At 39.3% G+C, this 57,671-nt stretch carries 49 protein-coding genes and 5 tRNA genes (2 of these 54 only partly in view); 46 read left to right on the top strand and 8 right to left on the bottom strand.

Features of this window, described 5'->3' with window-relative positions; translation table 11 throughout:
• The 3 genes from AC27FM_RS04495 to AC27FM_RS04485 all read left to right on the top strand — a co-directional run.
• Positions 1–81, top strand: the 3' end of a protein-coding gene (locus tag AC27FM_RS04495) for an ABC transporter permease (protein ID WP_487086265.1). It extends 693 nt beyond the left edge of the window; 81 of the gene's 774 nt are visible here — the last part of the coding sequence; the start codon falls outside the window, past its left edge; the stop codon is at positions 79–81.
• A 120-nt stretch (positions 82–201) separates the two neighbouring features.
• A complete protein-coding gene (locus AC27FM_RS04490) occupies positions 202–813 on the top strand; it encodes a hypothetical protein (RefSeq protein ID WP_487086263.1) in 612 nt (203 codons plus the stop codon).
• Between the two features lie 89 nt (positions 814–902).
• A complete protein-coding gene (locus AC27FM_RS04485) occupies positions 903–1,826 on the top strand; it encodes a Ppx/GppA phosphatase family protein (protein ID WP_487086261.1) in 924 nt (307 codons plus the stop codon).
• Here the strand turns inward: AC27FM_RS04485 and AC27FM_RS04480 are convergent.
• Positions 1,823–2,332, bottom strand: coding sequence for a YbhB/YbcL family Raf kinase inhibitor-like protein (locus AC27FM_RS04480; RefSeq protein ID WP_487086259.1), 510 nt, complete (start codon positions 2,330–2,332; stop codon positions 1,823–1,825). The two genes, AC27FM_RS04485 and AC27FM_RS04480, sit on opposite strands and share 4 nt — an antisense overlap.
• Positions 2,333–2,377: 45 nt before the next feature.
• Between AC27FM_RS04480 and AC27FM_RS04475 the strand changes: the two genes are divergently transcribed.
• The 14 genes from AC27FM_RS04475 to AC27FM_RS04410 all read left to right on the top strand — a co-directional run bounded on the left by AC27FM_RS04475 (position 2,378) and on the right by AC27FM_RS04410 (position 18,045).
• Positions 2,378–3,334 carry a hypothetical protein gene (locus tag AC27FM_RS04475; protein WP_487086257.1) on the top strand — a complete coding sequence of 319 codons (957 nt, stop codon included), beginning with the start codon at positions 2,378–2,380 and terminating at the stop codon, positions 3,332–3,334.
• Between the two features lie 37 nt (positions 3,335–3,371).
• Complete coding sequence (locus AC27FM_RS04470; RefSeq protein ID WP_487086874.1) at positions 3,372–4,073, top strand: NAD-dependent protein deacylase; 702 nt, start codon at positions 3,372–3,374, stop codon at positions 4,071–4,073.
• 60 nt (positions 4,074–4,133) lie between these two features.
• On the top strand, positions 4,134–6,149 hold the full coding sequence (metG, locus tag AC27FM_RS04465; protein ID WP_487086255.1) for a methionine--tRNA ligase: 2,016 nt from the start codon (positions 4,134–4,136) through the stop codon (positions 6,147–6,149).
• Positions 6,149–6,913 (top strand): TatD family hydrolase, encoded by a 765-nt coding sequence (locus AC27FM_RS04460; protein WP_487086253.1) that lies wholly within the window; start codon positions 6,149–6,151, stop codon positions 6,911–6,913. The genes metG and AC27FM_RS04460 overlap by 1 nt, the downstream gene beginning before the upstream one ends.
• Positions 6,913–7,482 (top strand): ribonuclease M5, encoded by a 570-nt coding sequence (rnmV, locus tag AC27FM_RS04455; RefSeq protein ID WP_487086251.1) that lies wholly within the window; start codon positions 6,913–6,915, stop codon positions 7,480–7,482. The genes AC27FM_RS04460 and rnmV overlap by 1 nt, the downstream gene beginning before the upstream one ends.
• The gene (gene rsmA / locus AC27FM_RS04450; protein ID WP_487086249.1) at positions 7,469–8,359 is read left to right on the top strand and encodes a 16S rRNA (adenine(1518)-N(6)/adenine(1519)-N(6))-dimethyltransferase RsmA; all 891 of its coding nucleotides are present in this window, start codon (positions 7,469–7,471) and stop codon (positions 8,357–8,359) included. The genes rnmV and rsmA overlap by 14 nt, the downstream gene beginning before the upstream one ends.
• 79 nt (positions 8,360–8,438) lie before the next feature.
• On the top strand, positions 8,439–8,720 hold the full coding sequence (locus AC27FM_RS04445; RefSeq protein ID WP_487086247.1) for a Veg family protein: 282 nt from the start codon (positions 8,439–8,441) through the stop codon (positions 8,718–8,720).
• 170 nt (positions 8,721–8,890) lie between these two features.
• The gene (gene purR, locus AC27FM_RS04440) at positions 8,891–9,733 is read left to right on the top strand and encodes a pur operon repressor (protein WP_487086245.1); all 843 of its coding nucleotides are present in this window, start codon (positions 8,891–8,893) and stop codon (positions 9,731–9,733) included.
• Between the two features lie 75 nt (positions 9,734–9,808).
• Complete coding sequence (glmU, locus tag AC27FM_RS04435; protein WP_487086243.1) at positions 9,809–11,197, top strand: bifunctional UDP-N-acetylglucosamine diphosphorylase/glucosamine-1-phosphate N-acetyltransferase GlmU; 1,389 nt, start codon at positions 9,809–9,811, stop codon at positions 11,195–11,197.
• A gap of 12 nt (positions 11,198–11,209) precedes the next feature.
• Positions 11,210–12,190 (top strand): ribose-phosphate diphosphokinase, encoded by a 981-nt coding sequence (locus AC27FM_RS04430; RefSeq protein WP_487086241.1) that lies wholly within the window; start codon positions 11,210–11,212, stop codon positions 12,188–12,190.
• 143 nt (positions 12,191–12,333) lie between these two features.
• Positions 12,334–12,525: a hypothetical protein gene (locus tag AC27FM_RS04425; RefSeq protein WP_487086239.1), complete on the top strand. Its 192-nt coding sequence runs from the start codon at positions 12,334–12,336 to the stop codon at positions 12,523–12,525.
• Between the two features lie 94 nt (positions 12,526–12,619).
• A complete protein-coding gene (locus AC27FM_RS04420; RefSeq protein WP_487086237.1) occupies positions 12,620–14,035 on the top strand; it encodes a DASS family sodium-coupled anion symporter in 1,416 nt (471 codons plus the stop codon).
• 112 nt (positions 14,036–14,147) lie between these two features.
• A complete protein-coding gene (locus tag AC27FM_RS04415; protein WP_487086235.1) occupies positions 14,148–15,098 on the top strand; it encodes a hypothetical protein in 951 nt (316 codons plus the stop codon).
• 244 nt (positions 15,099–15,342) lie between these two features.
• Positions 15,343–18,045, top strand: a complete 2,703-nt coding sequence (locus tag AC27FM_RS04410) for a BspA family leucine-rich repeat surface protein (protein WP_487086233.1) — start codon at positions 15,343–15,345, stop codon at positions 18,043–18,045.
• A 47-nt stretch (positions 18,046–18,092) separates the two neighbouring features.
• Here the strand turns inward: AC27FM_RS04410 and mscL are convergent, their stop codons facing one another.
• The 4 genes from mscL to AC27FM_RS04390 form a co-directional block, all read right to left on the bottom strand.
• Positions 18,093–18,506 (bottom strand): large conductance mechanosensitive channel protein MscL, encoded by a 414-nt coding sequence (gene mscL, locus AC27FM_RS04405; RefSeq protein WP_487086231.1) that lies wholly within the window; start codon positions 18,504–18,506, stop codon positions 18,093–18,095.
• Positions 18,507–18,638: 132 nt separating this feature from the next.
• Entirely contained in the window at positions 18,639–20,339 is a 1,701-nt protein-coding gene (locus AC27FM_RS04400) for a glycerol-3-phosphate dehydrogenase/oxidase (RefSeq protein ID WP_487086230.1), read from the bottom strand.
• A gap of 124 nt (positions 20,340–20,463) precedes the next feature.
• Positions 20,464–21,804 (bottom strand): HD domain-containing protein, encoded by a 1,341-nt coding sequence (locus AC27FM_RS04395; protein ID WP_487086229.1) that lies wholly within the window; start codon positions 21,802–21,804, stop codon positions 20,464–20,466.
• Entirely contained in the window at positions 21,804–22,628 is an 825-nt protein-coding gene (locus AC27FM_RS04390) for a lipoate--protein ligase family protein (protein ID WP_487086227.1), read from the bottom strand. Before AC27FM_RS04390 ends, AC27FM_RS04395 begins: the two co-directional genes overlap by 1 nt.
• Positions 22,629–22,692: 64 nt before the next feature.
• Here AC27FM_RS04390 and AC27FM_RS04385 point away from each other — a divergent pair, with 64 nt between their 5' ends.
• The 6 genes from AC27FM_RS04385 to AC27FM_RS04360 all read left to right on the top strand — a co-directional run bounded on the left by AC27FM_RS04385 (position 22,693) and on the right by AC27FM_RS04360 (position 29,092).
• The gene (locus AC27FM_RS04385) at positions 22,693–23,133 is read left to right on the top strand and encodes a YwiB family protein (RefSeq protein WP_487086225.1); all 441 of its coding nucleotides are present in this window, start codon (positions 22,693–22,695) and stop codon (positions 23,131–23,133) included.
• 46 nt (positions 23,134–23,179) lie between these two features.
• Positions 23,180–23,824: a DNA-directed RNA polymerase subunit delta gene (rpoE, locus tag AC27FM_RS04380; RefSeq protein ID WP_487086224.1), complete on the top strand. Its 645-nt coding sequence runs from the start codon at positions 23,180–23,182 to the stop codon at positions 23,822–23,824.
• Between the two features lie 162 nt (positions 23,825–23,986).
• The gene (gene pyrG, locus AC27FM_RS04375) at positions 23,987–25,600 is read left to right on the top strand and encodes a CTP synthase (RefSeq protein ID WP_487086222.1); all 1,614 of its coding nucleotides are present in this window, start codon (positions 23,987–23,989) and stop codon (positions 25,598–25,600) included.
• Between the two features lie 38 nt (positions 25,601–25,638).
• Positions 25,639–26,916, top strand: a complete 1,278-nt coding sequence (murA, locus tag AC27FM_RS04370) for a UDP-N-acetylglucosamine 1-carboxyvinyltransferase (protein WP_487086220.1) — start codon at positions 25,639–25,641, stop codon at positions 26,914–26,916.
• Positions 26,917–27,238: 322 nt separating this feature from the next.
• Complete coding sequence (gene abc-f / locus AC27FM_RS04365; protein ID WP_487086218.1) at positions 27,239–28,732, top strand: ribosomal protection-like ABC-F family protein; 1,494 nt, start codon at positions 27,239–27,241, stop codon at positions 28,730–28,732.
• Positions 28,733–28,843: 111 nt separating this feature from the next.
• Positions 28,844–29,092 carry a type B 50S ribosomal protein L31 gene (locus AC27FM_RS04360; protein WP_487086216.1) on the top strand — a complete coding sequence of 83 codons (249 nt, stop codon included), beginning with the start codon at positions 28,844–28,846 and terminating at the stop codon, positions 29,090–29,092.
• Between the two features lie 25 nt (positions 29,093–29,117).
• Here the strand turns inward: AC27FM_RS04360 and AC27FM_RS04355 are convergent, their stop codons facing one another.
• Positions 29,118–30,344 (bottom strand): multidrug efflux MFS transporter, encoded by a 1,227-nt coding sequence (locus AC27FM_RS04355; RefSeq protein WP_487086214.1) that lies wholly within the window; start codon positions 30,342–30,344, stop codon positions 29,118–29,120.
• 89 nt (positions 30,345–30,433) lie between these two features.
• Between AC27FM_RS04355 and AC27FM_RS04350 the strand changes: the two genes are divergently transcribed.
• The 4 genes from AC27FM_RS04350 (at position 30,434) to alr (ending at position 35,045) form a co-directional block, all read left to right on the top strand.
• Positions 30,434–31,798, top strand: a complete 1,365-nt coding sequence (locus AC27FM_RS04350) for a UDP-N-acetylmuramoyl-tripeptide--D-alanyl-D-alanine ligase (RefSeq protein ID WP_487086212.1) — start codon at positions 30,434–30,436, stop codon at positions 31,796–31,798.
• Between the two features lie 81 nt (positions 31,799–31,879).
• Positions 31,880–33,412, top strand: coding sequence for a degradosome RNA helicase CshA (gene cshA / locus AC27FM_RS04345; protein WP_487086210.1), 1,533 nt, complete (start codon positions 31,880–31,882; stop codon positions 33,410–33,412).
• A gap of 121 nt (positions 33,413–33,533) precedes the next feature.
• Complete coding sequence (gene acpS / locus AC27FM_RS04340; protein WP_487086208.1) at positions 33,534–33,902, top strand: holo-ACP synthase; 369 nt, start codon at positions 33,534–33,536, stop codon at positions 33,900–33,902.
• Between the two features lie 27 nt (positions 33,903–33,929).
• Positions 33,930–35,045, top strand: coding sequence for an alanine racemase (alr, locus tag AC27FM_RS04335; protein ID WP_487086207.1), 1,116 nt, complete (start codon positions 33,930–33,932; stop codon positions 35,043–35,045).
• Positions 35,046–35,096: 51 nt separating this feature from the next.
• On the opposite strand, the gene cbpA is transcribed toward alr, so the two are convergent.
• Positions 35,097–35,759 carry a cyclic di-AMP binding protein CbpA gene (gene cbpA, locus AC27FM_RS04330; RefSeq protein WP_487086205.1) on the bottom strand — a complete coding sequence of 221 codons (663 nt, stop codon included), beginning with the start codon at positions 35,757–35,759 and terminating at the stop codon, positions 35,097–35,099.
• Positions 35,760–35,920: 161 nt separating this feature from the next.
• The gene (locus AC27FM_RS04325) at positions 35,921–36,904 is read right to left on the bottom strand and encodes an L-lactate dehydrogenase (protein WP_487086203.1); all 984 of its coding nucleotides are present in this window, start codon (positions 36,902–36,904) and stop codon (positions 35,921–35,923) included.
• Positions 36,905–37,049: 145 nt separating this feature from the next.
• Here AC27FM_RS04325 and pth point away from each other — a divergent pair, with 145 nt between their 5' ends.
• The 19 genes from pth to rpoB all read left to right on the top strand — a co-directional run.
• Positions 37,050–37,607, top strand: a complete 558-nt coding sequence (gene pth, locus AC27FM_RS04320; RefSeq protein ID WP_487086202.1) for an aminoacyl-tRNA hydrolase — start codon at positions 37,050–37,052, stop codon at positions 37,605–37,607.
• Positions 37,608–37,706: 99 nt separating this feature from the next.
• Complete coding sequence (mfd, locus tag AC27FM_RS04315; RefSeq protein WP_487086200.1) at positions 37,707–41,231, top strand: transcription-repair coupling factor; 3,525 nt, start codon at positions 37,707–37,709, stop codon at positions 41,229–41,231.
• Positions 41,232–41,239: 8 nt separating this feature from the next.
• Complete coding sequence (locus tag AC27FM_RS04310) at positions 41,240–42,796, top strand: putative polysaccharide biosynthesis protein (protein ID WP_487086198.1); 1,557 nt, start codon at positions 41,240–41,242, stop codon at positions 42,794–42,796.
• Between the two features lie 2 nt (positions 42,797–42,798).
• Positions 42,799–43,041, top strand: a complete 243-nt coding sequence (locus AC27FM_RS04305; RefSeq protein WP_487086197.1) for an RNA-binding S4 domain-containing protein — start codon at positions 42,799–42,801, stop codon at positions 43,039–43,041.
• Positions 43,042–43,135: 94 nt separating this feature from the next.
• Entirely contained in the window at positions 43,136–43,528 is a 393-nt protein-coding gene (locus tag AC27FM_RS04300) for an FtsB family cell division protein (protein WP_487086195.1), read from the top strand.
• A 22-nt stretch (positions 43,529–43,550) separates the two neighbouring features.
• A complete protein-coding gene (locus AC27FM_RS04295) occupies positions 43,551–43,952 on the top strand; it encodes a S1 domain-containing RNA-binding protein (protein ID WP_487086193.1) in 402 nt (133 codons plus the stop codon).
• Positions 43,953–44,058: 106 nt separating this feature from the next.
• Entirely contained in the window at positions 44,059–45,387 is a 1,329-nt protein-coding gene (gene tilS, locus AC27FM_RS04290; protein WP_487086191.1) for a tRNA lysidine(34) synthetase TilS, read from the top strand.
• 2 nt (positions 45,388–45,389) lie between these two features.
• The gene (gene hpt / locus AC27FM_RS04285; protein WP_487086189.1) at positions 45,390–45,935 is read left to right on the top strand and encodes a hypoxanthine phosphoribosyltransferase; all 546 of its coding nucleotides are present in this window, start codon (positions 45,390–45,392) and stop codon (positions 45,933–45,935) included.
• Positions 45,936–46,017: 82 nt separating this feature from the next.
• Complete coding sequence (ftsH, locus tag AC27FM_RS04280; RefSeq protein WP_487086188.1) at positions 46,018–48,204, top strand: ATP-dependent zinc metalloprotease FtsH; 2,187 nt, start codon at positions 46,018–46,020, stop codon at positions 48,202–48,204.
• Positions 48,205–48,284: 80 nt separating this feature from the next.
• Positions 48,285–49,166, top strand: coding sequence for an Hsp33 family molecular chaperone HslO (gene hslO / locus AC27FM_RS04275; RefSeq protein WP_487086187.1), 882 nt, complete (start codon positions 48,285–48,287; stop codon positions 49,164–49,166).
• Between the two features lie 84 nt (positions 49,167–49,250).
• Entirely contained in the window at positions 49,251–50,255 is a 1,005-nt protein-coding gene (gene dusB, locus AC27FM_RS04270; protein WP_487086186.1) for a tRNA dihydrouridine synthase DusB, read from the top strand.
• 49 nt (positions 50,256–50,304) lie between these two features.
• Positions 50,305–51,795, top strand: a complete 1,491-nt coding sequence (lysS, locus tag AC27FM_RS04265; protein WP_487086872.1) for a lysine--tRNA ligase — start codon at positions 50,305–50,307, stop codon at positions 51,793–51,795.
• Between the two features lie 126 nt (positions 51,796–51,921).
• Positions 51,922–51,994: transfer RNA gene (locus AC27FM_RS04260), tRNA-Val, on the top strand.
• Positions 51,995–52,040: 46 nt separating this feature from the next.
• Positions 52,041–52,123, top strand: a tRNA-Leu gene (locus tag AC27FM_RS04255).
• Between the two features lie 49 nt (positions 52,124–52,172).
• Positions 52,173–52,245 (top strand) — tRNA-Thr (locus AC27FM_RS04250).
• 4 nt (positions 52,246–52,249) lie between these two features.
• Positions 52,250–52,321: transfer RNA gene (locus AC27FM_RS04245), tRNA-Gly, on the top strand.
• Between the two features lie 23 nt (positions 52,322–52,344).
• Positions 52,345–52,418: transfer RNA gene (locus AC27FM_RS04240), tRNA-Pro, on the top strand.
• Positions 52,419–52,700: 282 nt separating this feature from the next.
• On the top strand, positions 52,701–55,184 hold the full coding sequence (locus tag AC27FM_RS04235) for an ATP-dependent Clp protease ATP-binding subunit (RefSeq protein WP_487086184.1): 2,484 nt from the start codon (positions 52,701–52,703) through the stop codon (positions 55,182–55,184).
• A 257-nt stretch (positions 55,185–55,441) separates the two neighbouring features.
• Positions 55,442–57,671: the 5' portion of a DNA-directed RNA polymerase subunit beta gene (gene rpoB, locus AC27FM_RS04230; RefSeq protein WP_487086183.1), read on the top strand. The gene runs 1,376 nt beyond the window's last position; 2,230 of the gene's 3,606 nt are visible here — the first part of the coding sequence; its start codon is at positions 55,442–55,444; its stop codon lies off the right edge, out of view.

The raw sequence follows: 57,671 nt of genomic DNA, 5'->3' as shown, positions 1-57,671 counted from the left end.
GGTTCATTTATTTCGTGTTATTTAGCTTACAAACAATTCTATAATGAGCAAAAGCAACTCAAGTCTGATTTGATACCTTAATTTTGTTATGCTTTTATGACGTACAAAGTATAAATACATTGCAGATATGCCTAGTTGAGCTTAATATTGAATTAAGGATTTTATAAGGGATTTAATCAATCAATCAGGGGTGAGATGATTATGAATAATTTAAAAATCAATATTGGCGCTGCTATCATGGGGATTATAAACTGCATCGTCTTTGCAGTATCTTGGCCGGTTATTTTTGGGGCCGCAGTAAGCGATGGTTTCACGGGGACGAATATCACTAGTGGTACAGGTGCATTCTTTTATGCTATGGCAGCGATTGGTCTAGTTCTAAATATCGTAGCTCTGATACAGAGTAAGCAGGTCGGGATCTCGATAGTAGGTCCAGTCTTAGGAATTGTCGGTAACGGGCTGTTCATCTTGACAGCATTGATGGCTTTTCCAGCTATTATCGTATTGATCATTAGCGTGGTCTTCTTATTCATGCACCGTCCATCTAGCGAGGGGTACAAAGGTCAGAATGGTAAGCAGAATCCATACATTCAGACTGACCGCTCTCAATATAACCAATCTCAATACAATCAACAAAGTCCACAGAACCAACAGTATCAAGCAAATCAACCGTATGGGAATTATAATCAAACTAATAATCAGAGTAATCCTCAGCAAAATTCGTACGCACCTAATCAACAAAGTGGACAGTATCAAAATAATGAATCGCAAAGTCAGAATACTGGGACGCGGATGAGTCGTCGAAATAGATGATTTGTAATTAAATTTTAGTCTTTGTGAAATTAGACCTATTATGTAGGTCTATTTTTTTATATAATTGACACAATGGGATGTGATGCAATGTGAAGTTAGCAGTAATAGAAATAGGATCTAACTCCATCAGAACATCAGTGTATAGATCTTCAAAACGAAATCGTTTTAAAACCTTGGATCGTTGGCGTGAGCCAGTCAGATTAGGAAAGTCGATTGCACAAAGTCGATTATTAACGAATGAACAAATTGAAGAAACAATTGATGTTCTAAAGAAGTTTCAGGATCGAATCAGAAGATATGAAGTCGATCAAATTAGTTTGATTGCCACGGCGGCTGTGCGGATGGCAAAAAATCAAGAACAATTAATTTTTGCGGTCTTAAAAGAGACCGGATTACAACTGCATATCATTGATGAACAAGAAGAAGCCTTTTATGACTATGTCGCAGTACGCAATACGATGCGGGTTAAAGATGCCTTGATTGTTGATGTCGGCGGTGGCAGTAGTGAGATCAGTCTGGCCAAAAAAGGTCGATTGAAGCACGGATTGAGTATACCGATCGGTGCAATATCAGTTTCGGATCTTTATTTGAAGAGTGACCCGATAACGTCCAAAGAACTAGATGCCGCCAAAAAAGAAATCGGTGAACATTTGGACAGTTTGCAGTGGATGAATGCCAGTGCCACTTTCGTCGGTCTAGGTGGGACGTTGCGTGCGGTCACTAGTATTTTGAATCGTGAAGGTAAGCGTAAGAAGACTCTCCACAATTCAATCGTAACGATCGATCAGATCGATAAGTTATTCAATCGATTGGTGCACGCTTCGAATGAAGAACGAAGCCAGATCAAGGAATTGAGTGATGGCAGATACGAAGTCATTCTTGGAGGAATCTTGATCATTTCTGAGATAATCAAAAAAACCCCCTCACACGAAATTCGTTTTTCGAATTTTGGTGTTAGAGAGGGCTATGTCTTTAATTATTTCCACAAGATGAATCTTCAAGAAAAAAATTAAGCGCGACTTGGTAAGGTTATTTGAGCTGAATCTAGAATTTTACCTTCCATTTTATGAAGGAGTTCATTCATCCAGTAACCTTCTTTGATGTCCAATACATCATTTAGGGCGTATACTTTTAGTACGTAATCATGCGTAGCATCAGGTGGGTATGGTCCATTGTAGCCGACCTTGAGCTCGTCATCATTGTCGCCTAGTAAGGGACTGGCGGAGCTGTTTTTACCTTGAACGACAGGACTATTGGCTGACTGGCTGAAGTTCTCAGGTATCTCTAATTGGTCGGGTGAAAGATTAGCTGCTATCCAATGAATCCATTCAAATCCACAAACAGGAATGGAATCAGGATCGGTAAATGTTAAAGCAAGTGATTTTGTACCTGCCGGAACATTTGATAGCTTAATTGGGAAACTGATGATCGGTTTCCCATTTTTAATATCATCTGTGGGAGCAAACTTCCCGTATTTATCAGGAAGCAATCCATTTATTAAGTGAACCTTTATTTCCATAACAAACCCATCTCCTTAAAAATATTTATAATGAGGTAATTACAAATGGAACAAATAGATAAAAAAAATCTATCTGATGTTATTGTAAATCAGATTAGAAAGATTGAACAATTGGTTGGCAGACCGGTGGCTGTTTACAGTGAATACTCTGACCATGAGTATTTAACGCTAGACCAAGCTAGCCATAAGAACAACGACGGAAAGATAGAAGTTATCATTACAAACGAAAAATATAAAGATTTTGTTTTGATGCATGAACTATATCATATTGAATTAGAAAATTCTGGTGAACCAATTATTTCATGTGCGGTAACATCTGGCAAAGAAGACGAAGATGGTAGGATCTTGTCGACAGCCAATTCATTATTTGAGACGATCGAACACGCTGAGATAGTTAAGAAGCAAACTGAGGATGGTACTTTGACTGATGAGATCAAAGCTGAATACATTCGTGGAGTGGATCACGCCTTGAATCCTAACGTACAGTTGGATTTGGCTAATATGAGATTTTATCGCACTTTAATCATTTTTGACGGAATCGTCTTCAGCGAACATGCTAAAGATGCTGACTGGAAGATGGAATTCCCAACCTCGTACAAGATAGCCGAGAGTTTAGTCGAACAGGTCGAAAAAAATGATTTGACCGTTCCACTGCAATTCAGACGCACTTTGATACATGCCTTGGAAGAATACAATAATTTGATTATTTCCAATGGTTACGAGAGCATGCACTATCACGAGTTCTTGAATGTGACGCCAGTCGTATCAGATCGTCAACTACGTTTGAGCTTGAATCAAGTTTATCAAGTCAAGCATTCACCTTATACCAATCGTGTTACTCAAAAGGACGCTTATATCTTGATCGGTATCAACGATGGTCAGAGTGTAGGGACCTTGAATGTTGATCCTAAGAAAGTCAATCCAGAATTTTACAAAGCATACTATCAACAAACAGTGGAGAAGGCTTTTGCTCAAAGCGGGATAACTTACATCACTAGATAGTTTTGAAAAATACAGGAGGATTTTTATGTCAGACAAAATTTCAGAATTTAAAGACTTACTTCAAAAAGCTAAGTTCGTTACTTTTTTGACTGGTGCTGGTGTCTCAACGCCGTCAGGAATTCCTGATTACCGTTCGAAAAATGGCTTATACAAGCGTGAAAAGTATGATTTTCCACCTGAATACATGTTGAGCCATGAGAATCTACTAAAACATCCGGATATTTTTCATGATTTCACTGTCCACAACATGTATTTCCCAGATGCGGAACCTAATATTATCCACAAGCGAATGGCTGAGATCAGCAATCAAAAGGGAGCCATCGTGACGCAGAATGTTGATAAATTACATACTAAGGCTGGAGCTAAGAATGTCGTGGAATTTCATGGCAATTTGTATGATAATATTCATTGTTTAACTTGTGGTAAAGAATTTGATTACAAATATTATCTTAAAGATTATCGCCATCATGAGGACAATGGAATCATTCGTCCCGGTACGACAGTATTGTACGGTGAAAATATTAATCCAGATAACGTTGAACATGCTATCGAAGATGTTGAACGTGCCGACTTATTAGTTGTTGTTGGAACTAGTTTCAAAGTATATCCATTTGCAGGGTTGCTGAGATATGCTCAAACGAGCACGAAGCTGGTAGTTATCAACAAAGAAAGTTTGGACCTAGATTCGTCAGTATTGGCTATTTCTGATGACGCAGTTAATGTTTTTTCTCAAATTTAAAATGATATACTTGTAACAACTATTGCATAACTATTTATTTGCGGAGGCTTGAAAATATAAATGACTAAAGATAATAAGACTTTTTACATAACTACGCCAATCTACTACCCATCAGGTAAATTAACGATTGGTAATTCATACACGACCATTGCAGCAGATACACTGGCTCGTTACAAGCGTAATGAGGGTTACGATGTATTCTTCCTCACAGGTACAGACGAGCACGGTTTGAAGATCGAACAAAAAGCCGAAGCTAAAAAAATGGAGCCACAAGAGTACGTTGATATGATGGCTGCCGATATCAAGAAATTGTGGAAAACACTAGAAATTTCTAACGATAAGTTCATTCGTACGACAGATGATTACCATGTCAAAGCAGTTCAAAAGATTTTTGAAAAGTTGATCGCTCAAGGTGATATTTACTTAGGCGAGTACACTGGCTGGTATTCAGTTGATGATGAGGAATATTTCACAGAATCACAATTGGCTGAAGTCTTCCGTGATAAGGATGGCAATGTCACTGGTGGTAAGGCTCCATCAGGACACGAAGTCACATTAGTTAAGGAACCTTCATACTTCTTCAAGATGGGCAAGTATGCCGATCGACTATTGAAGTATTACGAAGATAATCCTACATTCATCGAACCTGAGATTCGTAAGAATGAGATGATCAATAACTTCATCAAACCGGGCTTGGAAGATCTAGCCGTATCTAGAACTAGTTTCAACTGGGGCGTTCCGATTCCTAGTGATCCAAAGCACGTTGTCTATGTTTGGATCGACGCATTGTTGAACTATATCACGGCACTAGGTTATATGAGTGACGACGATTCATTGTTCAAGAGATACTGGCCTGCAAATGTTCAATTCGTTGGTAAGGAAATCGTTCGTTTCCATACTATTTATTGGCCAATCATTCTTATGGCATTGGGAATCGACCTACCTAAGCAAGTCTTCGGTCATGGTTGGTTGTTGATGAAGGATGGTAAGATGTCGAAGTCTAAGGGTAATGTTGTTTACCCTGAAATGCTAGTAAATCGTTACGGACTAGACTCATTACGTTATTACTTGATGCGTGCTATGCCATTTGGTAATGATGGTGTCTTCACGCCTGAAGACTACATTGACAAGATCAACTATGATTTAGCAAACGACCTCGGTAACTTATTGAATAGAACTATCTCAATGATCAATAAGTATGATGACGGTAAGATCGTTTCAGTTGCTGCCTTGACAGATTTGGATAAAGATCTCGAGAAGACTTACGCTGATACTTTGACAGATTATCGTGATCACATGGACAAGTTCGAGTTCCCAGAAGCACTAGCTAGTGTTTGGTCATTCATCAGTCGTGCTAACAAGTACATCGATGAGACACAACCTTGGATCCTTGCCAAAGACGACAGTAAAAAAGCTGAGTTACAATCAGTTCTCGGTCATTTAGCTGAATCATTAAGATTGATCGCCTTGTTGATCAGTCCTGTAATGACACAGTCACCAATCAAAATCTTCGCACAATTGGGATTAGATTATGACAATGATAAAGACTTGAACTTTGGTGACACGGTTGTAGGCAAAACAGTCACTAGTGATCCAGAACCAATTTTCCCAAGATTGGACGCAAAAGAAGAAGTTGAGTACATCAAGGGTAAGATGGCAGAAGAACAAGCCAAAAATGGTGGTGGCAAGTTGAGTAAATCCGCTCAAGCCAAAGCTAAGGCTCAAGAAGATGAAGATGACTATCCTAAGGAAATCAGCTTTGATGACTTTGCTAAGGTCAAGATGATCGTAACTGAAATCTTAGATGTTAAGCGGGCACCAAACGCTGACAAGTTGTTACAATTCACATTGGATGACGGAACTGGGATCGAACGTCAGATTCTTTCGAGCATGTATGAATTCTATCCTAACTTCAAAGAATTGATCGGCAAGAAAGTTGTTGCATGTGTCAACTTGAAGCCTAGAAAGATCCGTGGTGAATGGAGTAACGGTATGTTGCTATCCACTGAAATGGGTGATGACGTTAAGTTGGTTCTAGTTGATAATTCACACAAAAATGGAGCAATCCTAGGATAATGAAAATCTTTGATACACATACACATTTGAATGACCCTGCATTTGCCGGTAAAACTCAAGAATATATCGATCGTGCAGCTGAGTATGATGTCGTGGAGATGGCGATCGTTGGTCAAAACGAAGAATACAATATCGAAGCAATCAGACTAGCTCAAAATTATCGACCACTACATGCAGTTATTGGTTGGCACCCGGAATTTGCTAAAGAATACAACGAAGAACAACTGGTTAATCAGATCAAATTGCCAGAAGTCGTTGCGATCGGTGAGATCGGTCTCGATTATCATTGGGATGAAAATCCTGAGCCTGAGGTTCAAAAGGCGACACTATTAAAGCAACTAGACGTTGCCCAAGAGTATGACATGCCAGTTTCGATCCACTGTCGTGATGCGTTTGAAGATATGTATGAGATTTTGAAAAAACACGATATGTCGAAGTCAGGTATTATCATGCACAGTTTCAATGGTGACATTGCTTGGTTGAATAAGTTCTTGGACTTAGGTTTGATGATCTCATACAGTGGTGTAGTCTCATTCAAGAATGCACCTGAAGTTCACGAATCAGCTAAGAACACACCGCTAGACCGACTATTAGTTGAAACCGATGCACCTTATCTGGCTCCAGCTCCATATCGCGGTCACCAAAACGAACCGGGATATACGCGCTTTGTCTTAGATGCAATCGCAAAATATAAGGACATGGACCCAGATGTAGTCGCTCAAAAGACTTTTGAAAACTCTCATCGGGTTTATAACATCAAATAATGAAAATAAAAGAAATAATCGTAGTTGAGGGTAAATCAGATACGAATCGATTGAAAGACTGCTTAGGCAATGTCGATACGATCGAAACTCGCGGTTCCGCCTTGAATGATGAAACTATCAAGAGAATCAAAGTGGCGCAACAAAAACGTGGAGTTATCATCTTCACTGATCCTGACTTCAATGGTAATAGGTTACGCACGATAATTTCTCAAGTAGTTCCTGACGCTAAGCAAGCTTTCTTGCCGAGGAACAAAGCCGTTCCGAAGAAGAGTGACGGTAGTCTCGGTATCGAGCACGCAAGAGATGAAGACATCAAGCAAGCTCTAGCGGCGGTTTATACAACTGCTAATCTGACTGATGATTATAGTACTGACGACATGATCGATCTGGGTTTGATTGGGGATGTTGATTCTCAAAAACGTCGTGAGTTTGTGGGTTCAGAATTGAAGATCGGTTATACCAACGCCAAGCAATTCTTGAATCGGCTGAATATGTTACAAGTATCACCACAAGACTTAATGACCGCAGTTAAAAAATTTGATAAAGGAAGTTTACATGACACTAAATAGATTAAGTATTGCTGACCCGATTCGGACGAACGATATACTACGCAAGTATAAATTACGTGCAAAAAAGAGTTTGGGACAAAATTTTTTAACGAACGAAAAAGTTTTGGATGATATTGTTGCTGCTAGTGACTTTCAAGCTGATGAGATAGCTATTGAGATCGGACCCGGTATCGGTGCCCTGACTGAAAAATTAGCTCAAGTGGCTGAGAAGGTTTTCGCATTTGAGATCGACTCCACGCTGATCCCTGTCTTAGCAGATACGTTGGGAGATTACGACAATATCGAGGTTTTCAATGAGGACATCTTAAAAGTCAACCTCGATGAGTTCGTGAAGGAACATCATTTGGAAGGCAAGACTATCAAAGTAGTAGCCAACTTGCCGTACTATATTACGACGCCGATCATGTTGAACTTGATCAATAGTGACTATCCATTTCAAGCACTAGTCTTGATGATGCAAAAGGAAGTCGCTGAAAGAATTACAGCTGATCCCGGACATCGTGAATATGGTTCACTGACGATTGCTGTTCAGACACAGATGGATGCTAGGATTTCTAGTATCGTTGGTCGCAATTCATTTATTCCGAAACCAAAAGTAGATTCAGCCGTGGCCGTCTTGGAACGATTACCAAAGGATAAGATAAATATCGAAGATCCAGTTTTCTTCAATAAACTTATCCGATCAGCATTCGCTCAAAAACGTAAGAGCTTGATGAACAATCTTTTGAACTGGTTAGGTCGAACAGATGAAAATCGGACGATGATTAAAGAAGTTTTCAAAGATTGTGAAATTGCTGAAAACGCACGTGGCGAACAAGTATCAATCGATCAATATAAACACATGTCTAGCGAACTTAAACAAAGAACTAAAAAATAATTAGTTTATAAAATGATAATCTCCTTGTAATTTCAATGAAAACATGGTAGAATTGCACTCCTAAGGAGTGATTTATATAATGCCAACTTCATTGAAAACAATCAAGAATCGTCTTGATGCTCATTTAGGTGAAAACTTAACAGTTGTAGCGCAAGCAGGTCGCAAAAAAGTTATCCGCCGTCGCGGAACTTTAGCAGAAACATTCCATTCAGTTTTTGTAGTTGATTTGGATCAAAATGAAAACTCTTTTGAAAGAGTTTCATATAGTTATGCCGATTTACTCACAAAATCTATTGATATTACATTTGATAGTGAAGAAACAGAATTAAGCTCTGACGAAAAAGTTGCAGATGCTGAATAAATCTATCACGAATAATAGGGTTGCCGAGAGGCAATCCTATTTTTGTGTGTTTTAAGGACTATTTAAGCGAAAAAACTTGAAAATCTTAACGAGATAGTGGAAAATGAATTGATTGTTATGTCATTTACTTTATAATTTTAATTGAAACAGGCTTTTTAGGAGAGATAAATATGAAAACACGAAGAAGCGAACGATTAATCGATATGACTCGTTACTTGCTCGAGAGACCACATACACTTATATCTTTAGCGTTTTTTGCAGACAGATACGAATCTGCCAAGTCATCGATATCTGAGGATTTAGGAATATTAAGACGAACATTTATGATTCGTGGCATTGGTGCCCTAGAGACACTACCCGGTGCTGGTGGTGGGGTCATTTTTACACCCGGTATTTCTAAGCGAGAAGCTACAGATTTTGTTGACAATACAACTAAGAGACTTGAACAACCTGATAGGATTTTGCCCGGTGGATATTTATATCTAACTGATTTATTAGCTGACCCTGAAGTTTTGAGAACTATCGGTCGCATGATCGCCACACAATATTCACAAAGTTCGATCGACGTTGTCATGACCGTCGCAACTAAGGGAATTCCCATTGCACAAAGTGTGGCTAGTTTCTTGAATATTCCGTTTGTGATTGTCCGCCGTGATTCCAAGATCACTGAAGGTTCCACGATCAGCGTTAATTACGCTTCAGGCTCATCTGACAGGATCGAAAAAATGGAATTATCAAAACGTAGCTTGCCAGAAGGTTCACGTGTCTTAGTAGTCGATGACTTCATGAAAGGTGGCGGAACTATCAACGGTATGCGCAGCCTTATTTCAGAATTCAATGCTATTTTTGCTGGGGCAACTGTCTTCGCTGAAAATATCAATGTTAAATCAGAATTCCGAGATAACAAGGTTACTTCGGTTTTTAAAGTTCAAGAAATCGATACAGTCAACCGAATTCTTAAGATCGAAAATGGAGATTATTTGGCAAAAACAGATTTTAGCTATTTTGAATAAAAACATAATTGAGTAGGTCATGTGAATAATGCTATTATATACTAGGATATTTGAGTGACTGAAAGGGAGTTTCCAATGTCGAATCGTTATGTAATAATACTTGCCGCTGGCAAGGGCACAAGAATGAAGTCAAAATTGTACAAAGTATTGCATCCGGTAGCTGGTCGAGCTATGGTCGATCATGTTTTAACTCAAGTGGAGAAGCTTGATCCTACTATAGTTGAAACAGTTATCGGGAGCGGTGCAGAAAAGGTCCGTGAACTATTAGGGGATCGTACTAAGTATGCCTTGCAAAAGGAACAACTAGGTACAGCCCATGCTGTTTTACAGACTGAAGATGTTTTAGCTGGTAAAGAAGGAACAACATTGATCATCAATGGTGATTGTCCACTGTTTACTGCTGAAACTTTTGAAAAACTATTTGCTTATCACGAAGAACAACAGGCTGCTGTTACTATTTTAACGGCACATGCTGACAATCCGTTTGGATATGGACGTATGGTGCGCGATGAAAATGGCAGTGTTGTTAAGATCGTCGAGCAAAAAGATGCTTCAGAAGATGAGAAGAAGATTCAAGAAATCAACACGGGTGTATTTTGCTTTGATAATGAATTATTGTTCAGCAATTTGCACGATGTTAAAAATGATAATGCTCAAGGTGAGTATTATTTACCAGATTTAATTTCCATGCTAAAAAATCAGGGCAAGAAGATTGCAGCATATCAAATGTCAGATTTATCTGAATCAATGGGTGTTAATGACCGCGTGGCATTGTCTCACGCAGAAAAACTCATGCAAACACGTATCAATGAAGCGCATATGCGTGACGGTGTAACTATTATCGATCCCGATAACACATACATTGACGTAGATGTTAAAATTGGCAATGACACAGTAGTTGAACCTAATACTAAGATATTTGGTAAGACTACGATTGGGTCTAATTGTTTGGTTGGCTCAGGTTCTAGACTAGAAGATGCTACAATTGAAGATAACGTCCAGATTATCAGTTCAACTATCGAGAGTGCTATCATGCACGAAGGTAGTAATATTGGTCCAAATTCGCATTTGCGTCCTAAAGCTGAAATCGGCAAAGACGTGCATGTCGGTAATTTTTGTGAAATCAAAAATGCCAAAATCGGCGACCGCACTAAGGTTGGTCATTTAACTTATGTTGGTGATGCTACTTTAGGTACAGATATCAATGTCGGTTGTGGTGTGGTGTTCGTCAACTATGATGGTGTTAAGAAGTGGCACAGTACTATTGGTGACCATTCATTTATTGGAAGTAACTCTAATATTATTTCGCCAGTTGAAATGGAAGATCACTCATTCATCGCTGCAGGTTCAACGATCACCAATGATATTCCTAAGCATGCTATGGCAATTGCTAGACAAAGACAAACTAACAAAGAAGATTTTTGGAATAGATTACCATTATCAAAAAGTGAAGATTGGAAATAAAGGTGGAAATTAATGTCATATCAAAATAACGAACGACCAATGAAAATTTTTGCGTTGAATTCGAACAAACCTTTGGCAGAAAAAATTGCTAAAGAAGTTGGGATTCCGCTGGGAAAATCATCAGTTACACGTTTTAGTGACGGTGAGATCCAAATCAATATTGAAGAAAGTATCCGTGGTGCTGAAGTATTCTTAGTTCAATCTACTTCAGCTCCTGTTAACGACAATTTGATGGAATTGCTTATCATGGTTGATGCTTTGAGAAGAGCTTCAGCACATGTAGTTAATGTGGTTATTCCTTACTATGGTTACGCTAGACAAGATAGAAAATCACGTTCACGTGAACCTATCACGGCTAAGTTAGTAGCTAATATGTTACAACGTGCCGGTGTTGACCGTGTACTTGCACTTGACTTGCATGCTGCTCAAATTCAAGGATTCTTTGATATTCCTGTTGATCATTTGATGGGTGCACCTCTGTTGGCTGATTATTTCTTAACTAATCACCTAGAAAAAGACGCTGTGGTTGTTTCACCTGATCACGGTGGTGTGATACGTGCTAGAAAATTGGCTGAATTTTTGAAGACACCAATTGCTATTATTGATAAACGTAGACCTCGTGCTAACGTTGCTGAAGTTATGAACATCATCGGTAATGTTAAGGGCAAACGTGCGATCATCATTGATGATATGATCGACACTGCTGGTACGATCACGCTTGCATCACAAGCCTTGATCGATGCTGGAGCAACTGAAGTTTATGCTTGTTGTACACATCCGATCCTATCAGGTCCAGCTATTGAGAGAATCGAAGCTTCACCAATCAAGAAGTTGATCGTTACTGATTCAATCAATCTTCCAGAAGAAAAAGTTATCGATCGTATGGTTAAAGTTTCTGTGGGACCACTTATCGGTGATGCTATTCGTCGTATCCATGACAATGAACCAGTCAGTCCATTGTTTGACACACGTTTCAAACGCAATAAAAAATAATTATTAATGAATCTATTAGAGATTGGAGTCTTCCAATCTCTTTTTTTGTTCAAATCGTACAGGATAAGTTAATACGTTGACTAATACATTTGAGAATAGTATTTTTTAAAATAAAAAAAATACAGTTATGGGTGGTGTTAACGATGATTCCAATGTTTTGGACTTTTACAATGGTTGTAGTTATTTTGATGTTCTGTTTGAAGAATGATCGCTATATGCGCAATATTAAAACATACAAGTCAGATTTAATGACGGTTGGGATGGTTGTGGGGATAGCCGCTACGGTCGGCTTGGTTTTTATCATCGCTAGCGGCAGAGCGTACATGTTCTTCTGATATATAATTTAATTATATTTTGATATGTGCAATTTTGTATAATTGTTATCCTCTGTTTTGATACAATAAAAGAAATCTATTAAGGGGAGAAACAATGCAAGTACGTAATAAACAGACAATGCGTGCGATTATCATCGTTGTAGCAGTGTTGTTGATTTGGTTTTTACCGATACCAATGGGGATCAAGGCTGCCGGTTGGCATACCTTTGCTATATTTATCGGATTTATTTTAGGATGTCTCCTGAATGTCGCACCATTAGCGATTTTATCGATCGTAATGATGGCGATTTTGACTATCTCACAGGCGATGCCGGCCGAGTTAGTCTATGCTGGGTTTGGTAATAGTGCCGTCTGGTTGATCATGTTTGCTTTTTTTGTGGCAATTGGTTTTAGAACGACTAGATTAGGATTTAGGATTGCATATTATTTGATTTATCGTTTTGGTCACAGTTCGCTGGCGTTGTCGTACGTCTTAACGATCTGTGATGTCATCATGGCACCGTTCGTACCTAATACTAATGCACGTGGAGCGGGAGTGCTCTATCCGATCACGATGTCACTATCCAAGTCATTGGGCTCCGAACCGGACGATGGGACGCAGAATAAGATCGGCTCGTATTTATTACTGACGAGTTTTCATCAAAATTTAATTGCCGGTTCATTGTTCCTTACGGCGATGGCAACTAATCCGCTAGCACTCAGCATGGGTAAGAGTGTTTTTCACGTCTCCATCTCATGGTGGGATTGGTTCAAGTACATGTCAGTGCCTAGTATCTTAGCGTTGGTTGTCGTACCGTTGGTAATTTATTTGATACACAGACCGGAATTGAAGAGGATTCCCAATGCGCAGACCTTCGCCAAAAAAGAGCTGGATCAGATGGGACGTCTGTCAGTTAAAGAAATTATTATGATAGCGGTCTTTGTCCTGATGATCCTATTGTGGGCTACGACACAGTTCACTAAGTTAGACAATACCAGTATTGCTCTGTTAGGCTTAGCAATTTTGATCGTGACCGGCATTGTCGGATTGGATGATATTTTATCTGAGAAGAAAGTCTGGAATATCTTCTTGTGGCTACCACCATTGATGGCAATCACACCTTACTTAGCACAGACGGGTGTGATTTCGTGGTTCAAGAATATCATGGCTAATGGTGTCAAAGGCATGAGCTTGACACTGGCCTTTATTATTTTGGCATTGGTATATTTATACATTCACTATTTCTTTACCAGTGTTCTAGTTCACATGCAGGCACTGTACATTCCGTTTGCGACCGTGTTGGTCAGTTTGGGCGCCAATCCGACGATGGTCATCATGATGTTCGCCGCTTTGACGTGTATCTCTCCTAGCACGACTCACTATGGGACTGGTACAGCCTCGATATACTTTGCGACAGGTTATGTCACTCAGAGAGAGTGGTGGCGCGTGGGCTTCATCGTATCGTTTGTAGAATTTTTGATTTTTATGATCGTTGGCCTCGGTTGGTGGAAGATTTTAGGGATGTTCTGATATTGATACAGTAAAAAAATTAATAGCCTTAGGGCTATTTTTTGTTTTCAACGTAATTTATTTAGAGTAGGTATTTACTACTCAAATACAATTATTGAGGAGAATTCGTGTTATGAGATTTAATCAGTTGAAGAAAGATCCAAATTCTATTTTACGCAAGAAACTCGTCAAAGCTGGCCGTAGCTGGGTGACGGTCTCTACTTTGGCATTTGCTGGAGCGGTGGTTATTGGTGGTACTGTTACTAATAATGTTTATGCAGCGACGGAAACTGGCACATCAGAGAAACCAGTTACGCCAGAGAAACCAGTTACGCCAGAGAAACCAGTTACGCCAGAGAAACCAGCTACGCCAGAGAAACCAGCTACGCCAGAGAAACCAGCTACGCCAGAGAAACCGGCTACGCCAGAGAAACCGGCTACGCCAGAGAAACCGGCTACGCCAGAGAAACCAGCTACGCCAGAGAAACCAGCTACGCCAGAGAAACCGGCTACGCCAGAGAAACCAGCTACGCCAGAGAAACCAGCTACACCAGAGAAACCAGGCAAACAGCCAGGTAAACCAGGTGGCAGTAGCTCACACGGTAAAAATCCTTCTAAACCATCTAAAGGTAAACCAACAGATTCAAACGACAAAACAAAGCCATCAAAGCCAATTTCAAAACCAAAAGCAGTCAAAAGAATGATATCTACATTACCAAATAAAGGAATAGTTAAACTGTGTACAGCAGAAGGTAAAAGCATTTCAAATCGTGCCCTATCCCCAAGCAGTGACTGGTATTCTGACAAAGAAATGATCATCAATGGCGAAGTGCACTATCGTGTTTCCACAAACGAGTGGGTCAAAGCCAGTGATGTTTACGAATATACCGGTGTTAAAGCGATAGTAAAAACTCACAACGGTGAGATCAAACCCCTTCATAATCAATTGGGAAAAAACGTCAATCGTGCGTTAGCACCTTCAACTCTGTGGGTAGCTGACAGAATTGTTTACCTCAATGGTGAAAAACACTATCGTGTTGCCACAAATGAATTCATCAAAGCTGAGTTTATTGATTTAATTTAATAAATTATTTAATGTTTCTAAATATAAAAAAATTTGACATCGTATTTTTCAATCAGGTAACTTTGCTTACCGTGTTTTGAAATATGCGGTGTTTTTTTATACAGTCGGAATGGGTGATTCCATTTTTGATGAACTTATATTATTTAAATTTTAAAACTGATTTAGAAAATAAAGCTTTTTTCCAACGTAATTTAGTTTGAGTAGTTAATGACTATTCAATAAATTATTAAGGGGAGTTTATGTTATGAGATTTAATCAATTAAAGAAAGAGCCAAATTCTATTTTACGTAAAAAGTTAGTCAAAGCCGGCCGTAGTTGGGTGACGGTCTCTACTTTGGCATTTGCTGGAGCAGTTATTGTGGGTGGTAGTACACTAGTTTATGATGTTCATGCGGACGAAAAGCAAGAACAAGTTCAAGAGCCTAACAGTGAAACGCAAGATGAAAATGATAAAAATACTAGTAATGTAAATTCTGAAGATAATGTTGAAAGTGAAAAAGTCGGGACTGATTCTGACCAGAATCTTGATGAAAGTGATTTGAAATCTAGTGATTCAGATGAAGATCGTAATTTGAATTCTCCTAATACAGATAATGAGAATATTATTAGAGGACAAGCGGGAGAATGTAAATGGCGTTTAGATAAAACTGAAGGGATTTTATTTTTAGAAGGAGGGGTATTTGATAATAGTAAGTTAACCAACGTAATCAGAAGTAACAATGGGAAAATTCATAAAATTACTATCGAAGGGACAATTAAGAGTAATAACAATAAAATTGATATTTTTTCTAAGCTAGTTCAACTGGAAGAAATTAATGGATTAGATAAATTGAATACTAGTAATATCACCGATATGTCTGGACTATTTGCAGGAAATTCGAAATTAGTGAAGTTAGATATTTCAGGCTTAGATACTTCTAACGTTACTGATATGGGATCCATGTTTGCTGGAGATGTTTCTTTAACTGAGTTGAAATTGGGAAATATTCGTACTAATAAAGTTACTAAGATGGCTTATATGTTTCAAAATTTAAGAAATTTGACTAGTTTAGATTTGAATAAATTGGATACTGGCAATGTACAAAGTATGTCTGGTATGTTTCAAGGAATGAAGAAGTTGACTGACTTAGATCTGAGTGGATTTGAAACACAGAAATCAACTAACATGTCTGATATGTTCAGTGGTTTGCAGTCAGTGGAACAGTTAAATCTAAATAATTTTGATACAAGCTCTGTTACCTCAATGGATGGAATGTTCAGTGATATGATTTCTTTGAAGAGCTTAGATTTGAATAAATTTAATACTGCCAATGTGTATCGTATGAATGGAATGTTTAAAGGATTAGAGAGCCTAACAAACTTGAATATTTCAAATTTTGACACACAACGAGTATATTCCATGAGAGATATGTTTTCAGGAGTAAAGAAATTGTCACAATTAGATGTCTCAAACTTTAGAACTTCTAATCTAACCTATATGAGTTTTATGTTTAAAGGTATGGAATCTCTGAAAAAAATTGACCTTCAAAATTTTGATACTTCAAAAGTAGAAGATTTGGATGGCCTGTTTAATGGGATGAATAGTATAGAAACATTAGATTTATCAAATTTTGATGTTTCCAATGTTTATTCAATATATAGAATTTTTGATGACATGGAAAGTCTCAAATATTTAGATATTTCAGGTTTTAATATGATTAATACTTCTAATCAGCATGAATTAAATCTAGTGGGAAAGGATATTAAAGTCTTAAAGTTAGGTAAATTGGTTAGGTTGAATGACACTCTAGATTCAGTTCAATCATCAGATTTTTATGACACGCATAATAATAAACTTTGGCAAGCAGTAGGAACTGGAACAATTGAAAATCCCAAAGGGGAATATTATGCGACTGATGAATTAATTGATAAGTATATTGATGATAATTCACGTGAGGATGAAACATTTGTTAAAATTGACAATTCAGATAGTGTTGTTGCAGCAACAGTAAAAATCAACTCTAATTTTGAAAGGGAACAATATACTAAGGGATTCCATCTTAAAAGAGGTGAAAAAAAAGTATTGACAGTTCCTGATATTGATTACAAAGGTCTGACGGCGGATAAAAAAACTATTACCGTAGAGTGTGATCAAGATGGTAATATAATCAACAATGACTTTGTCACGTATAAGGGGGCTAATCTAATTAAAGAAACTGTTGAAATAGGCTATGTTGATGGAAAAGAAATAACTCTGGATGTTGAGCTATATCCTGGAACGATAGTAATTATGGACGTTCCTACTGAGCCGGGTTACACTACTGATATCAAAGAGATTACTTTTTATGTGGATTTACGTGGGCATATAGCAACTGACGATAGTGTTTATTATGAGAAAAATGAACCTGATGGTAACTCAACAGGTAATGGTGAGAATAATGGTTTGAATCCGGGAGGACCTAATCCAACACCAGCACCAACTAATCCAGTTAAAAAACCCCATAAGCCATCAAGTTCAAATAAAAAACCTCACAAACCAACAACCCCAACAACTCCATCAACTCCAAAATCAGTCCAAAGAACCGTAACCACACTACCAAACAAAAAAATCGTCAACATATACACAAAAGATGGCAAGCACATCTCAAATCGTGCCCTATCTCCAAGCAGTGACTGGTATTCTGACAAAGAAATGATCATCAATGGCGAAGTGCACTATCGTGTCTCCACAAACGAGTGGGTCAAAGCCAGCGAGGTTTACGAATATACTGGTCTAAAGGCAATAGTAAAAACTCACGATGGTGATATCAAACCACTTCACAACCATATGGGTACAAGAACGAACCGTGCGCTAGCACCTTCAACACTGTGGGTAACTGACAGAATTGTTTACCTCAATGGTGAAAAACACTATCGTGTTGCCACGAATGAATTTATCAAAACTGAATTCGTTGATGTGATTCAATAAACTAAATAAAAAAACTGGTATTGGCAACTGCCAATACCAGAGATTGATTATCTTCTGCGATTTTTTTCTTGATCACGTAACTGTTGATATCTCAATAAATCACGGATTTGTTGTAAGTATTCTAGTTGTGGATCTAATTCCTCGACGCTTTCGTCAAACTTACTCTTAGAACCGTCGCGACGCATTTTGTTCATTACTTTAACAATTGTAAAGACCACGAACATGACGATCAGGAAGTTGATCAGAGCATTTATAAAGTCACCGATCAAGAAGCTGGCTCCAAATAATTCGAACTTCATTTCTGACAAGTTGATTTGACCAATTAAGATACCAAGTAATGGGTTGATGATATAAGTGGTTAACGATGATACCAAACTATTAAAGGCAGCACCAACGATAACACCAACGGCTAAGTCGACGACACTACCACGAGAGATAAACTCTTGAAATTCTTTAAACATTTATGTGGCTCTCCTTTACAGCTTTCAGTATAAGGAATACTTTACTATATTTTTTCACTTTTGTAAGTGATTGTAACAGTAAAATAATAAAAGAGGAACGAAAAAATTAATTTTTTTTCGTTCCTCTTTTAGTTAAATTTCTCTGCTGATATGTTCGTGATAGGCGTCTTTGACGTCGCTAAGATCGGTTAATTTAAGTTTTTCGTTAACTTCATCAGTCATACTTTGCTTAGTCTCATCATCCCAATCGAAGTATTCACTCATATAATCAATCACAGCATCTTCGATTTCTTTCATGTGTTCAATGTCAAACAACATTTGGCTGCTACGACGTAATAAGTAATCGATTGGATGTTCTACCATCTCGGCCTTTAATCCATATTGCAACATTGCCCAGTCGACACGTGGTAAGTTATCTTGCATCATTTCATTAGGCAATAATTCATAGACATCAGTCACGTTTGACCCGTATCTTTGAACTAGTTTTTCGGCATCATCACGGTCTAAGTCATAACTGCTGATACCTTGTTCTGACATTTCGTCAAAATAAGTCTTCCAGCCATCATCACCGCCGACGTCACCACCAGATAGGGTAAGATCCTCAGTCTGTTGTGATTGATACTCATAATCAGTCTCGCTAGACAATTCACAGGCGACTTCATTAACGATCTTTTCGGCCATCTTACGATACCCAGTCAATTTACCACCGGCGATCGATAGCAATCCGGAATCAGACTTGAAGATTTCGTCTTTACGAGAGATCTCTGAAGGCGACTTACCTTCTTCTTGGATCAGTGGACGAACACCGGACCAACCAGCTTCTACGTCATCTGGAGTTAGTTGATTTGGCAAGTCGAACATTTGATTAGCTGCTGCCAAGATGTAAGTAACATCCTTAATGGTGATATCTGGTTCTTTAGGATCGTCCATCCAAGTAGTGTCGGTAGTTCCAATATAAGTCTTACCTTCACGAGGGATCGCAAACATCATTCTGCCATCGTGGAAAGGTGTGTCGAAGTAAATCGAATTAGTGATAGGGAACTTCTCTTGATCGATAACTAGATGGACACCCTTAGTCAAGTGAAGATGTTTTCCCTCATTGGAACCATCCATATCTCTGATCTCATCGACCCAAGGACCACATGAGTTGATGACCTTTTTAGCATGGATCTCACCAGTTTCACCAGTGACCGTATCCAAGAAAGTCACGCCAGATACTTTTTGAGTATCATCGTAGAGTAACCCAGTTACTTTAGCGTAATTGGCAATCAAAGCACCTAGTTCGTTAGCTTTTTTGATTACTTCTAAGGTTAAGCGCGCATCGTCAGTTCGATATTCAACGTAAACTCCAGAACCTTTGAGATTCTCACTCTTAATATAAGGTTCACGATCAGTAGTCTTTTGTGGATCAAGCATGTACTTACGCTCAGAAGATTTAACCTGTGCTAAGCGGTCGTATACGTCTAATCCAATAGCAGTGGAGAATGGTCCGAATGTTCCGCCGTCGTAGAATGGTAACATCATCTTCAGGGGTGTTGTGATTTGAGGAGCGTTATTATAAACAATTGCACGTTCACTACCAACTTCGTGAACTTCATTGATAGCAGCTTGCTTCAAGTAACGTAAGCCACCGTGCACCAACTTAGTCGAACGACTAGATGTTCCAGAAGCGAAGTCGCGCATTTCAACTAGACCAGTTTTGATACCACGTGTTTGAGCATCGAGTGCAATGCCGGAGCCAGTAATACCACCACCGATAACCAATAAGTCAAGCTCTTCGTTTTGCATGGCTTGTAAGTTATCTAATCTGGTTTTTTCTGAGAATTCTTTCATTGGGGTTCCTCCTAAAAAAGTTCATTATGGTTACATTCTATTAAATTAAAGAAAAAACTGAAAGCGTTTAACCTTAGAACTGGAAAATAACTTAAATGTGAAATAATGATTTTTTTGAGAACGTTTAAATAACAGAACCGTTATGAAGATGGCTTTGGAATTCTAAGTAAGCTTCACTAAAGATGTCGTTGGGATGTTCGACCAACATTGACTTAGGGAAGTAGAATCTTTCATCACCAGAACTTTTACCAGTCAAAGCCTTGACCAAGTTACTGATAGTTGACAATTCGATCAATGAACCGTCATTGTTCATGATTTCGATCTGTGTTTTACTCTTACTGCTACTAGGGCTATAAATATCGTATGGTAGGTCATAGCTCGTATTGATAGCAGTATAGTATTTTTTGTCGAAACCAGCGCTCTCAACAATGTCAGCTAATTCGGGCAACTTCTTCTCAGTTTCTTGAGTGTATTCGGCTGACTTGAACGGCTTACGGTTCAAGAAGCGATAAGCGAGATCTTTCAGGATTTCATCGGGGTAACCTTGCCATAGAGTGAAGTAAGTGTTCAACACGCCGTCGTCTAGCAACAGATAGTCGTTGATACTGACGTTGTTTTCAAAGAATGGTATCAAGAGGCTTGGCATCTCGAAGTCATTCATGTGGTTGTGCTCATACAAGTCCTTAGCGCGTTGAAGCAACTTGGTCAAGACGACTTCCATACCGCGAGAGACGGGGTGGAAATAAACTTGTTGATACATTTGGAATCTCGACAGTACGTAATCTTCGACCGCGTGCATCCCGTCGTAATCAAAAGCAATTCCGTCCTTATATGGACGCATGACCCGCAAGATTCTGGTCAAATCAAACATACCGTACTTGGTACCGGTGAAATAGGCGTCACGTAGTAGATAGTCCATTCGATCAGCGTCGATCTGACTGGAGATCATCTGGACGACTTGTGGATTCTGATAAGTATGTGCGATGACACTAGCAACTTTTTCAGGGAAATCATCGGCGACGGCGCGTAGCACTTGGTTGACCTCTGTTTCAGGGGATGTGATGATCTCCTGCGTCCAAGCCTCATGGTCGGTATTGAAGATGTGCTCAAAGGTGTGCGAGTAAGGACCATGACCGACATCATGTAGTAGAGCAGCACAGAGGGCGACAATTCTTTCGTCATCATCCCACAAGCCATCGTCAGCTTCTTTGGTTGGATAATTGCGTTGGAAGTTATCGCAAATCTGTCTTGTGATCTCATACACGCCCATGCAGTGAGTAAAACGCGATTGTTCAGCACCTTGAAACGTGAAAGAGGCAGTTCCTAATTGTTTTACACGGCGCAAACGTTGGAACTCTTTGGTGTTGATCAAGTTGAGAATGACACGATGTTGAACGTGGATATAGTTGTGGATCGGATCACGGAAGACTTTTTCACGAGGTAACATTTCTAAATGATAAGTCATTATATTTCCCCCAGTAGTTTTTTATTTTTGTAGATCAGATCATCTATCGTCTGATTGTAAGCATCTTTATAAGGTAATGATTCTCTGATGATATTGATATTTTCACGATCGATATTGTAATCAAGTGCTAATTCCTGCAGTATCTTTTGTTTAGCAGTCTCAACAGTCAGCGGCGTAGCGAGTATCTCATCCAAGTTCGTCATACAGTGAACATCGATGTCAGGATAGTCGATGTGTTCGTGCTTGGGATAGTTACTGATTTCATAAAAATCTTTCATTAATTGCGAGCGTTTTTTCTGATCACCTGTTACACTGATATAGGCCATAATTGCGACGGCATTACCAACACGACGTTGTGATATCCCAGCAATTTTTTTACCATCAATACTCAAGTCATAAGTACCCGGACAGTAAGAACGAGCAATCTCGCCTGTCTGGATCTTGTCAGAAAAAGTTTTTTGCATAATTCGATGCATCTGTTCATATGCTTGGTCAATTGTGATATTGTTTTTATTTGGTAAAAATAAAGTAAAGTTGAGAATTCCAGCATCCGTTACTACTCCGAGACCACCAGAGTTTCTGACGTAATAAATGTAGCCTTTTTCTTCCAGTCGATGCATGCCACCAGCAATATTCTTGAGTCGTTGGTCTTGTAGACCTAGGATGACAGTGGGTGGTGTAGTCCAGAAGTGAGCTACTGGAATGGAATTTGCAGAGACGAATTTAAGAATTGCCCCAGTGTCCGCAAATGGCACGAGCATTTCTTCGTCTTTAGTAATTTCTTGATTGTATAATAGGATTGTATTGTTTGATGAGTTATTCATTTTAATTAATCACTTCTTTAATATTAATTGTTATTCTAATTTTATCATGTAGAGGCGTCGTATTTTGGAAAATAACAGTGTGAACGTAAATGTAGAACTAAATATGGAAACTCTCCAATCGGGGGAGTTAACACATACGAAGATTGCTGAACCCGGTAAGTTCACTAGGATCGGCAACTCAATGTATTTGAGATTTAATGAAAGTCTAGAAAATAATGATAAAGCATCTATCTTAGTTAAGGTCACAGATGGTGGAGAAATCCACGTCAGACGTGTGGCAAAGTCGAATAATTTAGCATCATTATTATATTTTACCGATAAGAATCATAATAGTGGACATCTCGAAACAGAATATGGAGTTATGCCATTGCAGACTTTTACGAAGGATTCACTCGTAGAAATCGCCAATGAACCGTTATCTGGAAAGATAAATATTGATTATGACTTGATTTATGATAATAATGTAGTAGGTAACTATAAATTTCAATTGATTTTTAGAGCTTGACAATCTATCATTATAAATAAGACGCTGCGAAAGGACGTGTACCCGTTTGGAATTTGAAAAATTCAAGAACCAAAACAAAGATGAGCTTTCTCTAATTGAGGTTGCTTATGAAATTCTTGATACAAACAATAAAGAGGCAATGAACTTTTCTAACATTGTTAATAAGATTCAGGACTATTTAGGCAGATCTGATGAAGATGTTAAGGATTCTCTACCTCAATTTTATACAGATTTAAATAATGACGGAAGTTTTCTTTCACTTGGTGAAAATGTTTGGGGATTGCGTAAATGGTATCCATTCGATTCTGTTGATGAAGAAGTTAACCATCCAGAAGACAATGGTACTGAGAATACACATAAGGCAGCTCAAAAGGTTAATGCCTTTATGAGTGATGACGCTGAAGACGATGACGTTGTTGACTATGAAGAGGATGCAGACTTAGACGTAACAGAGATGGATGACGATGATGAGAGCGATGGCTCATCAAGCAATGGTCCTGACCTATCTAAGTTTACTAATTCTGACCTATCAGTCGATGATGACAGTGACGATGAACAAGATACTGGCTTGGACGATGGTATCGAAGGTCAACTATCAGAGTTTGATGCTGATGATGAAGATGACGCTGACATCGATCTTGAAGACGAAGATGATGAAGACTCAGACGATGACGAAGACGACGATATTTAAATTTGTGAATTTAAAGTTTGACGATTTGGATAGATAACAGTATTATATTGTTTGGGCTCTATTAGATTGTCTAATTACAAGTTCCCTGTTCAGTATGAATAGGGGACTTTTTTATTTTTGGTTGATAGGAAATCCCTAGAAAGAATATGTGGAGGAAAGCTTATGACTAAGTATATTTTTATTACAGGTGGAGTTGTTTCATCTCTTGGTAAGGGTATTGTTGCGGCATCCCTTGGTAGATTATTGAAGAACCGCGGGCTCAAAGTAACAATGCAAAAATTTGATCCTTATATTAATGTGGATCCAGGAACTATGAGTCCATATCAACACGGTGAGGTTTACGTTACTAATGATGGTACAGAAACTGACCTTGACTTAGGACACTACGAAAGATTCATCGATAACGATTTGAACAAGTATTCAAACGTTACAACAGGTAAGATTTACTCCGAAGTTATCCGTCGCGAACGTCGCGGTGATTATAACGGAGCTACAGTACAAGTTATTCCACATATTACAGATATGATTAAGCAAAAAATAATGCGCGCTGCTACGACAACTGATTCTGACGTTATTATTACAGAAGTCGGTGGTACAGTTGGTGATATCGAATCACTTCCATATCTTGAAGCACTTCGTCAAATGAAGTCTGAAGTCGGTTCTGAAAATGTTGTTTACATCCATACTTCATTGGTACCTTACTTGAAGGCTGCCGGAGAAATGAAAACAAAACCAACACAACACAGTGTGAAGGAATTACGTGGTATTGGTATTCAACCAAACATCTTGGTCGTTCGTACCGAAAAACCTATGCCACAAAATATGAAAGACAAGATCGCATCATTCTGTGACGTTGACTCAGAAGCAGTTATCGAATCACGTGATGCTAGTTCACTTTATGACATTCCATTGAATCTACAAGCTCAAAGCTTCGATGACATCGTTTGTCGTTACTTGAACGTAAATACTCCAGAAGCCGATATGACAGACTGGAACAAGTTGGTTGATCGTGTTCATAACTTGAAGCACACAACAAAAATCACTTTGGTTGGTAAGTATACTAAATTACAAGATGCTTATATTTCTGTTTCAGAAGCACTTAATTCAGCCGGCTATGTATATAATACTGATATCGAGTTGAAAAAAATCTCTGCTGATGAGATTACTGAAGAAAATGCTGCCGAGTTGCTTGGCGATGCCGACGGTATCCTAGTTCCCGGTGGATTCGGTAGCCGTGGTCTTGAAGGCATGATCACAACCATCAAGTATGCTCGTGAACATGACGTACCATACTTCGGTATTTGTTTAGGTATGCAAATGGCAAGTATTGAATTTGCTAGAAATGTTGTCGGTATCAAAGATGCTACGACTGGTGAAGTGGATCCAGACGCTGAAAACAAAATTATTGATATAATGGCAGATAAGAAGGATGTTGAGGATCGTGGTGGTACACTACGTTTAGGTGCATATCCATGCAAGCTAAAAGACGGTTCTAAGACAGCTGCTGCATACGATAATCAATTAGTTATCCAAGAGAGACATAGACACAGATATGAGTTTAACAACGAATATCGTAAACAATTCGAAGATGCAGGATTAGTATTCTCAGGTGTATCTCCAGATAACCATTTGGTTGAAATCGTTGAAGTACCAAGCAATAAGTTCCACATTGCAGTTCAATATCACCCAGAGTTCTTATCAAGACCAACAAAACCAGAAGGTCTATTCAAAGCATTTATTGGTGCGGCTTCAGGACTAGACGAAGAAAATATGTAATTTCCTGAAGTAGTTAAAAATTAGTTAGGGAAAAGCTTATGCAAAAACTTGTAATCAATGGTGGAAAAAAATTATCAGGTGAAGTTACGATCGGTGGCGCCAAGAATAGTACCGTAGCGCTGATTCCTGCGTCTATTTTGTCTGATACACCGGTAGTTTTAGACTCAGTTCCACAAATTAGAGATGTAAAAAATTTACGTTCTATTTTGAAAGATATGAACGTTACTTCAGAGATGAAGGATGATGTATTAAAGATTGATCCGACAAAGATCCAGTTTGCCGAACTACCTAGTGGTAAAGTAAGTAGTTTGCGTGCTTCATATTACTTTATGGGAGCCATGTTAGGCCGTTTTGGCAAAGCAATCGTTGGATTCCCAGGTGGCGATGACATTGGACCACGTCCCATCGACCAACATATCAAGGGATTCGAGGCACTAGGTGCACATGTTGAAAATAGACATGGTCAAATCATTATTACTACTCCAAACGGTGGTCTAAAGGGAGCCAAGATCTTTTTAGACATGGTTTCAGTTGGAGCGACTATTAATGTGATTTTGGCTGCCGTAAAAGCTAAAGGTACGACCATCATTGAAAATGCTGCTAAAGAACCAGAAATCATTGATTTAGCAACATTCCTTAATAACATGGGCGCTGTTATTCGTGGTGTCGGGACAGAGACCATTCGTATTGAGGGAGTCGACTGTTTGTGTTCAAACAATGCGCATACTATCATTCCTGATCGGATTGAAGCAGGTACATATCTGAGTTTAGCTGCTGCCAATGGCGGCGGTATTTTGGTGAAAAATATTATCAGCGAACACTTGGATGCTTTCCTAGCTAAATTGGATGAGATGGGTGTTAATTTGGAGATCGGCGAAGACAGTATCTACGTTAAGAATTCTCCAAAACTAAAATCCGTCAACATCAAGACGATGCCATATCCAGGCTTTGCGACTGATCTACAACAACCAATCACACCATTATTGATGAAGGCTGATGGTGAAGCTATGGTTATTGATACGATTTATCCAAAGCGTATCAAACACATTGCGGAATTGAATAAAATGGGCGCAAATATCACGAGCGAGAATGACTTGATTTTTGTTCGTGGCGGTGCTGAGCTAAAGGGAGCCACTGTCTCGGCGGAAGAGATAAGAGCGGGAGCTTGCTTGATGATCGCTGGATTACTGGCAGAAGGGCAAACAACGATCAATAATGCTGAAAATATTTTACGTGGATATGACCAAGTCGTGTGGAAGTTACACTGCTTAGGTGCAGACGTAAAATTGATCGGTGAAGATGATTTAGTAGAATAAAATATTGACAAACTTTTGTTTTGTTGATAAATTGTTCATTAGTTTATAACAAGAAAGGGAGTGCAGCCGTTGAGAAATTAAGTTGAAATTTTAAATTATACAAAATACGTGTGTAATTTGACTTTAACTTAATATCTCTATAGCTGTCCCTTAAAGATGATGGAATAAACTATCTGATTGAGCTTAACTGAACGGTATCAGTGATGATGTCGTTCAGTTAAGACCATATTTTGATTTTATGTACGTCTACGAATTAAGTCTGGGACAGAGTCCTAGGCTTTTTTTGTTGAGGTCAAAGCACCAGCAATGAGGTGTTTAATCAATGGGAACCATTCAAATAGAAAATCTTAGCTTTAAATATGATCAAATGATCGATAATTTATTCGATTCACTGAATTTAAAAATCGACGAGAATTGGAAATTGGGGTTGATCGGTCGTAACGGTCGTGGGAAAACGACACTGATGAATATACTGTTAGGTAAATTGCCATATTCTGGTCAGATCGTTTCAAACTTGAATTTTTATTATTATCCCCAAACAGTCACTGATAAAGATCGTCCGACGAGTGAGATCGTGCAGGAATTGACGGGACTTGAAGAATATGACATGTGGAAGATCGAAGTGGAATTGGATAAGCTACAAGTCAAGGCTGATATTTTACAACAAAATTTCGCTACACTTAGCCCCGGTGAGCAGACTAAAGTCTTGTTAGCCATCCTATTTATTGATGACTACGGCTTCCAGCTGATCGACGAACCAACGAATCACTTGGATATCGTGGGCCGTAAGATCGTGGCAGATTATCTAAAAAGTAAAAAAGGATTCATCGTGATCAGTCATGATCGAACCTTCCTCAATCAAGTCATTGACCACGTCATCTCGATCAATCGTCAAAATGTCGATGTCTACAAGGGTAACTTCGATACTTGGAATCGCGAAAAAGAGCTACAAGATCAATCGGAATTTGCCGAGAAGCGACAGCTCAGAAAAGACATCAGTCGCTTGCATGAAACGGCGGTCAGACGAGAAAATTGGTCCCGTCAGACGGAAAAAGGGAAGAATAAAACGGGCTTACAGCAAGTGAATCTTGATAAAGGATTCATTGGTCACAAGTCCGCTAAAATGATGAAGAAGGCCAAGAATATTGCCAGCCGGGTCGATAAACAGATCGAGCTCAAACAAGATCTGTTGAAGAATATTGAGATCGACGACCCCATCAAACTAAATTACGTGGAAGTAAGTCATCCGAAACATCCAATCGTAGTTGAAAAATTACAATTGCGTCATCAAAATATCGTAACTCCAGAAGTAAGTTTTAAATTGCAGACGAATCAAGTTGTTTCTTTAGTCGGTCAGAATGGTGTCGGTAAGACGACGATCTTCAGGCAAATATTAGGTATCCAACAGCCGTTTGAACAATCCGGTGAATTACATATCGGTAGTAATCTAAAAATCTCTTATTTGGCTCAAGAAGACGAATTAGTTGGTCAAATCAGACAATTGGCATTAGTCAAAAAAATAGATGCGGAGTCAATCTTTTCTAATTTACGAAAATTAGGTTTTGAGCGAGAATTATTCGACCAGCCAGTTGAGAATATGAGTCAAGGCCAAAAGCGTAAAGTCGCACTAGCCATCAGTTTGACGGAAGAGGCTAATGTATACTTATGGGATGAGCCGTTGAACTTCTTAGACGTCATCACGCGCCAGCAAATAATCGATGCTATCAAGAAACAACATCCCACAATGCTACTGATCGACCACGATCAAGACTTAATAGATGAGGTATCTGATCAAAAAGTCTTACTGCAAAATTAATTCTAAAATAAAATTGTATTGAATAAAGTAGTAGTTCATGATAATATTTAATACCGTTAGTAAATTAATCTCTATTTCTGCAAAAGATTTAGGGCAAAGGAGCGACATAGAATGAAACAAGGAATTCATCCAGAGTACCACCAAGTTGTATTCATGGACTCATCAACAGGTAAGAAGTTCTTAGCTGGCTCAACAGTTCAATCAAGTGAAACAACTGATTATGAAGGTACAGAATACCCATTAATTCGTGTTGAAATCTCATCAGATTCACATCCTTTCTATACTGGTAAACAAAAGTTTGCTCAAGCAGATGGACGTATCGACCGTTTCAACAAGAAATATGGTTTATCACAAAAATAAAAAGCCATCCTTTGATAGGAGGCTTTTATTTTTTTCCTTTTTTGGATCTGAAATGTGTCGATACCCAGCCTAAATTTACGGCGGCTAGAATACTAGTACTGATGAATACCGCTGAGTAGCTCAGTGTGCTGGAGATGAATGAACCGAGTAGTGGTCCACAGACATTTCCGACTGACTGGAATGACTGATTATATCCGAAGATTCTTCCAGTATACTTGGGGTCGGTATACTTGGCTAATAATGTCTGAACTTGTGGAACTAGGCAGGCGTCTGATATACCAACGAAGAATCTCAATGTGGCTAACTGCCAGACGTTGCTCACGAAGGCCTGCGGGATGTAGACTAAGACCGCGAAGATCAGACCACCGATCAGGATTTTACTGGTACCGATCCTATCGCCTAAGGCACCGAAACGCGGTGCAGCAATTATATTTGCGATACCAGGCACAGCTGCTACAAAACCAGCAACCAAAGTGACCTTATCAGAGCCATTCATTAACTGCTTTACGTACAGACTAATGATGGGGTTGATAGAGTTATTTGATGTTTGGATGATCATCGTGGTGACGAACATTGCCAAGATCAAATTAGGATTTTTTAAATTCTGGAATATTTCCTTTGTGGATTCCTCTTCACCTTTTGGAATCGGAGTGAAGTCTTCCTTGATGAAGATCGTCACCAAGATGAATGCGATGAATAGTAATGATCCAGTGACCATAAATGGGATTCGATAACCGAGGTATTGTGCGATCACACCACCTACTAGCGGTCCTAGCAAGGTGCCGGAGATGACTCCAGTATTCAGTGTTCCTAGCGCCTTACCACTTTCAGCTCGCGGTGCAGTCGATGCGATCAAAGTGTTAGCATTACTGACGAAGCCAGAAAAAACACCTTGAAGTAAACGGAGCACGACGATCTGCCAGGCGGCAGTAGCGAAGCCTTGAAGGGAAATGACAATAGCCATACCAAGCGCTGCACGGATGAGCATGAGCTTACGACCTCTACGGTCAGCAATCTTACCCCAGATGGGTGAAACAATTGCCATGACTAAAAAAGTTGAAGAAAATGCAATACCGTTCCAAACGACAAGTTGATTTTTTGTGAAATTCCCTAATTGGTTAATGTATAATGGCAAAAAGGGAGTTATCATACTAAATCCAATACCTGTCATGAAAGTACTGAACCAGAGAACGGTTAGATTACGCTTCCAATAACTATTTTCATCAGATACTTTTGTTGATTTAGATGTCATAGTGTATCAATTCCTTTCTAAATATAATACTATACTCTTTTTATTTAGTATGAATTAAAATAATTTTTCAGAATTGGGGAAAAGTATTCATGAAAATGAAACTAAAAGAAGTTTATGCTGCTTTAAAAATCCATACTGACACTGTGCCAGATGTAGATATTACTGGGGTTTGTTTTGATAGTCGTGAGGCCAAGCAAGGCGATCTGTTCTTCCCAATGAAGGGTGACCGTGATGGACATGAATTTATCGACAGTGCAATTTCTAACGGCATCAGTGCCACTGTTTGGCAAAGCGATCATGAAGTCCCTGATAAAGATATTCCGTTTGTAGTAGTAAAAAATGTCTCAAAAGCGTTCGACACTCTAGCCAAGTATTACTTAGCCAAGGTCAATCCTAAGGTGGTTGCCGTCACGGGAAGCAACGGTAAAACGACTACCAAGGATATGATTGCTGCAATTTTATCCGTTGACAATAATGTCGCGAAAACGCCTAAGAATTTTAATAATGAAATCGGTGTTCCATTTACGATTTTGAACATGCCTATCAATACAGAAGTTTTGGTCGTCGAGATGGGCATGGATCGTCCCGGACAGATCGAATACTTGAGTAGTCTGGCTAATCCGGATGTCTCTGTCATCACGATGATCGGCGAGGCTCATATCGAATTCTTCGGTACACGTGATAAGATCGCTGACGCTAAGATGGAGATCGTAGATCATCTACAAGAAGATGGGCGTTTTATTTATGATGGAGATGAGCCATTATTAACTGAACGTGCCCAAAAGATCGAACAAAGAAAATTAACTTTTGGAAAAAAAGATGTGAATACGCTTTACTATACGTCAATAAAGGCTGGGAAGTCGTCCATTTCCTTCAAAACGAACCTTTGGCCAGACTTAGTGTTTGATATTCCGATGATGGGCGAATATAATGTTAAGAATGCCTTGGCTGCAATTTTAGTTGGTCAAGCCCTTCATGTTAAGCCAGAGACTATGGCAAAAGCTTTGGCGGACCTGTATGTTACTGAAAATAGAACAGAATGGTTAAAAGCAAAAAATGGCGCAGATATTTTAAGTGATGTATATAACTCAAACCCGACTGCTGCAATTGAAGTTCTCGAAAGTTTCAAGAAGATTTCAACCTCTGGACGAAAGATGGTTGTTCTAGGAGATATGTTGGAACTCGGTAGTTCATCAAAACATCTGCACGAATCACTTGCAGACCACATCGATACAAGCGACTTTTCAAAAGTCTATCTTGTAGGGGATGAAATGAAGGCTCTGAAAGCTAAGCTGGATCAGAAATACGATGCTGAAGATTTGACTTGGTATAGTAAGGATCAATTAGCAGATTTAACGAACGATTTAGAAAAAGAAATAAACTCAAGTGACACTGTCTTATTAAAGGCTAGTCATGGCATTCATCTGGAGAACGTATTAAGTAAATTAGTATAAGAGTGTGTTATTTGAGAATGATTTATGGACGTATTACGGTCACTAAGTGTGGGCTTGATACGTTACAACTGGAGGATTTTTGTGAAATTTAATGAATTAGATTTAGATTCAAAGTTACTAAAAGCTGTAGATGAGGCTGGTTTTGAAGAAACTACTCCCATCCAAGCTCAAACTATCCCACTAGTATTATCTGGTGACGATGTAATTGGACAAGCCCAAACTGGTACAGGTAAGACAGCTGCCTTTGGACTTCCTATCTTGGATGCGATCGACATGTCATCTTCAGACATTCAAGCGTTGATCATCTCACCTACTAGAGAATTAGCCATCCAAACTCAAGAAGAACTATACAGATTGGGTCGTGACAAAAAAGTCAGAGTTCAATCAGTTTACGGTGGTTCAGATATTAGAAGACAGATTCGTGCCTTAAAGGACCATCCTAATATTGTTGTTGGTACTCCAGGTCGTATGTTAGATCATATCAACAGACACACTCTTAAACTAGGTAACGTCAAGACAGTTGTCTTGGATGAAGCCGATGAAATGTTAGACATGGGATTCGTTGAAGACATCGAAAGCATCCTTTCAAATGTTCCTAACGAACACCAAACTCTTTTATTCTCAGCAACAATGCCTAAGCCTATCATGCGTATTGCAGATAAGTTTATGACAGATCCTAAGGTCGTTAAGATCAAGTCAAAAGAATTAACAGCTGACAAGATCGACCAATACTTCGTCAAAGCTCGTGACTTCGAGAAATTCGACTTGATGACTAGAATCTTCGACGTTCAAGGTCCTGAATTGGCCTTGATCTTTGGTAGAACTAAGCGTCGTGTTGACGAATTGACACGTGGTTTACAAGCCCGTGGTTACAACGCTGAAGGACTACATGGCGATTTGTCACAGGACAAACGTACTAGTGTATTGCGTAAGTTCAAAGCTGGTAAGCTTGAATTTCTTGTAGCAACTGACGTTGCTGCCCGTGGACTAGATATTTCTGGCGTATCACATGTTTACAACTACGATATTCCTCAAGATCCAGACAGCTATGTTCACCGTATTGGACGTACAGGTCGTGCCGGACGCTCTGGTGTTTCTGTAACTTTTGTTACACCTAACGAAATGGGTTACCTACGTACGATCGAGAACTTGACTAAGAAACGTATGAAGCCACTTTCTCCACCATCTGATACAGAAGTTCTTAAAGGTCAATTAGAGTCAGTTCGTCAAGAAGTTAAGGACACACTTGCTGCAGATAAGAACTTGGATCGTTTCGATGATGCTGTTAGCCAATTGTTAGAAGAATACACACCAGAAGAACTAGTTAAGGTTTACTTGACTACAACTATCAAGGATGCTGAAAGTGTTCCTGTTAAGATTGCTCCTGAAAGACCATTACCTTCACGTAAGGTAAGTCGTAGTCGTTCAGGTCATGGTAAGCGCGGACGTTACAGTCATGACCGTCACAATGGTGGTGGCAGTGGTAACCGTCACTCAAGAAGACGTGATGACCACCATAGTGGTAAACCAGGTGAAAAACGTCGTGAGAACAGAAGTAGTTCTAAAACTAAGAGTCAATCAAAGAAAGGTTTTAAGATCAGAACTAATCTTTAATCATTAGTCTGATGTTTAATCTTTTGGAAAATAAAACATTTGTTTTATAATATAAGCGTTGAGGGACAAGGTGATTAAATTTGCTTTGTCTTTTTTTTCAAAAAAAATATGGAGAGATATTATGATCAAAGGACTAGGAGTAGACATTGCGGAAATTGATCGAGTTCGTAAAATCTATAATCGACATCCTCGATTCGCAGACAAAATTTTGACAAGTGAGGAAATGGCAGTATTCTTATCTAGGAAAACCGAAAAAGCTCAAATGACATATTTGACCGGACGGTTTTCAGCCAAGGAATCATTTACCAAAGCAATGGGCACCGGATTAGGTAAGATTGGATTTCATGACTTGAGCATTTTGAACCATGAATCTGGTCAACCATACATAAAAACAGATATTTTTGAGGGAAACATTCAAATTTCTATTTCAGATACGGATGAATTGGTGATAACGGAAGTTATCATTGAAGATGTCGCTGATTCGAAATAGTTATTTGTAAATTTCGGGAGGAACCAAATGTTACCATCAACTCATCGCCCCGCATATGTCGAGGTAAATTTAAATAGTTTAAAAGAAAATCTACAAAATGAACTAAATGCTGTACCGGAGGGTACAAAAGTGTTTGCAGTAGTTAAAGCGAATGCTTACGGCCATGGCCTAGTTGAAGTTGCCAAGGCTGAAATCGAGTTTGGTGCCAGCGGAATCTGTGTTGCCACTTTGGATGAAGGCTTAGAAGTTCGTAATAGTGGCGTTACAGCTCCAATATTAGTTTTGGGTATAACTAGTGTCAATAGCGCTCAGGCCGCCTCAGATGCGGATATTTCGTTAACTGTGGCTAGTTTAGATTGGTTAGAGCAAGCTATCGAAGAAGACATTACCGGTTTGAAGGTCCATTTAGGAATCGACAGTGGTATGGGTCGGATCGGTTTCACTGAAAAGGCCGATTTAGTCACCGCATGTAATTATTTGAATGATCATCCGCATAACTTCGTAGCAGAAGGTTTGTTCACTCATTTTGCGACCGCAGACAGCCCGGATGAAGAATACTTTAACAAGCAAGTCAGTCGTTTCAAGAGTATGAGCAGTGATTTACCAACTAAGTTCAAGTACGTTCACAGTGCTAACTCAGCTACTGCTCTGTGGCATCAAGATTTAGCTACAAATCTGATTCGTGATGGGATCGCCTTGTATGGTTTGAATCCATCACAGACAGACATTACAGAATTGCCGTATGAATTGAAGCCAGCACTGAGCCTGTATTCAGAGTTAGTTTTTGTCAAACGGATCCCTGCTGGTGAGAGCGTCGGATATGGTGCTACGTATACGAGTGAAGATTCTGAATGGATCGGAACCGTGCCACTAGGATACGCTGACGGTTGGTTGAGACGAATGCAAGGCTTTGAAATTTTGATCAATGGCGTACGCTGTCCGATCGTAGGTCGGGTATGTATGGATCAATTCATGGTCAAGTTGCCATATAAAATGCCAGTCGGCAGTAAGGTGACTTTGATCGGCAAAGATGGCGATGATGAAATCACTGCTACCGATGTAGCTCAGTACGCGGGAACGATCAATTATGAAGTTATCTGCTGTTTGAGTGAACGACTACCTAGAAGATACGTAAAAAAATAGTACAAAAATAGGGGCTGATATTAAAATCAACTCCTATTTTTGTGGCTTATTTTACAAGGTATCACGATTTAAAATCTTGCCGGATTTTAAATCATCAATTTCTGATACGATAAAACTCTTCTTCTCTAAACGTTTGATGATTTCTTTGAGAGTATCAACGTCGGTACCTGAAGGTAGGGTGAACAAGGTACGGCGGACAACTTCATTGGACTTGGCATCTAGAGTAACACATGCGGCTATAGAGACGTATTTGGATATGATCTTAGACATCCTCTCAAGGTCACCGCGGTCACCTGATGAACTGACGGTCAAAACATAACTGCTGATCTCAAGATTCCAGGAATCTGACAACATGCTCAGTAGTCTTGCGTGAGTCAAAATCCCATAGAACAAGTTTGACTCATCCAAAACGGCGATGTAGGGCAGATCCTTAATGTTGAAGAATACTTTGAAAAATGGTGAGTCAACGCTGATGGTCTTGGTAGCGTTCTTCATCAAAGTAGTTACAGGTAGATTCATATCACCACCGCGTGACTTGTGGCGATAAATGTGCATCTTATAAACATTTCCCCTAAATATTTGACCACTTTCATCAAGAATTGGGATACAACGGTAACCTGAATCTTCAAGAACTTTTAATGCTTCCTCAAGAGTGACAGTTTCTTTGACGGTTGTGAGTTTTTCTTTTTGTAGAACCAATGATTTAACTAACATATATATCACATCCAATCTTCTCTAATGTATCAATGATACAGTATAAAAATGAAAAAAAAAAGAGAGGTCCCCAAAACATGTAGAAAAACCAATGTTTGGAGTCTCTATAAATAAAAAAAAACTAGGACGATTGTCCTAGTTTTAGATTTGGAAATAAGGGATTATTGACGACCCTTGATACCTGTAGCTTCAAAACCGTCTTTAAGAATCTTTGTAAGTTCTGCAGCTGATTGTTTCATTTGTTCTTCTTCTTTATCATTCAATGGAACTTCAATGATTTGTTTTAGACCTTTACGGTTGATAATAGCAGGTGAACCGATATAAATGTCTGAAACGCCATATTGACCAGTCATCATATTTGATAATGCAAGAACAGTGTTTTCGTCACTTAGCAATGCCTTGCAGATTCTTGCAAGTGCAGTACCAATACCGTAGAATGTAGCACCCTTAGTATTGATGATGTCGTAAGCAGCATTAACAGTCTTCTTTGAGATAGCGTCAAGAGTTTCTTGAGTGATTTCTGGATGTTGTTCCATCCATTCAGCCATTGTAACGCCACCAACTGTAAGGTGTGACCATGCAGCGAATTCTGAATCACCGTGTTCACCCATGATGTATCCGTTAACTGAACGAGGGTCAACGCCTAATTCTTCACCAACGAATTTTTGTAATCTAGATGTATCTAGTGATGTACCTGAACCAATTACGCGTTCCTTAGGGAAGCCTGAAAGTTTCCAAGTAGCGTATGTCAAGATATCAACTGGGTTAGCAGCAACTACGAAGATACCGTTGAAACCTGATTCAACGATTGGGTCAACAATTGTCTTCAAGATGTTCAAGTTCTTGTTAACAAGGTCTAGTCTTGTTTCGCCTGGTTTTTGTGGTGCGCCGGCTGTGATAACAACGATATCAGCATCCTTAGCATCTGAATATTCACCTGCGTGAATGTTCTTAGGGAATGAGAATGGAGTTGCGTCTGCAAGATCCAATGCGTCACCCTTAATCTTATCTTTGGCGATATCACAAATAACTAATTCTTGTGCAATACCTTGAAGTGTCATTGCATAGGCAAATGTTGAACCTACGGCACCGTCACCAACTAGAAGTACTTTTTGGTGGTTCTTTTCGTTTGTTGGAGTTGTCATGTTTTATAATCATCCCTTCGAAAATAAATATGTTTCGAGTTCAATTATACAAATAATGAGGGTAAATAAACAGGGTGATTGTGAAAAAATTGAAAAAATCCCACTTTTTGCGTGATATAATTAAAATTCGAAATGAGGTATTGATATGAAATTGATTGTTGGATTAGGAAATCCAGGCAAAAAATACGATCGTACGAAACATAATATGGGCTTCATGACGATCGATAAGTTAATGGAAGAGTATGGACAAACTCAAACTAAAAAAGATTTTGAAGCTGAATACTGCAAATTCAAAGTAGATGGCGAAACAGTCTTTTTAGTTAAGCCACTGACATTCATGAATGAATCCGGTCGAGCTGTGAAATTTTTGACCGGCTACTACCAAATAAGACCAGAAGAAATTCTGGTCATTCAAGATGACTTGGATATGCCGATAGGAAAAATCAGATTACGCGCCAAGGGTTCTGCTGGTGGTCATAATGGAATTAAGAGTATAATCTCATCTATGGGCACAAAAGAGTTCAAGCGTATTAAGATAGGCATCCAACATCCAGATAGACAAACGGTTGTGAATTGGGTTTTGACACCTTTCACTAAGGATCAGGCACCAGTTGCTCTGACGGGGATCGATAATGCTGCTGATGCAGTCAAGGATTGGATAGCTGGAGATACATTTGACCAATTGATGAACAAATATAATTAAGAGTGGGAGAGGTCTTGCGATACATAGTGAATGCAAAAATCTGGACTTCGCAGCTCTTACCTAAGTTGGATTTTGAAACGAAATCCGGAGGGACGAACTTTGAATTTAATAGACTTTATTTCAAATAAATTAAACCTTGGGGAATTTATTGAACAAGTCAAACCAAAAACAAAGAACATGTTGACAGGTTTGGTCGGTTCAACGATTTCCCTATTTGCGTTACAAACGCTAAAACAAAAAAACAAAAAAATATTAATAGTAGAAAATACTAATTTTCACGCTAATAGATTGTATGACGATTTAAACTTATTAGACACTGAACATACGTATATTTTCCCGGTGGAAGAAGCCATCTCGACAGAAATCGCCACTAGTTCTCCGGACGAATTGAGTCAACGCTTAGATGCGTTGAGTTTTTTAGTGAGCGATGAGTCAGGAATCGTCGTCACTTCCGTAGCTGGATTGGAGTATGCCTTGTCATCCAGTGAGTTATTTAAGGCGGCTCAACTGAGAATAGCTAAGGGTGAAGAACATGATTTGGAGAACCTGAATGCGACCTTTGTACAGATGGGTTATAAAAAGGACAAGTTAGTTGCTAAACCGGGGGATTTTGCGATCCGTGGTGATATTGTAGATATCTATCCACTAAACGTGGATGATCCCGTGCGAATTGAGTTTTTCGGTAACGAAGTCGACCGTATCAAATTTTTTGATACCGAAACACAGCGTAGTATGGAAGATTTGGATGAGATCGAGATTTTACCCGCTAATGACAGAGTTATTACGGAAGATCAAGTTCAAGCAGGTATTCAAAAGCTACAAAAGAGTTACGATAAGCAATTGACTTCAGCTGCTGACGATAAAGATGTCAAAAGTAATCTGGATGTGACTTTTTCTCAAATGATCGAAGAATTATCTGAGGGGATTCGTCCCGGAAACATCGGTAGTATCATCGATTATTTACTGGATGAGCCTAGTAGCTTACTGGATTATTTAACTTCGGATGATGTCGTCATGTTCGACGAATACAGTCGACTGGTCGAACAATCAAATGATAACCGTGCTGACAACCAATCATGGTTAGCTAGTCAATTAGAGTACGGCAAAGCCTTGCCAGAACAAGTCATCCGCCAGAACTTCATTGAGTTGATGAAGAAAAACGAAAATCCACAAGTTTATATGTCCGCCTTCCAACAAGGAATGGGACATATTCGCCTCAATCAACTACACAACGTGCCGGTGAGAAGCATGCAGCAATTCTTCAGCCAGATGCCACTGCTGAAGTCAGAAGTGGAGCGTTGGCAAAAACAAGGCTATACGATTTTGTTGTTGATCAGTAATCAAAAACGAATCTCGGCAATAAATAATACTTTGATCGATTTTGGTATCAAGGCTACTTTGACGACGGCAGATAAGGTGATCGAAGACCAGACCCAGATCATGAATTCCAGACTGGGATTAGGGTTTGAAATACCTGAGGAAAAAGTCGCCATCATCACTGAGAAGGAATTGTTCAATAAACAACCTAAACGACGTCGTCATCAAACTTTGGCTAATGCTGAACGTTTGAAGAGTTATAACGAACTCAAACCCGGTGACTATGTAGTTCATGTCAACCACGGTATTGGTAAGTTCATCGGTATGCAGACGATGGAAGTTGACGGCAAGCATCAAGATTATATTACGATCGAGTATCGTGATGACGGACGTCTGTTCATCCCAGTATCACAGCTAGATATGGTACAAAAATATGTCTCGGCTGAAGGTAAATCACCGCGGGTAAATAAATTAGGTGGTAATGAGTGGCAAAAAACTAAGCGTAAAGTTCAATCGAGTATTGAGGACATCGCGGACGATTTGATCGATCTGTATGCCAAACGTGAAGCTGAAAAGGGCTTCGCCTTTCCCAAAGACGATGACATGCAACACGACTTTGACAATGCCTTCCCATATCCAGAGACACCAGACCAATTGCGTTCGATCGACGAGATCAAGCGCGACATGGAAAAACCCCATCCGATGGATCGACTGTTAGTTGGGGATGTTGGATTTGGTAAAACAGAAGTGGCACTACGTGCAGCTTTTAAAGCAATCGAAGCCGGTAAACAAGTGGTCTTTCTAGCTCCAACTACATTGTTGGCGCAACAACACTACGAAACCATGAAAGATCGCTTCGAAGGATTCCCAGTCAATATCGAAGTATTATCAAGGTTTCAATCGCGAAAACGTAGTAAGGAGATCATCCAAGAATTAGCCGATGGTCAAGCGGACATCGTAGTCGGTACACATCGCCTGCTGTCAAAGGACGTTAAATTCTCTGATATCGGCTTGTTGATAATCGACGAGGAGCAACGCTTCGGTGTAAAGCACAAAGAAAAAATCAAAGAACTCAAGGCGAATGTGGACGTACTGACTTTGACAGCGACGCCTATCCCCAGAACTTTGAACATGTCGATGTTAGGAGTGCGTGACTTGTCGTTGATCGAAACAGCGCCAAGCAATCGTTATCCAGTACAGACTTACGTGATGGAACAAAATTTTGACGTGATCGCTGGAGCTATCAAACGTGAGATGGAACGTGGTGGACAAGTCTTTTATCTACACAATCGTGTTGATGATATGGAACAAGTGGCCGGGCAACTACAAGCACTAGTTCCTGATGCTAGGGTCGCCACTGCCCACGGCCGGATGACGGAGACACAGATGGAAGGTGTCATTGCCGACTATCTAGCTGGTGAATATGACGTCTTAGTAACGACGACCATCATTGAAACTGGTGTTGATATGCCGAATACCAATACTCTGATCGTTGAGAATGCTGACAGATACGGCTTGTCACAGCTGTATCAAATTCGTGGACGTGTCGGCCGTTCCAATCGTGTTGCTTACGCCTACTTGATGTATCGACCTAATAAAGTTTTAACTGAAGTTGGTGAACAACGACTAGAAGCCATCAAGAACTTTACTGAATTAGGCTCAGGCTTCAAGATTGCCATGCGTGATCTGTCGATTCGAGGCGCTGGTAATTTATTAGGTAAGCAACAACACGGCTTCATTGATTCGGTCGGTTTTGATCTATATACGCAGATGTTGAATGATGCTGTGGCGAAGAAACGGGGTCATACTAAGGCTGAGAAGACTAATGCGGAACTTAATTTGGAGCTAGATGCATATATACCTTCGACTTATATCAGCGACGAACGTCAAAAGGTCGAATTATACAAGCGGATACGTCAGATCGACTCAGACGAAAACTATCAAGAAGTCAGATCAGAATTATTGGACCGCTTCGGTGAATACCCGCAAGAGGTTTCTAATTTACTAGATGTCAGTCTTTTGAAGACGTCATTAGATGAGTCGTTAGTCAAAAATGTCGTCATGAAGAGTGGCATGATCGTCTTGAAGTTCTCCGACAAAGCCAATGATTATTTGACAGGTGACTTAGTCTTCAAGTTCTTGAGTAATACGACTATGAAAGCCACGGTTCACAATAACAACGAATTCAGTATTTCGTTAGATTCAAGCAGTGTTAAAAAAGATGAATGGTTCCCACAACTGCAAAAATTCGCTGTGGAAATGGCAAAGGAATTCGACAAACTAAAGAAAGAAAAAATTAAAAACTAATAACTATTATGAGAAGAGAAGTATCAAGAGCCATCAAAGGTACGTGGGTTTTGACTATCGCCTCACTTTTTTCTGAATTATTGAGTGCGATTTATCGAATCCCATTACAAAATATTGTTGGTGACCGGGGATATTTTATTTATCAACAAGTTTATCCGATTTATGGTATTTTCTCGGTTTTAGCTTTATCGGGATTGCCAGTAGTTATTTCAAAAACCTTCGCACAGCAGAGTAGTCCAGCTGCCAAAAGTAAATTGTTAAAACTTACTTTTGTCTGGCTATTGGCAGGGTGCTTGGCATTAACTATTTTTCTTTGGGGTTCGGCTAGGTATTTAGCCATTTTTATGGGGGATCCAAACTTATTTCACGAGATCAGAGCAGTTTCACTGACTTTTTTATTAGTACCATTTGAGGCCAGTTTCAGAGGTTACTTCCAAAGTGATTTTGAAATGACACCGAGTGCGATCTCGCAAGTGTTGGAACAATTCATTCGGATCATCATCATCATCGGTTCAGCCATTTTGTTTGGACATGGTTTTTTTGATATTTATCAAATGGGGACGATTGCCAACAGCGGAGCGTTCATCGGTGGTTTGTTCGCAGTTGTCATTTTGATGGTGACGTTCATAAAACAACGAGAAACTTTTTTTCAAGACGACCAAGCGGTTAAGGTCAAGATCGAACGGGGTCTGTCCTTAGAAATACTCTTGATAGTCGTCTTTACCGGAATCACGATTTTTTATCAATTTATCGATTCATTTACGATTTTGCGATTGTTGATGCACGGTGGCATGCCGATCGAAAAGGCTGAGATATTGAAAGGCGTTTTCGATCGGGCACAACCGTTGATACAGCTGGGAATTGTTATTTCATTGTCGTTCGTGTCCACGATCATGCCGCAATTGCGTGAAACTAATCAGACGAAGGTCAATCAGAAGATCATCCAAAAAATGATGCGGGTCTGTCTCTGGTTAGCGGTCGCTGAAACTTCCGGCCTGATAGCTTTGATGCCAGAAGTCAACACTATGTTGTTCACTAATCCTGACGGTTCATTAGCGTTAGCGATCTACATGCTGTCGATCGTGATTGTTTCGTTTATCAATTTGATGGTGGCGATCACCAGCGGTGATGATGAAAAGAACTTGGTCAAGCTGGTACTTTTCATTGCTTCATTAGCCGGAAAAGTAGCGTTGAATGTTATCTTGATTCCTCACTTCAACATTATCGGTGCCGCCATGGCAACGATCTTGAGCGAATGTATTATTTTGATCGGGATGTATTTGATCTATGATAACGGCGTTTTCTTACTGAGCAAGGATTTCTTAATAAAAGTCCTGTCGGTAGGTTTGATAATGGGTGTTGTAGTCAAAGTCTTAGCTAAGATTGCCACTCATTATTGGTTTTTGAGTCGTCCACATAGTATATTGATAAGTATCGTGTTGATTCCGATAGGAGTACTGATCTATCTAGGATTATCTAAGAGATTGAATGTTTTAAGTAAGAGTGAATGGGAAATTTTACCGATGGGTAAATATATTACAAAATTTATGAAAATAGAGGGTTAACCATGAGATTGGACAAGTTTTTGAAAGTAAGCAGAATTATTAAAAGAAGAACTGTCGCTAAAGAGTTCGCCGACAACGGTCGAGCACTGATCAACGACCGTGTTGCTAAGTCTTCGACAGAAGTTTCAGTCGGTGACACATTAGAATTACATTTCGGTGAAAAAACCATGAAAATTAGAGTTTTAGACATTAAAGAAACTACTAAGAAGACAGATTCAGCCGATATGTATGAAGAAATTAATTAAAAGATTGCAATTAGATTAAAAAAAGTGAAAACCGGTTCAAAAGATTCACTAAAATTGTTATACTCATAGTAATAATTTTTAGGGGAGTAGTAGCATGGAAGTACGTAATTTAGCAAATTCCAAGGTTTCAGTTCTCAAACCGAAACAACAAAAAACTTCTACACAACCTGGTCGTGGCGACTTTGAAAAAAAAGTTCATAAAAGACGACTAGTTGCTATAGGTGTTCTCTTTGCTGTTGTCTTAATTGCCTTAGGATCTCAAATAATCAGTGCTCATATGACTTATCAGTCAACGACACAACAGATCGAAACTAGTCAAAAAAAGCTCAATAAGCAAAAATCGACTCAGAGCGACTTGAAAATAGAAATCAATCAGCTTCATGATAAGAATTACCTAGAAAAATATATACGGGAAAAGTACATGTATTCTAAACCTGGTGAATTAGTATATAATTTGCCAGATAGTGTAAATGCGATTCAAAAATAGGGGAAGGAACTATAATATCTAGATGACAATTGAAGTAGGATCTAAAACAGAGGGAAAAGTTACTGGAATTACAAATTTTGGAGCATTCGTTGACTTAGGTGAAGGACAAAGTGGAATGGTTCACATTAGTGAAATTGCTAATGGATATGTAAAAGACATTCACGATGTATTAAAAGTTGGCGATACTGTAAAGGTTTTAGTTCTTAACGAAAAAGATCATAAGATAGCACTTTCTATCAAACAAGCTACAGATCAACCTAAAAAGCCAAAGTATCAACATCATGAAAAAAAACCTCAACATAAGCCAGTCGAAAGTTTCGACGACATGATGTCAGGTTTCATGAAAGAAAGCGAAGAACGAATGAGTACCATTCGTAAAAATACTGAAGGTAAACGTGGTGGCCGTGGTGGCCGTAGAAGTTAATCAACACATCAGAATAAAGCAACGTGTCAAACACGTTTGTAAATAAGAGCTGTGACGTTTGTCTCAGCTTTTTTATTTTTAAATCAGGAGAACGAGAGACAAAAAATTGGAATTGGATAAAAAATTACTTGGGACTGTCAGAAAAACTTTGAAAAGATTTGCAACTAAGCGCGTGCTGATCGCCGTTTCTGGTGGGATAGATTCAATGGTTCTATTGGATGTGGTTGCCAAGATAATGGATCGCGATGCATTCGCGGTGGTCAACGTTGATCATGATCTACGCCCTGAGAGCGCCGATGAAGTAGAATTTTTGAGACGATATTGTCAGAATCGGTCATTTAAGTTTTACACGGCTAAGTGGACTGATAAGCCGGATGATGAAGTAGGGATGGAAGCCGCTGGTCGGACATTCCGGTATAATTATTTTGCCAAAATAATGGCACAAGACGACTATGACACATTGTTGACGGCACATCATGCTAATGATCTGTCAGAAAATATTTTGATGAAGATGATTCGCTCCGGTAACGTCTATGAGGTCAATAGTTTAAAGCAACGTCGTAGTTTTGCTAATGGGCAATTGGTGCGCCCGCTGTTGGATTTTTCTAAGTTAGAATTACGTGAATATGCCAAAGTCCATGATATTGATCATGTTCAAGATGAGACTAACTTTGAGAACATAACTATGCGCAATCGATTAAGAAATAATATCTTTCCTGAACTTCAAAAAGAAAACGGCCAGATGCTAGCTCATTTCAGATTATTCGACCAACAATTATCAGCGTTGATCGACTTGGCTGTTGCACAGTTTGCACAGATCGAAGTAAACATGCAGGTCAAGATCAAAACTCACTCGATCGAGGGTAAGTTGGATCCATTAAAAGCGCTTGATGCTAATCAACAGACCCTGTTCTGGGGAAGTTTTTTTACCCGTAATCTGGAGATCCCAGTGAGCAACAAGCAAGTCGAACAGATCATTACCACGATCACTGGTGACAATCCCAATTCGTCGATCGACCTGGAAGATGGCTGGCAATTCTTGCGATCCTATGATGACTTTATTTTGTCTGATGAAGTTGCGGGTGTAGATTATTGTTATCAAGTCCGACTGGGTGAACCTCTGATGATCGATAATAAGAAATTTTTATTAACAAAATGCCAACCTGAAGAAGCCATGATCACGGTTTCTGAGTTACCTAAAAAAATCATCATCCGCAATCGACGTTCCGGTGATAAGCTATTGATTGACAATGGTAGACATCAAAAAATAAGCAAAAGATTTATCAATCAAAAAATCCCTGAGTACCAAAGGGATAAAATTCCCGTATTATTATTTGATAATCAGGTAGTTTGGGTTGAAAAAATTTATAATTTAAGCGATTATTTAAAAAAAGGTAATTATTTTTTGAAAATCGACTTTGAGGATGGAGTATAGAAATGAATTCGGATATTGAAAAAATATTAGTTTCGGAAGAAGAAATTGCTAAGGCTAACGAACGTCTGGGAAAAGCACTTGCTGAAGAATATGCAGGCAAGAATCCGCTGTTTGTCTGTATTTTGCGTGGCGCTGCCATGTTCATGATGGACTTGATCAGACACGTTGATATTCCTATGGAGTATGATTTCATGGATGTTTCTAGTTACGGCGGTGAAAACACTACTACTACTGGTGATGTTAGGATCATCAAAGATCTAGATACGTCTTTGAAAGGACGTCATGTAGTGATCATCGAGGATATTATAGATACCGGATACACTTTAGATCGTCTAGTTAAGTTGTTTGAAACACGTGATGCCAGTTCTATTAAGATTGTCTCATTTTTGGATAAGCCTTCTCGCAGAATCAAGCACGTTAAAGTGGATTATACGGGCGTACAGATACCTGATGCCTTTGTCGTTGGGTATGGTATGGACTACAACGAATGCTATCGTAACCTACCTTATGTGGGTGTTCTGAAGCCAGAGGTTTATAACGCAAAATAATCAAGTTAGCGGTACAATTATTATTGTGTTAGCGCCTGTCAATGTTACAATATGTAACGTCTAAGTAATTAGGAGGAAATATATGAAAAATAATCGAAATAGGTTAATCAATAGTAGCCTGTTTTACATCTTGCTCTTTGTGGTTTTAGTGCTCGCAGCAAGTTGGTTTGCTGGTGGTCAATCCTCAGATCAATCTAAAACACTTAGTCAAGATCAATTTATAACACAAATAAAGCAAGGGAAAGTTAAGAGTTTTAAGATCGAACCTGTCAGTGGTGCTTACCAAGTTACTGGTCAGTACAAAAAGGCTCAAACAACAGAGACAACACGTTCCGTGTCTATCTTTAATAGAAGCCAAACGACAAGCCAATCTAAAGTAACTCAATTTACTTCAACGGTATTGCCTAATAACGATACTTTGAAGCGAATCAATAACGCCGCTTCGGCTGAAAACGTTAAGACGACTGCTGCCGCTAAGTCGCAGTCGTCGCAATGGATTTCAATAATCCTTACTTTAGTACTACCATTTATTCTTTTCTTCTTCATCATTTTCGCGATGATGGGGCGTGGAGGGCAAGGTGGCGGTGCGAACCGTGTTATGAACTTTGGTAAATCCAAAGTTAAACCTGAAGACCCTAAAAAGAATAAAGTTAGATTCTCAGATGTAGCTGGTGCAGAGGAGGAGAAACAAGAACTTGTCGAAGTTGTCGAGTTCTTGAAGGATCCTCGTAAGTATGTTTCTCTGGGTGCAAGAATCCCATCAGGTGTTCTTCTTGAAGGACCTCCTGGTACTGGTAAGACTTTGCTTGCCAAAGCCGTTGCTGGTGAAGCAAAAGTTCCGTTCTATTCAATTTCTGGTTCAGATTTCGTTGAGATGTTCGTTGGTGTCGGTGCTTCCCGTGTTCGTGACTTGTTCGAGAACGCTAAGAAAGACGCTCCATCGATCATCTTCATCGATGAAATCGATGCCGTTGGTCGCCAACGTGGTTCTGGTACCGGTGGTGGAAATGATGAACGTGAACAAACACTTAACCAATTACTTATTGAAATGGACGGATTTACTGGTAACGAAGGTGTTATCGTTATGGCAGCTACTAACCGTTCAGATGTTTTGGATCCAGCCTTACTTCGTCCAGGCCGTTTTGATCGTAAGATCTTAGTTGGTAGACCTGACGTCAAGGGCCGTGAAGCTATTCTTAAAGTTCATTCTAAGAATAAGCCATTCACTGATGATGTTGATCTTAAACAATTAGCACAAACAACCCCTGGATTCGTTGGTGCCGACCTTGAAAACTTACTTAACGAAGCTGCCTTAGTTGCTGCTAGACGTGGTAAGCAAAGAATCGACCCAAGTGATATCGACGAAGCCGAAGACCGTGTCATCGCTGGACCTGCTAAGAAGAACCGTGTCATCTCTGATAGAGAGCGCCACATGGTTGCTTATCACGAAGCCGGACATGCTCTTATCGGTTTGGTTCTTAATGATTCCCGTGTTGTTAGAAAAGTTACGATCGTTCCACGTGGTAAAGCTGGTGGTTATGCTATCATGCTTCCTAAGGACGACCAAAACCTCATTACTAAAAAAGAATTTACAGAACAAATTGCTGGATTACTTGGTGGACGTACAGCTGAAGAGATCATCTTCGGTTCACAATCATCAGGCGCTTCAAATGACTTTGAGCAGGCAACGCAGATTGCCCGTACAATGGTCACTGAATATGGTATGACAGATCGTCTAGGTACAGTCCAACTTGAAAAAGATGGCCAACCATTCGGTGGTGGCGGATATCGTCAACTACCTGCTTACTCAGAAGATACTGCTAAGTCAATTGACCAAGAAGTTAAACGTCTTCTTGATGAAGGTCACGAACAAGCTAGAGAAATCATCGAAAGCCATCGTGAACAACATAAGTTGATTGCTGAAGCTCTATTGAAGTATGAAACACTTAACGAGAAGGAAATCTTGAGTTTGTTCAATGATGGCAAGATGCCTGATAATGACATAAACACAGAATTCCCAAGCGAAAGTGCTGCTACTTTTGAACAAGCTAAACGCGCTGTTGAAGCCAAAGATGCTGCTAAGCAAGATGCTAAGTCATCTTCAGAAAAATCTGAAAGTACAGATGAGAATGAATTCCCATCAGAAAAATCAGATGACACTGAATCAACAACTAATAAAACTACTAATGATCAATCTGATTCATCAAATGACGATGGTAACCAACCTGATTCACCAGATGATTCTGATAAGAATAATGAAGATAAGTAGTAAAATATGTAAAACTGAGGAGCTGAGACAAAACTATGTTTTGTCTCAGTTTTTCTTCGTAAATGAAAGGAAAATATAAAATGTCTGATATTTTAACTAAGGCTGTTTCAAAAGACGGTAGTTTTAGAGTCTATGTAGTCAATGCTACTGAAACCGTGTCTGAAGCTCAAAAGCGACACGATACTTGGAGTAATTCCACTGCAGCATTGGGACGTACGATTGTTGGTTCAATTTTGGTCGCCACATCGACTTTGAAAGAAGATGAAGTTTTGACGACTAGGATCGTTGGTGATGGACCAGCTGGTGCCATCGTCGTTGATGCTAATGCCCAAGGGGATGTCAAAGGTTATATCCAAAATAATCATGTCAGTTTACCGCTCAATGACGATCACCATATTGATGTTAAAGGTGCTGTCGGAACTAAAGGTATCTTGAGTATTACTAAAGACTTGCATTTGAAAGAACCATTTTCTGGACAAGTTCCATTAGTATCTGGAGAGATCGGGATGGACTTCACTTACTATATGGCTAAGTCAGAGCAAATTCCCTCAGCCATTGGAGTTTCGGTATTCGTTCAACCTAATGAGACCGTTGGAGCTGCGGGTGGCTTCTTGATCCAAACCTTACCCGGAGCTGGCGATGCTGACATCGATAAGATCGAGAACAATCTGAAAATCGTTCCAAACTATTCAACCTTGTTGAATGAAGGGTTGAGTAACGAAGAAGCAATGAATAAGTTGATGAATGGTGTCGAGATGAAAATTCTTGATAATATGCCGGTTCAATTCAAGTGTGATTGCTCGAAGGAAAAATTCGAAAAATCTTTGGCAACTTTGGCCACAGATGAATTACAAGCAATGATCGATGAAAATCATGGAGCAGAAGCAGTTTGCAAGTTCTGTGGTAATAAATATCAATTCAGTGAATCAGATTTGCAGAACATAATTTCTGAAAATAAGTAATGATGTTTGCCAAATAATTGTAAAATTTGTTATCATGACAAGTTGTAAATAAAAACGTAAGAAACTCCTATCGAGGTAAACAATATGGAATGGAAAATAGGCAACATAACGATCCCTAATCAGATAGTTGTTGCACCAATGGCCGGCATTACTAACGCGTCATTCAGATTAACAGCCCGTGAATTCGGTGCTGGTTTAGTGGTTTGTGAAATGATCAGTGATCAAGGTATCAAGTATCATAACGAAAAAACAATGAATATGTTATTTGTTGATCCAAAAGAGCATCCAGTAAGTATTCAAATTTTTGGTGGAAGCAAGGAATCACTTGTTAACGCTGCTAAGTTTGTTGCCGAAAATACAGCCGCTGATATTATCGATATCAACATGGGTTGTCCAGTTAAAAAAGTAGTCAAAACTGATGCTGGTTCACGTTGGTTGTTAGACCCAGATAAGGTCTACGAGATGGTAAATGCTGTAAGTACAGCCATTGACAAACCAGTCACAGTCAAAATGAGAACCGGCTGGGATGATGATCATTTGTACGCGGTAGAGAATGCACTAGCTGCCCAAGAAGCGGGTGCTTCAGCCATTGCAATGCACGGTAGAACTAGAGAACAATTTTATATGGGACATGCAAACTGGGATATTTTGCATGAAGTTGCTCAAAAATTGACTATTCCTTTTATGGGAAATGGAGATATCAAGACCCCACAAGATGCTAAATTCATGATCGAGGAAGTCGGTGCTGACGCAGCAATGGTCGGACGCGCAGTCCTTGGTAATCTATGGAAACTCAATGCAATGGAGCATTACATCGAGACAGGGGATCTCTTACCTGAACCAACTGTTAGAGAAAAAGTGAATATAGCTAAACTTCAACTCGAACGTCTGGTAGACTTAAAGGGTGAGCACGTCGGCGTTCCAGAATTCCGTCAACAAGCTGCATACTATTTGAAGGGTATTCCTCATGCCGTTCGAGCACGCGCACAAGTTATGCAAGTCGATACTATGAAAGAAGTATTCGACATATTAAATAATTTCGTTGAAAGTTACGAAAAAAGAGAAGCTAGATCTTCTAGAATTTCATAGAACGGGGGACAACAGTTTGGGAAACCAAAAGAATAAGCAAGGAAAAGAAATGAATGATCAGTTAAGAGTTCGTCGCGAAAAATTAGCTGAATTATATGATGAAGGTGTAGATCCATATGGTTCACGTTTTGTTAGAACCGATCTAACAGCTGACCTTCAAGGTAAATATAGTGAAGAGGACAAGGAAGTTCTTGAAGAACAAAACACACCAGTTATTATCGCTGGTCGTATGATGACTAAGCGTGGTAAGGGTAAAGTTGGATTCGCTGATATCAAAGATAGAAGTGGCAAGATTCAAATTTATGTTCGTAAAGACGAAGTTGGCGAAGAAAATTATCATATTTTCAAGCGTTCTGATTTAGGTGATCACCTAGGTATCGAAGGTCACGTAATGAAGACTGATATGGGTGAATTAACAGTTAAGGCCACTAAGGTGACAATGTTATCCAAAGCCCTACGTCCATTACCTGACAAGTTCCACGGTTTGACTAATGTTGAACAAAAATATCGTCAAAGATATTTAGACTTGATCGCTAACGATGATAGTTTTGATCGTTTCATCAAACGTTCAAAGATCATTTCAGCTATTCGTGAATACTTAGACGGCGAAGGCTTCCTTGAAGTTGAAACACCTACATTGAACCCACAAGCTGGTGGTGCTAATGCTAAGCCATTTATCACGCACTACAACGCATTAGGTGAAGATATGTATCTAAGAATCGCTTTGGAGCTACACTTGAAGCGCTTGGTCGTTGGTGGCTATGAACGTGTTTATGAAATCGGCCGTGTTTTCCGTAACGAAGGACTAGACACACAACACAGTCCAGAGTTTACTTCACTGGAAACATACGTAGCTTATTTTGATTTCAATGACGTTATGGACGAAACAGAAGGTATCATCAGACATGCGGCTGAAAAGGCTCTAGGGAAGACTGAGATCACTTATCAAGGTGAAAATGTTGACCTAGGCAAGCCATTCAAACGTGTATCAATGGTTGACGCCATCAAAGAAAAGACTGGCATTGATTTCACACAAGAGATGACTTTGGAAGAAGCTCGTAAGTTGGCTGACGATAATCATGTTCACTACGAGAAATATTGGCAAGTTGGACACATCATCAGTGAATTCTTCGAAACTTTCGTCGAAGATGAGATCAAGGAACCTACATTTATTTATGGTTATCCGATCGAGGTTTCACCACTTGCTAAAAAGAACAAGAAAGATCCACGTTTCACTGACCGTTTCGAATTGTACATCTTAGGTCATGAATACGGTAATGCCTTTACTGAGTTGAATGATCCAATCGATCAACGTCAGAGATTTGAAGCTCAAGTTGCTGAAAGAAGTGAAGGTAATGATGAGGCTGAAGGTATCGACGAAGATTACGTTGAAGCATTGGAATACGGTATGCCTCCAACAGGTGGATTGGGAATCGGAATCGATCGTTTGGTAATGTTGCTAACAGATGCACCAACTATCCGTGATGTTGTGCTCTTCCCAACTATGAAACCAGAAGATAATTCTAATAATCCTGAATAAACTGTTTGATTCAAATATCATATTATTTTTGAATACGGTTAAAATAAATAAAAAGTTGACGATTTTTCGTTGACTTTTTTTATTTGTTTTAGGTATAATAATATAGTTGTTTGTTACAAGACACATGGAGGATTAGCTCAGCTGGGAGAGCATCTGCCTTACAAGCAGGAGGTCACAGGTTCGATCCCTGTATCCTCCATTAAACTTTTTATTAAGTTTAGTGGTTACAGCATCATTGACACTTTGCGGGTGTGGCGGAATTGGCAGACGCGCTAGATTTAGGTTCTAGTGTCCTATGGACATGAAGGTTCAAGTCCTTTCACCCGTATTTCGATATTTACGTATTGAATTAATTATATAAATAGTGTTATACTGATGCCGACTTAGCTCAGTTGGCAGAGCATCTGTCTTGTAAACAGGGGGTCGGAGGTTCGAATCCTCTAGTCGGCATTATGCGGAAGTAGTTCAGTGGTAGAACATCACCTTGCCATGGTGGGGGTCGCGGGTTCGAATCCCGTCTTCCGCTTTTTTTTATTTTTAAGAGTTAATCGGGAAATAGCTCAGCTTGGTAGAGCGCCGTGTTCGGGACGCGGAGGTCGCAAGTTCAAATCTTGTTTTCCCGATTCATAATAAAGAGAGATCATTTACTTTTTAAGTAAGTGATCTCTTTTGTTTGTGCTCTTTTGTAATGTGAAAGTGTAGATTGTGGGATAATAGTGACAGAAAGTTAATTATTGGAAAATAAGCAACTTTAGTACAAAAAAATTTATAATAATGTTAAGATAGAAACCAAACTTTTTTGTGGGATTGGTGATTTACATTATAATTGAGTTTAATCACTTGCATTTTTACACAACAGAATTATACTTTCTACACTAAAGAATTTATAAGTCGAGGTAGTTATCATGGACAAAGTATTTACCGAAAGCGCAAAGAACGCACTCGTTTTGGCCCAAGATCAGGCCAAATCATTTCATCATAATGCCGTTGGTACCGAACATATTCTATTAGGTTTGACCATGGAAAATGATGGTATTGCCGGTATTACTTTAAGAGATCTTGCCGTCAGCGATAACGATGTCAAAGAAGAGATCGAACATTTGACTGGCTACGGTGATGTCTCCTCTAATACCGCCAAGGGGATTTATCTTCCTTATTCTCCTAAGGGACAAACGATTCTTGCTAGTTCCGAGGAGATTTCTAACCAGTACAATACTAGTCGTATTGGTACTGAACATATCCTACTGGCTATCTTAGACGATGCTGATAATTTAGCAAATCGTATTTTATCTAATTTGGGATTGAGTTTGACTAAGACTAAGAGTTTGTTACTCAACAAGATGGGGATGTCTAACAAGACAACTCGTCGAGGAATCGGACAATCTCAAAAGAAAAAAGAAGTAGCAGGGACACCGACACTCGATTCATTAGCTCGTGACCTAACTAAGATCGCAGCGGAGAATCAAATCGACCCAGTTATCGGTCGTGAGAAAGAAGTTGAACGTACGATTCAAATCCTCAGTCGTAGAACTAAGAACAATCCAGTTCTAGTCGGTGAACCAGGTGTTGGTAAAACAGCTATCGCTGAAGGCTTAGCTAATGCCATCGTTGCTAAAGAAGTACCGCTGGATATGCAAAACAAGCGAATCATGATGTTGGACATGGGCTCATTAGTTGCCGGTACGAAATATCGTGGTGAGTTTGAAGATAGATTGAAGAAGATCATTGAAGAAATTTACAAAGACAAGCATGTTATTTTATTTATTGATGAATTGCATACCTTGATCGGTGCCGGTGGTGCCGAAGGAGCTATTGATGCTTCAAATATTTTGAAGCCCGCTCTAGCTCGTGGTGAATTGCAATTGATCGGTGCTACTACTTTGAATGAATATCAAAAGTACATCGAAAAAGACACTGCACTTGAACGTCGTTTTGCTCAAGTTCATATCGAAGAACCTTCTGAAGAGGAGTCCGTCAAAATTCTTGAAGGGCTACGTCCAAGATACGAACAACATCACGGTTTGACTATTTCTGATGAAGCGATCCAAGCAGCGGTTAAATTGTCATCGCGTTACTTAACTAATCGTTTCTTGCCAGATAAGGCGATCGATTTGATGGACGAGGCATCTGCCAAAGTTCGTATCCACAATGTATCGAAGAATAACGATCTTGAAAAATTGACTAACGAATCAATGAAACTCATCAATGATAAGAACGATGCTATTTTGGACCAAGACTTCGAAAAAGCAGCTCAAATTCGTGAACATGAACAAGATGTTCAAGAAAAAATCGCTAAGATCAAAGATGATCAAGATAGCGGTAGAACTAAAAAACCAGTTGTTGAAGTTGATGATATCGCCGAGATCATTGCAGAGTGGACGGGTGTGCCGGTTAAACAGATCACTCGTAAAGAAAGTGAACGACTACTCAATCTTGAACGTGAACTCCATAAGCGTGTTGTTGGACAAAATGACGCTATCGGTGCGGTATCACGTGCTATCCGCCGTGCTAGAAGTGGTATGAAGGATCCTAACCGTCCAATCGGTTCATTTATGTTCTTAGGACCAACTGGTGTAGGTAAGACTGAACTTGCTAAGTCAATTGCTGAAGTAATGTTTGGATCAGAAGATAATTTGATTCGTGTTGATATGTCTGAATACATGGAACAATATAGTACTTCTAAGTTGATCGGTTCAGCTCCCGGTTATGTTGGTTTTGACGAAGGTGGTCAATTGACTGAAAAAGTCAGAAATGAACCTTACTCTGTAATCTTGCTTGATGAAGTTGAAAAGGCTCATCCTGATGTCTTCAACTTACTACTTCAAGTATTAGACGATGGTATTTTGACAGATGCTAAAGGTCGTAAAGTCGACTTCCGTAACACTATCATCATCATGACATCAAACTTAGGTGCTCGTTCACTCCAAGATGACAAGTCAGTTGGTTTCGGTGCGAAAGACGTTCATGATGATTACAAGGAAATGCAAGAACGTATCAATGCTGAATTGAAGAAGTTCTTCAGACCAGAATTCTTGAATCGTGTTGACGAAACGATCATCTTTAAGTCATTGGATAAAGATCAACTCAAAGCTATTGCTAAGATCATGAGCAATAATTTGAGCAAACGTCTCAACGAGAGAAACATCAAGCTGGTTATTTCACCATCCGCATACAGTGACTTAGTTAAGGATGGCTACAACCCAGAATATGGTGCTCGTCCAATGAGAAGAACGATCCAACGTGAGATCGAAGATCCAGTCAGTGAGCTACTCTTGATGAGTAAGATCAGTGAAGGAGATACGATCAAGGTTGGTTCTAAGCAAGGTAAATTAAATATTACTGTTGCTGAGAAGAAAGTTAAAAAAGTCGGTAAATCATTAACTCATTAAAGTTTAGTCTTGACTATTGACAAATATAATGATTCCGAGTAGTATATTTCTATGAGATTTAAAGTTCAAAACGTAAGCCACGATCTATTGTCCGTGGTTATGCCGTATAATAAAAAAGCAAAAATAGATTTGGTTCTATTTTTGGTTTTTTTTTGCCTAAAAACCGTTTTTTTAAGCGTTTTCTTACAATTTGTAACACAATTGTAATATTGGCAGAGCTTTATGTTTTGAACAAATTATATGTTGAGGTGAAAAATTTGACTTATCATAACGTTAATTATGGTGCACACCGTGTTCGTCGTAGTTATGCAAAGATCAAGGAAGTACTTCCACTGCCAAATTTAATAGACATACAAACAGATTCTTATAATTGGTTCTTAGATGAAGGACTAAAAGATATGTTTGATGACATTATGCCTATCGATGACTTTGCTGGAAATCTTTCATTGGAATATGTTGGCTACAAATTATTAGAACCAAAATATACTGTTGAAGAAGCAAGACAACATGATGCTAATTATTCAGCACCATTACATGTCACTTTGAAGTTAACTAATCATGAAACTGGCGAAATCAAGACACAAGATGTCTTCTTCGGCGACTTCCCATTGATGACAGAACAAGGTACTTTCATTATTAATGGTGCCGAACGTGTTATTGTTTCTCAATTAGTACGTTCACCTGGTATTTATTACAATGCAGATACTGATAAGAATGGTCGTATCAACTATGGTACAACTGTTATCCCTAACCGTGGTGCTTGGTTAGAATTCGAAACAGACGCAAAAGGTCTTGGATATGTAAGAATCGACAGAACTAGAAAATTACCTATCTCTGAATTGATCAGAGCATTAGGTTTTGGTGCTGATTCTGAAATCTTAGACATCTTTGGTGAAAACGACACATTGAACCTTACTCTTGAAAAAGATGTACATAAGGAAGCAACTGATTCACGTGTTGAAGAAGCCTTGAAGGACATCTATGAAAGACTCCGCCCCGGTGAACCAAAGACAGCAGATAGTTCTCGTTCATTGCTATATGCTAGATTCTTTGACCCACGTAGATATGACATGGCTCCTGTTGGTCGTTACAAGGTCAATAAGAAGCTCAACATTAAAACAAGATTATTAAACAAGACATTGGCTGAAACATTAGCTGATCCTGATACAGGTGAAGTAGTCTTAGCTAAGGATACAGTCTTAGACCGCGATGCTATGAGCAAACTTAGCCCATACTTAGATCGTGATGACTTCAAGACGGTTACACTTCAACCATCTGACGAAGGTGTCTTGACTGACCCTATTACAATTCAAACAATCAAGATCTACTCAGAGAGCGATAACGAAAAAGTCGTTAACTTGATCGGCAATGGTCATATTGACGAACACGTTCGTACGATCCAACCTGCTGATATTTTGGCTGGTATCAATTACTTCTTGAACCTTAGAGAAGAAATCGGTACAACCGATGATATCGATCACTTGGGTAATCGTCGTATTCGTTCAGTCGGTGAATTACTTCAAAACCAATTCCGTATTGGTTTGTCACGTATGGAACGTGTTGTACGTGAAAGAATGTCAATTCAAGACTCATCAACTGTTACACCTCAACAATTGATCAATATTAGACCAGTTGTAGCTTCAATCAAGGAATTCTTTGGTTCATCACAATTGTCACAATTCATGGATCAGACTAATCCACTTGGTGAGCTAGAACACAAGCGTCGTCTATCTGCTCTTGGACCTGGTGGTTTGACTCGTGATCGTGCCGGATATGAAGTCCGTGACGTTCACTATACTCACTATGGTCGTATGTGCCCGATTGAAACTCCTGAAGGACCTAATATCGGACTTATTAATAACTTGGCTAGTTATGCCATCATTAACAAGTATGGTTTCATCGAAACACCATATCGTCGTGTTTCATGGGATACACATAAAGTTACTGATAAGATCGACTACTTAACAGCCGATGAAGAAGATAATTATATCGTTGCTCAGGCTAATACACTTCTGAATGATGACGGTTCATTTGTTGATAACACGATTTTGGCTCGTCACAAGGATGACAATATTGAAACAACACCTGAAAAAGTCGATTACATGGACGTTTCACCTAAGCAAGTTGTTTCTGTTGCCACAGCATGTATTCCTTTCTTGGAAAACGATGACTCCAACCGTGCCTTGATGGGTGCCAACATGCAACGTCAAGCTGTTCCATTGATCAATCCACACGCACCACTAGTTGGTACAAGTATGGAATATATCGCCGCTCATGATTCTGGTGCTGCTTTGCTTGCAAAACACGCCGGTACTGCTGAATACGTTGACGCTAAGAAGATCACTATTAAGCGTGATGATGACGGTACGATCGATGAATACAAAGTTACAAAATTCCGTCGTTCAAATAATGGTAAGAGTTATAACCAAAGACCTATCATACGTAAAGGCGAAGAAGTTGCTAAGGGTGACATCATTGCTGATGGTC

It is taken from the genome of Companilactobacillus sp. y65-5, from assembly GCF_057541095.1.
The sequence above is the reverse complement of the archived record's forward strand: the minus strand, read 5'-3'. Positions and strand labels throughout refer to the sequence as shown.

Excerpts from the sequence above, each read along its gene's own strand:
- mscL (WP_487086231.1), bottom strand. The coding sequence starts at position 18,506 with ATGTTTAAAGAATTTCAAGAGTTTATCTCTCGTGGTAGTGTCGTCGAC.
- AC27FM_RS04425 (WP_487086239.1), top strand. The coding sequence starts at position 12,334 with ATGATTCCAATGTTTTGGACTTTTACAATGGTTGTAGTTATTTTGATG.
- AC27FM_RS04305 (WP_487086197.1), top strand. The coding sequence starts at position 42,799 with ATGAGATTGGACAAGTTTTTGAAAGTAAGCAGAATTATTAAAAGAAGA.
- AC27FM_RS04480 (WP_487086259.1), bottom strand. The coding sequence starts at position 2,332 with ATGGAAATAAAGGTTCACTTAATAAATGGATTGCTTCCTGATAAATAC.
- acpS (WP_487086208.1), top strand. The coding sequence starts at position 33,534 with ATGATCAAAGGACTAGGAGTAGACATTGCGGAAATTGATCGAGTTCGT.
- AC27FM_RS04235 (WP_487086184.1), top strand. The coding sequence starts at position 52,701 with ATGGACAAAGTATTTACCGAAAGCGCAAAGAACGCACTCGTTTTGGCC.
- hslO (WP_487086187.1), top strand. The coding sequence starts at position 48,285 with ATGTCTGATATTTTAACTAAGGCTGTTTCAAAAGACGGTAGTTTTAGA.
- lysS (WP_487086872.1), top strand. The coding sequence starts at position 50,305 with ATGAATGATCAGTTAAGAGTTCGTCGCGAAAAATTAGCTGAATTATAT.
- AC27FM_RS04395 (WP_487086229.1), bottom strand. The coding sequence starts at position 21,804 with ATGACTTATCATTTAGAAATGTTACCTCGTGAAAAAGTCTTCCGTGAT.
- AC27FM_RS04410 (WP_487086233.1), top strand. The coding sequence starts at position 15,343 with ATGAGATTTAATCAATTAAAGAAAGAGCCAAATTCTATTTTACGTAAA.
- metG (WP_487086255.1), top strand. The coding sequence starts at position 4,134 with ATGACTAAAGATAATAAGACTTTTTACATAACTACGCCAATCTACTAC.
- AC27FM_RS04310 (WP_487086198.1), top strand. The coding sequence starts at position 41,240 with ATGAGAAGAGAAGTATCAAGAGCCATCAAAGGTACGTGGGTTTTGACT.
- hpt (WP_487086189.1), top strand. The coding sequence starts at position 45,390 with ATGAATTCGGATATTGAAAAAATATTAGTTTCGGAAGAAGAAATTGCT.
- AC27FM_RS04300 (WP_487086195.1), top strand. The coding sequence starts at position 43,136 with ATGGAAGTACGTAATTTAGCAAATTCCAAGGTTTCAGTTCTCAAACCG.
- cbpA (WP_487086205.1), bottom strand. The coding sequence starts at position 35,759 with ATGTTAGTTAAATCATTGGTTCTACAAAAAGAAAAACTCACAACCGTC.
- AC27FM_RS04390 (WP_487086227.1), bottom strand. The coding sequence starts at position 22,628 with ATGAATAACTCATCAAACAATACAATCCTATTATACAATCAAGAAATT.
- rsmA (WP_487086249.1), top strand. The coding sequence starts at position 7,469 with ATGACACTAAATAGATTAAGTATTGCTGACCCGATTCGGACGAACGAT.
- dusB (WP_487086186.1), top strand. The coding sequence starts at position 49,251 with ATGGAATGGAAAATAGGCAACATAACGATCCCTAATCAGATAGTTGTT.
- purR (WP_487086245.1), top strand. The coding sequence starts at position 8,891 with ATGAAAACACGAAGAAGCGAACGATTAATCGATATGACTCGTTACTTG.
- AC27FM_RS04350 (WP_487086212.1), top strand. The coding sequence starts at position 30,434 with ATGAAAATGAAACTAAAAGAAGTTTATGCTGCTTTAAAAATCCATACT.
- AC27FM_RS04460 (WP_487086253.1), top strand. The coding sequence starts at position 6,149 with ATGAAAATCTTTGATACACATACACATTTGAATGACCCTGCATTTGCC.
- AC27FM_RS04415 (WP_487086235.1), top strand. The coding sequence starts at position 14,148 with ATGAGATTTAATCAGTTGAAGAAAGATCCAAATTCTATTTTACGCAAG.
- pth (WP_487086202.1), top strand. The coding sequence starts at position 37,050 with ATGAAATTGATTGTTGGATTAGGAAATCCAGGCAAAAAATACGATCGT.
- pyrG (WP_487086222.1), top strand. The coding sequence starts at position 23,987 with ATGACTAAGTATATTTTTATTACAGGTGGAGTTGTTTCATCTCTTGGT.
- AC27FM_RS04490 (WP_487086263.1), top strand. The coding sequence starts at position 202 with ATGAATAATTTAAAAATCAATATTGGCGCTGCTATCATGGGGATTATA.
- AC27FM_RS04420 (WP_487086237.1), top strand. The coding sequence starts at position 12,620 with ATGCAAGTACGTAATAAACAGACAATGCGTGCGATTATCATCGTTGTA.
- AC27FM_RS04445 (WP_487086247.1), top strand. The coding sequence starts at position 8,439 with ATGCCAACTTCATTGAAAACAATCAAGAATCGTCTTGATGCTCATTTA.
- abc-f (WP_487086218.1), top strand. The coding sequence starts at position 27,239 with ATGGGAACCATTCAAATAGAAAATCTTAGCTTTAAATATGATCAAATG.
- AC27FM_RS04430 (WP_487086241.1), top strand. The coding sequence starts at position 11,210 with ATGTCATATCAAAATAACGAACGACCAATGAAAATTTTTGCGTTGAAT.
- rnmV (WP_487086251.1), top strand. The coding sequence starts at position 6,913 with ATGAAAATAAAAGAAATAATCGTAGTTGAGGGTAAATCAGATACGAAT.
- ftsH (WP_487086188.1), top strand. The coding sequence starts at position 46,018 with ATGAAAAATAATCGAAATAGGTTAATCAATAGTAGCCTGTTTTACATC.
- AC27FM_RS04360 (WP_487086216.1), top strand. The coding sequence starts at position 28,844 with ATGAAACAAGGAATTCATCCAGAGTACCACCAAGTTGTATTCATGGAC.
- AC27FM_RS04355 (WP_487086214.1), bottom strand. The coding sequence starts at position 30,344 with ATGACATCTAAATCAACAAAAGTATCTGATGAAAATAGTTATTGGAAG.
- glmU (WP_487086243.1), top strand. The coding sequence starts at position 9,809 with ATGTCGAATCGTTATGTAATAATACTTGCCGCTGGCAAGGGCACAAGA.
- AC27FM_RS04400 (WP_487086230.1), bottom strand. The coding sequence starts at position 20,339 with ATGAAAGAATTCTCAGAAAAAACCAGATTAGATAACTTACAAGCCATG.
- alr (WP_487086207.1), top strand. The coding sequence starts at position 33,930 with ATGTTACCATCAACTCATCGCCCCGCATATGTCGAGGTAAATTTAAAT.
- AC27FM_RS04295 (WP_487086193.1), top strand. The coding sequence starts at position 43,551 with ATGACAATTGAAGTAGGATCTAAAACAGAGGGAAAAGTTACTGGAATT.
- AC27FM_RS04475 (WP_487086257.1), top strand. The coding sequence starts at position 2,378 with ATGGAACAAATAGATAAAAAAAATCTATCTGATGTTATTGTAAATCAG.
- murA (WP_487086220.1), top strand. The coding sequence starts at position 25,639 with ATGCAAAAACTTGTAATCAATGGTGGAAAAAAATTATCAGGTGAAGTT.
- AC27FM_RS04325 (WP_487086203.1), bottom strand. The coding sequence starts at position 36,904 with ATGACAACTCCAACAAACGAAAAGAACCACCAAAAAGTACTTCTAGTT.